The organism is Clostridium sp. OM05-5BH, assembly GCF_003481505.1.
GTDB classification, from domain to species: domain Bacteria; phylum Bacillota; class Clostridia; order Lachnospirales; family Lachnospiraceae; genus Otoolea; species Otoolea fessa.
On record NZ_QULJ01000001.1, the window covers coordinates 2,501 to 60,171 of the forward strand.

The window sequence follows — 57,671 nt, forward strand, 5'->3', positions numbered from 1 at the left end:
TTCCTTTTATCCGACAGACCGCTGGTCCCCGCACAATTATTATTCCCATCTTAAATATATATGGAACCGGTGCCAGGATGCAGAAAGAATTACCGGATTGTACCGTTCTGGATGGATGCATCTATGTTTCTGCATCCTTAGAACATCCCGGTGTTCTAGTTCAGCACGGTCCTATCTTAAGGGTTGTCTTCGGTCCCAGGGATCCTTCCTATATTTCTCCGATTTTATCAGTCATTCAATCGGATCTTTGCGAAAGCGGTATCGATGGAGTTTTATCCACCCATATCCAAAGGGATGCTTTGGAGAAATTTTCCTATGTCTCCCCTATCGGAGCTGCCGGAGTCTACCTTCATGCCGTAGCCGGAGATTTTCAAAAGGAAGGAGCTGCCCGTGAATTATTTAAATCCATGATTCGTGAGATCAGTACCCTGGCTGCTGCCATGGGATATCCCTTTGAAAAAGACTATGTAAAAATAAATCTGGAGATTCTTTCCAACTTATCTGCCGATGCCACCACTTCCATGCAGCGTGACATAATGGAAGGAAAACCATCGGAACTGGACGGACTTGTCATGGAGCCCCTCCGACTTGCAAAAAAATATTCTGTCTCTATGCCCTGTTATGAGGAGGTAGCAAACGTATTATGTCCATTGGAATTTTAGTTGGTAAAATTGCGGCATTATTTATCATCATGTTTTTAGGCTTTGTTTTGGTAAAGACTGGCATTTGCCGCTCAGATGACAGCCGCATTCTTTCACGCCTGTCTGTCTATATCGTAGTCCCCTGTTCGATTTTATCTGCTTTTCAGGTCAGCTGCAGCCCTTCCATCCTAAATGGGCTTCTTTTGGCGGTGGCTGCTGCTGTATTGATCCATCTCATCCTGATTGTCCTTTTTTACTTTATAGGACCTCTTCTTCATCTTAACGGAGTTGAAAAAGCCTCTATCATCTACTCTAATGCAGGAAATCTTGTTATACCGCTTGTTTCCTCTATTCTAGGACCAGACTGGGTTATTTATTCCAGCGCCTACGTCTCTGTACAGCTTTTTCTTCTCTGGAGTCATGGCAAAATGATGATCTGTGAAGAAAAGAAGCCTGATTTAAAAAAAATCATAACAAATACAAATATGATTGCCATTTTATTCGGTATTTTTCTATTCTTGGCACAGATTTCACTTCCCGATCCAGTGGACAGCGCTGTCCACTCCCTGGGAAGCATGATTGGTCCTTTGGCCATGCTGATCTCAGGAATGCTGATTGCCGGAACCACGCCCCAGGAAATTCTGGCTTTTCCCCATATTGGACTTGTCACGATTCTGCGACTCATCGGTGTACCGCTTTTGACAATTTTACTTCTTAAATTCAGCAGCCTTGCTTCTTTTGCTGAGAATGGTTCACAAATTCTGCTTGTCACCCTGTTAGCCACAATCACCCCATCCGCCTCCACAATCACGCAGATGGCCCAGGTATATGGAAAAGATGCCCGCTATGCTGGTGCCATTAACGTAATTACCACTCTGCTTTGTATGATAACCATGCCAATCATGGTTTATCTCTATCAATTATAACTTTATTCTTCACGACAAAAGAGAGGTTATTTGCAAAACAGCCAATAACCTCTCTTCATAAAACTCAAAAATGCATCTGCATTCTTGCTGCGGGATGGGAGTCATCCCACATCTGATATCTTATTATCCTATCTCTGATATTCCTTTACCGCGGTCTCGTAAAGATTGTTTCCTTCGGAATCAATTACCACAATCATAGGCATATTTTCTACCGTCAATTTTCGGATCGCCTCTGTTCCCAGATCATCGTATGCAATCACTTCCGATTCCTTAATGCACTTTGAAAGAATTGCTCCGGCTCCGCCCACTGCCGCAAAATAAACGGCACCATTGCGAACGATGGCATCGATGACTGCCTGGCTTCTCTTTCCTTTTCCGATCATGGCTCCCATGCCGAGATCCAGAAGTCTTGGAGTATATTTATCCATACGGCTGGCTGTGGTCGGACCTGCAGAACCAATCGGACGGCCCTCTCTGGCCGGTGACGGTCCCATATAATAAATTACATTATCTTTCAGATCAAGGGGAAGTTCTCTTCCTTCATCCAGTGTCTCTATCATGCGCTTATGAGCTGCATCACGTGCCGTATAGATGGTTCCGCTTATATATACATAATCACCTGCATGCAGGCTTTTTAATGTCTCCCTGTCAATTGGAGCTGTGATTGTTTTATCCATATTTTCCTCCAAATCTATCTTATGTGCTCTCGGTATCTTTTTGTGCAGGAAAAACTCCGAGAGTACATTTTTCATACTATCAAATGATGTTAGGGTCACAAGAGATTTTTCCCCTTTTGATACCGGATTGCTATGTGCTTCGCACTTTCGCAATCCTAAAAATATTCATCAAATCACTCTGTGCGCATGACGGTTTACATGACAGCAGATATTGATGCCTACCGGCAGCCCTGCAATATGGGTCGGGTAGGTTTCAATATTGACAGCCAGGGCGGTTGTCCGTCCGCCTAAACCGCCAGGACCGATTCCAAGGTTATTGATCGTTTCAAGCATTTCTTTTTCCAGATCACGCACATACTCAACCGGTGATTCCTCTTCCAGATTTCTGGTCAGCGCGTGCTTCGCCATCTCTGCACACTTTTCAAAGGTTCCGCCGATTCCAACGCCTACTACCATCGGAGGACAGGCATTCGGTCCCGCATCCCGCACCGCTGTCAGAATAGCATCCTTGACTCCTTCAATTCCATCTGCCGGTTTCAGCATGAATATACGGCTCATATTTTCACTTCCAAATCCCTTCGGAGCCACCGTGATCTCTACCTGCTCACCCTCTACGATCTCATAATGAATGATAGCCGGTGTATTATCCTTCGTATTCTCACGGTAAATCGGATCCTTAACCACGGATTTACGGAGATATCCGTCTACATATCCCTGACGCACGCCCTCATTGATAGCATCAGTCAGAGAACCGCCGATCAAATGTACATCCTGTCCTACCTTGATAAACACAACTGCCATTCCGGTATCCTGGCAGATCGGAATCATCTCCTCACCAGCGATACATAAGTTTTCTTCCAGCTGGCCTAAAATCTGACGTCCCAATGGAGATTCTTCACTCGCTGCCGCCTCATCAAACACCTTTTTCATATCCGGTGACAGAAAATGGTTGGCCTCAATGCACATTTCTTTGATATTCTGTGTAATGGTTTCAACATTGATTCTTCTCATTTGAAAACTACCCTTCTTCCATGAAATTTTTATCTGCCCCTGCTGACAGAACCGCTCTGTTTTATCTATTACTGACTCTTATATCATCATAATAGAAATTAAATAATCTTGCAATCATTTCTGAATAGATGTAATAAAAAATACCCCCTGAATAGATTTTGATCTCATGCGCAGTGATTCTGTATGGAATATGTCAGCTTTGCTGACCAGAATCACGCGCCAAGTCTCACGGACGTTCGACTTGAATTTATCTCTATCTATTCAGGAGGTATTATATTGTTACAGTTCAGCCATGACATCTTCTTGTTTCCATATTCATTCAAACCAGCGCATGGCTGAACTGTAACATCATATTATCTTGAAATTTCTCTTGTCACGTGTTTTAACCACTCTTTTTCTTCGTCATTCATATACGGAGAAATGGTTTCGTATACGTCTTTATGGTATGTATTTAAGCGCTCAATATCCGCGTCGTCCATGAAACGTGTATCCAGTGCCTCTAAGTCAATCGGCGCCTTGGTCAGGAATTCGAACTTCAGGAACTGTCCGTACTCATTCTTCTCATCCTCGACACATAAGATCAGATTCTCTGTTCTGGTTCCGAAATCGCCTGCAAAGTACAGACCCGGCTCATCGGAGCAGATCATGCCCGGCTCGATCACAGCGCTGTCCTGACGCTCCGGAACAACCTTCCAGCGCAGTCCGTTCGGTCTCTCATGTACATTAGAAAGATATCCAACACCATGTCCGGTACCATGTGCAAAATCAAGACCACGTTTCCAGAATGCTTCACGGATGGTGTAGTCTAAGTTGATTCCCCGGCAGCCGTGAAGGAACTTCATGGTTGATACCTTCAGCATAGCGGCTGCTACGATTGTGTAGTACTCTTTTTCCTTCTCGGTCAGAGGTCCTAACGCATAGGTTCTTGTGATATCAGTAGTTCCCTCTAAATACTGTCCGCCGGAATCTACCAGCAGAAGACCTTCCGGTTTTAATTTCTTGCATACCTCATCGCTTGGATGATAATGGCACATTGCTGCATTTTCCTTGTAAGCTGCAATGGTTACGAAACTTGGCTCGATATAATTGCCCTGCTCTGCTCGCAGTTCTTCAATTTTATGAGCCGCTGTCATCTCTGTCATATTGCAGGTTCCGATGGTATGCTTCAGCCAGTACATAAACTTGGTAACAGCTATACCATCTTTTAAATGGGCCTTACGCATATTTTCGATCTCGGTCGCATTCTTAACAGCCTTCATGGTCGCACAAGGATTCATCTCGTCTATAATACGGCAGGAAGCATCAATGCTCTCGCATACAGCAAAGCTTGCTTTCTTGCGTTCCAGAAGAATCTTCTCATTCTTCAGGGCTGCCACATCCTGTAAGAATTCCGCATACTCTTTTACCTGAATCTTTGCCTCAGCTAAAGCCGCATAAACCTCTTTTCCCATCTTAGTATCTTCTTTGATAGCTTCTTTCTGTACGTATAAATAGGCTTCATCCTGTGTAATAAGTGCGTAGGACAGAAATACCGGGTTATTTACAATATCGTTTCCACGAAGGTTGAATAACCATGCAATTTCATCCAGAGCCGTCATCAGATGAATCTGTGCTTTATTTTTCTTCATGGCATCACGAAGATCTGAAAGTTTCTCTACGGTACTCTTTCCGGCATATTTTACATCCAGGCTCCAGATAGGCTCGCAGGACATGGCCGGACGGGAAGTCCAGATCTCACCTACCAGATCCTTGCTGCAGTTGATTGTTACATTTTTTTCCTGCAGTAAGTTCTGAAGACCATACCCCAGCTCAGAGTTTACAACCCGGCCATCAAATCCAAGGCATCCATCAACCGGAAGCTCCTCCTCTAAAAACTCGTCCAGAGTCGGGAATTCAGGTTCACCCATGCGGTATAATTTGATCTCACTGCCTGAAAGCTGCTCTTCTGCCTGTACAAAGTATCTTCCGTCTGTCCAGAGTCCGGCTTTGTCCATAGTGATAACAGCCGTTCCAGCGGTTCCGTTGAAACCGGTCAGGAAGTGACGGCATTTAAAGAATTCGCCTACATACTCAGATTCATGAAAATCCGCAGTCGGAACCAGGTATGCATCGATTCCCAGTTCTTTCATGCGATCTCTTAATTGTCCAATTTTTATATTTGTCTGGTTCATTATTTCCTCCTTCATGCAATTTTTTTGAAAAAATATGTACTCCTGGAATGTCTATGCATTCCGCATAAAACATTCCCAGAGTACATCTTATTCTAGTTATTTAAATTATCGTAACGATTCAGCCCCATTAGCCAAGAAACATTCCAACGCCCGGTCCTAACGGAAGGTTAAGTACGATCCATAATACTAACAGGATACTCCATCCAATCAGGAAGCAGATACTGTACGGAAGCATGGTGGAAACCAGAGTTCCGATACCAGCCTCTTTATCGTATTTCTTCATGAATACGATAATCATTGCGAAATAGGACATCATCGGAGTGATAACGTTTGTACAGGAGTCACCGATACGGTAAGCAACCTGAGCGAACTCCGGCGTGTAACCTAACAGCATGAACATCGGTACGAATACCGGCGCGATCAGAGCCCATTTTGCAGATGCAGAACCCATGAACAGGTTGATGAATGCTGCAAAAAGAACGAATAAGATCATGGTCGGGATAGTTCCGATACCGGAGTTTCTAAAAAACTCAGCTCCCTTTAATGCAAGGATCGTTCCTAATTTGGTATAACCAAAGAAGTTAATAAACTGTGCTGCCACAAAGGTCAGAGCGATGTAGGAGCTCATGGTTCCCATGGCACGTCCCATAGCGTTGCAGACATCCTTCTCTCCGTGATATACACCAGTCATATGACCATATACAACAGACGGTACGAAGAAAAGTACAGTGATAATTGGGATGATGCCCTCCATGAACGGGGAGTTTCCTAACAGTGTTCCGTCCTCAGCTCTCATAACAGAGTTAGCCGGGAGACAGAAAGCTACCAGAACCAGAATCATAACCAGTAAGGTTAAACCAGCTACTTTCAGAGCTTTTCTTTCCTGGTCGTTTAATTTATACTCAGAGCTTGTTTCATTCTCTTCCCCATTGCCGTGATACTCACCAAAACGCGGTGCAACGACTTTCTCAGTGATGATAGTACCTAAGATTGTGATCAGGAAGGTAGACACCATCATGAAGTACCAGTTTCCGGTCGGCTCAACTACATAAGTCGGGTCTACCATCTTTACAGCCTCGTTGGTAATACCGCAAAGAAGCGGATCCAGAGTACCGATTAATAAGTTTGCAGAGAAACCACCGGATACACCTGCAAATGCTGCAGCCATACCAACTACCGGATGACGATTGTATGCCATGAACATCAGTGCTGCGATCGGAATCAGAACGATGTATCCAACTGCATCGGCCAGGTTGGACATAACGCCTAAGAATACGATCATCGGAGTAATTAACTTAGCCGGAGTAACCTCTACAGCAGACTTTAATGCGCCGCCGATTAAACCACTGTCCTCCAGAAGTCCGATACCAAACATAGCTACCAGGACAACTCCCAAAGGAGCGAATCCTGTAAAGTTAGTGATTGCATGTGTCAGCATATACACAAGCCCCTCACCATTCAAAAGGCTGACAGCCTGAACCGTCTGAGTCTCTACGACTCCCTTAGAACGGTTAACCAGTTCACCTGTTGCCGAAACTCCAGCCATCTCACAGACAGCAGAAAGAACGATAACAAAGAGAACTAAAATTGCAAAAATAGAAATCGGATGCGGAAGTTTATTTCCGACTTTCTCAATTCCGTTCAGCCAGCGGTTTAATAACGAAGGCTTATCTTTTGCTTGTTCGTTTGCTTTTCCCATTTTTTCCTCCATTCTCAACTTATACGTATAAGTGAATTTTGTATTGTTAGAATATCACAAAAGGATCGGCATTTCAATTATTTTTTTAGCAATATTAAATTATTGTGTATTTTAGTGAATTTCTATAGACATTTTTAGAGAAATTTAATAAACTGTAAAAGTGTTATAAGGAGTCTACAAAATTATGAAAAAAAATGTTACTGCAAAAGACATCGCAAAACTCTGCGGAGTCTCTCAGGCGACTGTATCTTATGTGATCAATAATCGCCAGAATCAGAAGATCAGTGAGGAAACCAGACGCAAGGTTTTAGATGCCGTTGAAACACTTCACTACTATCCCAATGCTTCCGCCAAAAGCATGCGGACCAAAAACTGCACGTCCATCGGAATTGTATGTGCAAAGGATTACAGCCGCCAGGCTTTCTTAAACGCTTTTACCGGAATCAGCCAGTACCTGTCCCAGATCGACTATACCATCACGATTTTCAATGAAATGGATGATATAGATTCTTCTCCGGATTATGTCAAAAGCTATTATTCCAACGTGATCGATGGACTCATTTTTATTTCCAACGATGATCACGCTGCTTTTACAAAACCGGCCGATGAAAATCATATTCCTTATGTGGTTATCTGTATGGACGGGGTTTTCTCAAAAAAAACGCCGTTCCCCCATGCATTTGAATATGCCCTGCAGGAATGTGCCTCCTTCTGTCTGGAAAAGGAAATCCGCGAAGTGCGGTATTTTTCCATCAGCAATGACGGTCTTTTAGTCAATAATAAATATCCGCTTTTTGAATCCCTGCTTCGCCGGACGGCACCGAACTGCCATCTGGAGCACGTGATCTGTCCTATCAAGGATCGTGATCTGATTCATTTGCAGCAATTTTTAGCTAAATACATGGAAAACCGCAGTTTTGATCTTGCCATTTCTCAAAACTACGACATTGGACTGCTGCTGCAGCGTGAAATATTAAAAACAGGCTTTTCCATCCCTCAGAGAATTCGCCATATCTTCCTGAACGAGGTGAATTTCTATGAAATGGACTATCCTTCTATCAGCGGCATTGATATTCCCTACGATCAAATGGGCGAGTATGCTGCCAAACTTCTTCTTGCTATGATCGAAAACCGTGAATCTGAATTTACCTACCAGGAATTCAAGTGCCGACTCATTCAGAGAGAAACGACGCTGTGACGCTGTTAAAATACTGCGCCTTATAAAGATCAAAAAGAGAACACCCGCTAATTCCAGTTTATGAATTGCCGGATGTTCTCTTTTTTATGATTTTCTTTTCAAGGATCAAGGATATCTGATCTTTTTTACTTTTTATTCGTTACAGTTCAGCCATGACATCTTCCGTATTCTCAGATTCGGTTTCTTCTCCGTCCTGTTCCTCCAGAAATTCGTCTTCTTCATCCTCATCCTTGTCGCTCTCCCGCACCTTGGCGATGCTTGCAACTGCTATGCCAGATTCAGCATCAATACTCATCAGCTTCACACCGGAGGTATTGCGTCCGATAATCGAGATGTCGCTGACTGCCATCTTGATGATAATGCCTTCATTGGTAATCAGCATGATCTTGCGCTCATTATCTACCAGCTTTGCACCCACCAAATCACCGGTTTTGTCGATGATCTTATAGCAGCGCACGCCCTTGCCACCTCGGTTCTGGGCTGTAAATTCATCAATCGGAGTGCGTTTTCCATAACCATTTTCCGATACTACCAGCAGGCATTCTCCCTGGCTGGCCATCTGCATACCGATGACTTCATCGCCTTCATCAAACTTCATGCCGATAACCCCCATGGAAACACGGCCTGTCACGCGGACATCGGTCTCATGGAATCGGATACACATGCCTTTCTTTGTGATCAGGAAAATATCTTCGGTATTATCGGTAGCCTTAACTTCGATCAATTCATCGTCATCACGAAGTACAATCGCCTGAAGACCGTTCTTGCGGACATTGCTGTATTCCTTCATCGGAGTCTTCTTAACCATACCATTGCGGGTTGCCATGAAGAGATATTTCTCATCATCGATCTCCTTCATAGGAACGATGGATGTGATCTTCTCGCCTGGCATCAGCGGAAGCAGATTCACGATGGCAGTACCTCTGGCAGTGCGTCCTGCCTCCGGAATCTCGTATCCCTTCAGACGGTATACGCGTCCCTTGTTGGTAAAGAACATCACATAATGATGGGTTGTGGTCATCAGCAGATCTTCGATATAATCTTCCTCAATAGTCTGCATGCCCTTGATTCCCTTGCCTCCGCGGTTCTGGCTCTTGAAATTATCGCTGGACATTCTCTTAATATAGCCAAAATTGGTCATGGTCACAACGATATCGTCATCCGGGATCAAATCCTCCGCAGACATATCGTATTCATCATATCCGATGGCGGTACGGCGATCATCTCCGTATTTATCAGCGATGAGGGAGATCTCCTCCTTGATAACACACAGAAGTTTCTTCTCATCTGCCAGAATCGCTTTCAACTCTGCAATCTTTGCCTCCAGATCTTTATATTCATTTTCCAGTTTCTCGCGTTCCAGACCGGTCAGAGCACGCAGACGCATATCTACGATGGCCTGTGCCTGTGCATCCGAAAGATCAAAACGCTCCATTAACTGAGCTTTCGCCGCCTGAACATTGGTAGAACCGCGGATGATCTTAATAACCTCATCGATATGATCCAGTGCCTTTAAAAGACCTTCCAAAATATGGGCTCTCTCTTCTGCCTTGTTCAGATCATATTTGGTTCTTCTGGTTACCACATCCTCCTGGTGCTTTAAGTAATATTCCAGGATCTGCTGCAGATTTAAGATACGCGGCTCATTATTAACCAGCGCCAGCATAATCACACCAAAGGTGTCCTGCAGCTGTGTATGCTTCAGCAGACGGTTCATGATGACATTTGCATTCACATCTCGGCGCAGTTCAATGCAGATCCGAAGTCCCTCACGGTTGGATTCGTCACGCAGATCCGTGATTCCATCAAGCTTTTTATCCTTTACAAGCTCTGCAATCTTTTCGATCAAACGAGCCTTATTCACTGCATAAGGAAGCTCTGTCACGATGATACGGCTCTTGCCATTTGCCATGGCCTCGATATTGTATACAGCCCGTACACGGATCTTGCCGCGTCCGGTTCTGTAGGCTTCTTCGATGCCTGCTTTTCCAAGGATGGTTGCTCCTGTCGGGAAATCAGGTCCCTTTACGATCTCCATCAGTTCTTCGATGGTAGTCGGGCGGTCTTCCTCCACCCGGTTGTCTATGATCTTGACAACGGCAGCAATCACCTCACGCAGGTTGTGAGGTGGAATATTCGTTGCCATACCAACGGCGATACCGGTGCCGCCATTTACCAGAATATTTGGAAAACGAGCCGGAAGAACCGTCGGTTCTTTCTCAGTCTCATCAAAGTTCGGCATGAAATCAACGGTATTCTTGCCAATATCCGCCAGCATCTCCATGGAAATACGACTCAGTCTTGCCTCGGTGTATCGCATCGCTGCGGCGCCGTCGCCGTCCATGGAACCGAAGTTTCCATGTCCATCTACAAGCGGGTAACGGGTAGCCCATTTCTGAGCCATATTAACCAATGCGCCGTAAATGGAGCTGTCGCCGTGCGGATGATATTTACCCATTGTATCACCGACGATACGGGCGGATTTACGGTGCGGCTTATCCGGACCGTTATTCAGCTCAACCATCGAATAAAGCACTCGTCTCTGCACCGGTTTCAAGCCGTCGCGCACGTCCGGGAGTGCCCGGGCGGCGATAACGCTCATCGCATAATCGATGTAAGACGTTTCCATTGTCTTTTTCAGATCAATGTCATGAATTTTGTCAAATATATTTGGTTCCATCTATACTCCTTTCGTCCTCAAAAGGATTTAAGTGACTTAAATTTAATTAAATATCCAGGTTCTTTACGTACTTCGCATTTGCCTCGATAAACTCACGACGCGGCTCAACCTGATCACCCATCAGGGTAGCAAATGTCAGATCAACCTCCGAAGCAGTCTCACTGTCGATCTGTACACGGAGAAGAATTCGGCGCTCCGGATCCATGGTAGTCTCCCAAAGCTGTTCCGCGTCCATCTCACCCAGACCTTTATAACGCTGGATCTTATTGTTGTTGTCACGGCCAATCTCAGTCAGAATCGAATTCAGCTCATCATCGCTGTATGCATACCAGACACGCTTATTCTTCTCGATCTTATAAAGCGGCGGCTGTGCCAGATATACATGTCCTTCCCGGATCAAATCCGGCATAAAACGATACAGGAACGTCAGAAGCAGGGTACTGATATGTGCACCATCCACATCGGCATCGGTCATGATAATGATCTTGTTGTAACGAAGTTTTGAAATATCAAAATCTTCATGAATACCGGTACCAAATGCCGTGATCATCGCACGGATCTCCGCATTGCCGTAAATTCGATCCAGTCTTGCTTTTTCTACGTTTAAGATCTTGCCTCGAAGAGGCAGAATAGCCTGATTGGATTTATTTCTAGCCTCTTTCGCAGAACCACCCGCGGAATCTCCCTCTACGATGTAGATCTCGCAGTTTTCCGGATTCTTGTCGGAACAGTCGGCTAATTTTCCTGGAAGCGCCATGCCGTCAAGCGCTGATTTACGTCTCGTCATCTCGCGGGCCTTGCGGGCTGCGTCGCGGGCTCTCTTGGCAAGAATTGATTTCTCACAGATGATCTTGGCAACCGTTGGATTCTGCTCCAGGAAATATGTCAGCTGCTCGCTCACGATCGCATCGACCGCCGCGCGGGCCTCGCTGTTGCCGAGTTTCTGCTTCGTCTGTCCCTCAAACTGCGGCTCCTCGATCTTGACGCTGATGATCGCTGTAAGGCCCTCGCGGATATCCTCACCGCTGAGTGTCGGCTCATTTTCCTTCAGAAGCTTATTTTTCTTCGCATAGTCATTAAAAGTCTTCGTCAGAGCACTCTTAAAGCCGGCCAGATGGGTACCGCCCTCCGGTGTGTTGATATTATTGACGAAGGTGTAGATATTTTCCGTGTAGGAATCGTTATGCTGCATCGCCACCTCGACAAATACCTTGTCCTTGATGCCCTCGCAGTAGATAACCGGTTCATAGAGCTTCTCATTGCTCCGGTTCAAGTAGGTGACAAATTCCTTGATACCGCCCTCATAGTGAAAGGTCTTCTCATGCTTCACTTCTCTGTCATCCCGCAGGGTGATCTTTAAGTTTTTCGTCAGGAATGCCGTCTCACGCAGGCGTACTTTTAACGTATCATAGTCGTAGACCGTTTCCTCGAAAATCTCCTTATCCGGCAGGAATACGACCCGTGTGCCGTGCTTATCCGGAGCACACTTACCGACTACTTTCAGCGGATACATGGTTTTGCCCCGCTCATAGCGCTGTTTATATACCTTTCCATCGCGGCAGATCTCAACCTCCAGCCACTCGGAAAGAGCATTTACAACCGATGCGCCTACGCCGTGCAGACCGCCGGATACCTTGTATCCGCCGCCGCCGAACTTGCCGCCCGCATGCAGGATCGTAAATACGACCTCAACCGCCGGAAGTCCGGCTTTTTTCTGAGTATCAACCGGGATACCACGACCGTCATCCTGTACCGTGATGGAATTGTCCGCATTGATCTGCACCTCGATGTGACTGCAGAATCCGGCTAACGCCTCATCCACGGAGTTGTCAACTATCTCATACACCAGGTGATGGAGGCCTCTTACAGATGTGCTGCCTATATACATACCAGGACGCTTTCTGACCGCCTCCAATCCCTCCAATATCTGTATTTGATCTGCACTGTATTCTGAACCCATAGTTCCTCCTTCACTTGCTGTTTTATGTCTGACTAGTTGTCTTGTTTGGACGTTCACAGGTGACCGTCCCGCTCACGACCCGAAAGGTCTTATCTATCTGGAAGCTGTGGCTGATAAAATCATCCAAGCCCGTACAGGTAATGATCGTCTGTATGTGGCGGATGCTGGCGAGCAGATGATCCTGCCGTTTCCCATCTAACTCCGACAAAACATCGTCGAGAAGCAGAATCGGATACTCCTTTTTGATCTTTTTAACCAGCTCAATCTCCGCCAGTTTGAGCGATAATGCCGCCGTCCTCTGCTGTCCCTGTGAACCGAAGCGCCGGATGTCAATCCCGTTGACATAGAAACTTAAGTCATCCCTGTGCGGTCCGACCAGCGTCGTCTTCTGCTTCCGGTCCGCCTCGCGGCTCTTTTTGACAGCCGCTTCCAGCTGATCCGCCTCCGTGTTCGGCTCATACTGAATAACAAGCTCTTCCTTTCCGCCCGACAATTTCTGATGGATCGGACGGATCAATTCGTTTAATTCACCGATAAATTCCCGCCGGTACTGGCTCACCTCCCGCCCGTAGGAAGCAAGCTGCATATCCCATATATCCAGCATCTCCTCGTACTCGGGATGGAAAAACAGCTCCTTTAAGAGCTTATTTCTCTGTATCACTACCCGGTTGTACTGCACCAGCGAATGAACATAGAGCCGGTTTAACTGGCATAATTCCAGATCAATAAAACGGCGCCGATCCGCCGGCCCGTTCTTAATGAGATTCAGATCTTCCGGCGAAAAAAACACCACGTTAACGATGCCGAAAAGCTCGCTCGCCCGCCGGATCGGAATCCCGTTGACCGCCACGCCCTTCGTCTTATTTTTCTTTAGGTGCATGTCGATCCGGTATGGCACATCGTCCTTGCGAAGCTGCATCTTGATGTGGGACTCGTCCTCTCCGAATTCGATGATCTCCCTGTCCTTGCTGCCGCGGTGGGACTTGGTCGTCGCACACACGTAGACCGCTTCGAGGATATTGGTTTTACCCTGCGCGTTGTCTCCGTAGAGAACATTCGTCCCCGGATCAAAATCCATATGTAATTCCCCGTAATTGCGATAATTTTTGAGTTCGATCGATTCGATAAACATGAAACCATCCTTTATTTGGTGATTGTTACGGTCTCTCCGTCATACTCGACTTTGTCCCCGTCGTAAAGCTTCTTGCCGCGCTGCATCTCCACCGCGCCATTGACCTTCACAAGCCCGTCCTGAATCGCAAATTTGGCGTCCACGCCGGACTCTACCAGACCAGCTGCCTTGAGCGCCTGACCCAGTTTTATAAATTCATCTCTCAGTTTGATCTCCATCTTATTTCAGATCCTTTCTGTTACTGTCTGCACCTGCCATGTCTAAAAATGGCAGGTTAGATCGCTGCCGCATTGAAATTGACCGGCAGGATCAGATAGATGTAAGTCTCCTCCTCGTCCCGGATAAAGCACGGGGATTTCGGATTCATCATGTACAGAGTCACTTCCTCATCATCGATGATTCGTAACGCATCACCCAAAAACTTCGGGTTGAAGCCGATCATCAGGTCTTTTCCAAACTTGGTAATCGCCAGACGGGCATCCATCGTACCGAAGGCGGAATGCATCTTTAACTCCATTTCTTCATCGGTAAAGTTTAAGATCAAAGGTTTCTTATCATTTTCACGGACGAGAATGCTCGCACGGTCGATCGCATCCATGAAATCACGGCGGTTCAAGGTAACTTTCGTCTCATAATCGGAGGAAAGCATCTGATTGATCCGGAAATACTCGCCCTCAATCAGGCGGGATAACACGATCGTGTCGTCAAATTCAAACATGATGTGGTTGGTGCTGAAGAAAATCTGTACCTCAGAGTCGTTGTCACCGTTTAAGATCTTGCTGATCTCACCTAAAGTCTTGCCAGGAACGATGACTTTTATATCACTGTACTGTTCTTTTAATGCAACTTTGCGGATCGACATGCGGTGTCCGTCGAGGGAAACGAGCTTAAGTTCATTGCCGGTGACCTCCATCAGCTCACCGGTCATCATCTTGTTGCTGTCGTTCGGCGAGATCGAGAAGATCGTCTGGCGGATGATCTCTTTTAAGGTAAACTGGGAAAGTGTGATGAATTTATCCCGCTCAATGTGGGGAATATAGGAAAATTCATCGCCGTCCTTGCCCTGAATCTGGAAAATAGCCTTGTCACAGGTGATCGTCGTGTTGTATTTTTCATCCGATTCGATCGTGATCGTAGAATTTTCGCCGGAGAGCTTGCGGATAATATCGGAAAAAAGCTTGGCATCAAGAGCGATTTTTCCACGTTCCAGGATCGTTCCTTCGACCTTCGTCTCAATTCCCAGCTCCATATCGTTGCCGGTCAGTTTGATCTCATCCGAAACAGCATCGATCAGGATGCATTCGAGAATCGGCATGGTGGTTTTGGAAGGAACGGCCTTCAGAACAATGTTGATGCCGTTCATTAAATGATCTTTTTCAAATGAAAGCTTCATGTTTGTTGATAACTCCTTTGCTAAAAATAACGTGGAACGGAAAGAAAAGATATATATAAATTCCGTCGCAATCGTAGTAGGGGCTGTGAATATGTGGAATTCTCCGGACAGCCCCGAAAATACAGGGGTTCAGACTCCTTTTGAATGGTTAAAAAGGCTGTGTAAAACTGTCCGGAACCGGCTGGATAACTTTTGAATTATCCACAGCCCTGAAATGGAGCAAAATGTGGGAAAAGTTATCCACAGGTTTTCAACCACTTTTCCACGCGAAATTGTGGAAGAAACCTACTGTGGGCTGATCTTTTTCATTAAGATTTCCACTGTATTGCGAAGCGATTCGTTTTTCTCCATATCGGCAGCGATCTTGTCGTGACCGTGGATGATCGTCGTGTGATCCCGACCGCCTAAATATTTGCCGATATTCTGCAGGGAAGTTCCGAGCATCGAACGGCAGATATACATCACGATCTGGCGCGGGAATACGATCTCCTTGTTGCGCTTCTGGGAGGAAATGTCAAGCGGAGTGATACCGAAATGATCAGCAACGACCTGGATGATCAGCTCTGGGGTCACTTCTTTCTCCGCGTTCGGGGAAATGAGATCCTTGAGCGCTTCCTCCGCCAGCTCCGTCGTGATCTCCTTGTTATTTAACTTGGAAAGGGCGACGATCTTGGTAAGGGCGCCCTCGAGTTCACGGATGTTGGACTTGACGTTGGTGGCGATGTACTTGATCACTTCATTATCTATATTGTAGCCCTCGAGTTCCTCTTTTTTGCGGAGGATCGCCATACGGGTTTCATAATCCGGCGACTGGATATCGACGGTCAAACCCCATTCGAAACGGGAACGAAGCCGTTCTTCCAGCGTCTCGATCTCTTTCGGCGGTTTATCTGAGGAGATAATGATCTGTTTTTTCGCTTCATAGAGTGCGTTGAAGGTATGGAAAAATTCTTCCTGTGTCGATTCCTTACCGATAATAAACTGGATATCATCGATGAGGAGGACGTCGTTGTTTCTGTATTTTTCACGGAACTCCGTGGTGGAAATATTGTTTTTGTTCCGGATCGCATCGATCAGTTCGTTCGTAAACTTCTCACTTGTAACGTAGAGAACCTTCGCTTTTGGATTGTTTTTTAAGATAAAATGTCCGATCGAGTGCATAAGATGCGTTTTTCCCAGACCTACACCCCCGTAAATGAAGAGAGGGTTGTAGATCTCACCCGGAGATTCTGCCACGGCGAGGGAAGCGGCGTGCGCTAAGTTATTGTTCGCGCCGACGACGAAGGTGTCGAATGTGTAGCGCGGATTTAAGTTCGCATCCTGGATGAGCTGGCGGCTGACCTCGGACGGGCGGTTGATCAGATGGCTTTTGTCCGTCTCTTTTTGCGGCTCATCGACCTGTTCGATGGTGACAAAATCGACCTCACACTCGATTCCGGTTAGTTCTTCGATGGTAATCTGGATCAAAAGTCCGTATTTTTTTTTGATATAGCCGAGAAACTGCACATCCGGAACCAGGATCTGAAGGGTGCCGTCTTTCATGGAATAAGGCTGCGTCGGAAGCAGCCATGTTTTGAAAGAAACGTCCGTCAGTTCGTGTTCTTCTTTAATATGGAGGAGAATTTCATCCCATTTTTCCTTAATTTTCTCTATCATACTGTGTCTCCTAAACGTAAAAAGCAGCCAAAACTGCAAAATAACCCAATCTAAGTTCTATTCTACATGATTTGTCCACATTTTTCAATAAAAACCCGCAATGTGAATAAGTGAAATTCAGTTATCCACGTGGAAAAAACGCCGAAAAATAAGGCTTTTTGGTGAATGGGTGTGAACAATCAGAAGCTTATCCAGATCGTATTCCACGGCTTTTCCACAAGTTATCCCCAAAATGTGGATAAGTGGAGGATAAGCTGTGAATAGGTGGCGGGAATGCTGATAAAATAAGGATTTTTTTATCCACAAAATGGAAACGTCCCGGTGTGTATACTGTATACAATAAGGTGCCTCGACAGCAATCGACGATCGATCTGTGGGGACGCAGGATCGAAATGGTGGAAAAACCACAGAAATTCCTTGTTCTATGGGGATTAAAAAGATCAAAATAGTGGTTGACGAATGCGGAATTCTTCTATATAATGGAGAAGATGTTTAATTACAATAGTCTAACTATGTTGAGAAGAATGCGGATTTCGGCGTGAGCCGGAGGAAGCGTGGATTTCTCTTACTATATTATGGATGAGGAGGTGTATGCAGACATGAAGATGACATTTCAGCCGAAGAAAAGACAGAGAGCAAAAGTTCATGGATTCCGTGCGAGAATGAGCAGCGCAGGTGGAAGAAAAGTTCTGGCTGCCAGAAGAGCAAAAGGTAGAGCAAAATTATCTGCTTAATGAACGAGGCCGCAATCGAGTTATAGATTGTGGCCTTTCTTAATATTCATAGAAAAAGTTCTAAGAATATTAAGAAAAGCTCTGCGATGCACACTCGGTGCAGGGGAATTGGTGATTTTAATGAAGCGTTTTAATTCAATTAAGAAGAACAGCGAATTTCAAAAGGTTTACAAGACAGGGAAATCCTATGCCAATAAGCTTCTGGTTATGTACGTGAAGCGGGTGGATGACGGGAAGGAGCCTCGGATCGGTATCTCCGTCAGCAAAAAGGTTGGAAACAGCGTGGTCCGCCATCACGTGACAAGGTTGGTACGGGAGAGCTATCGGTTAAATAAGGACAGAGTCAGACTCGGATTAGACATCGTAGTCGTTGCCAGACCGGCAGCGAAAGAAGCAGACTTCAAAAAAATTGAGAGTGCATACCTGCACTTATGCGGACTGCATAACATTCTGGAGAATCGAAGTGAGAATATTGATTAAGAAGATCTTGATAAAGATGATTCGGGGATATCAGCTCTATATTTCCCCTATGACAGGACCTCACTGCAAGTACACGCCGACGTGCTCGGAGTACGCCATCCAGGCACTTAAAAAGTACGGCGCTGTAAAAGGTATGATTTTGGCATGTAAGCGGATTCTTCGCTGTAATCCATTTGCAGAAGGCGGTTATGATCCAGTTCCGTAAAGGATGAGGAGGTAGTTCATTGGACGTTAGCGTTTTAGTTGCGACAAAGGCAGGTTCGATCATGGGACCGATCGCCAGCGTGTTTGGTTATATCATGGACTTTTTATTCCGGATTACCAGCAGCATGGGGATCATGAATATCGGTCTGTGTATCATCCTGTTTACCATTATCACAAAGTTACTGTTATTTCCTCTGACGATCAAACAGCAGGAATCGTCAAAACTTATGTCGCTTATGAACCCTGAAATCAAGGCGGTTCAGAATAGGTATAAGGGAAAAACCGATCAGGCATCGATGGCTAAACAACAGGTCGAGATGCAGGCAGTCTATGAGAAATATGGCTCGAATCCGATGGCAGGATGTCTGCCGATGGCGATTCAGCTTCCGATTATCTTCGCTTTGTACCGGGTTATCTACAACATTCCGGCATACGTACCGTCAGTACGTGTCTTTTTTGACAACGTAGCGAACCCGCTGATGGAGCAGCCGGATTACATCAACAAGATTTCCGAGCTGGCAAGCGGTGTCGGCATGGCGGTGGACAAGGTAGACTACACCGTGGCAAACAAAGTCGTAGATATGTTATATAAGTTGACACCGGCTGGATGGGATACGCTGGAAAGTTTATTCCCGCAGATCTCTTCGACGATCGCAGAAAATGCGAGCAAGATTGAGCAGATGAACTATTTCTTCGGCATCAATCTGGCAACTCCGCCGTTTACCGGTTTTAACCACATCACGATCGCATGGATCATCCCGATCCTTGCGGGTCTGACCCAGTGGCTCTCCACCAAGCTGATTTCCAATTTACAGCAGGTGGATCAGGACGCGCCGGGCGCGAGCATGATGAACAGCATGATGATCACGATGCCGCTGATGTCCGTATTCTTCTGTTTCTCCCTGCCGTCCGCGATCGGTATCTACTGGGTCGTTCAGGGTGCATTCCAGCTCGTTCAGCAGCTGATCGTAAATGCACATATGAACAAGATCGATGTCGATGATCTGATCCGCCGCAACGTGGAGAAGATGAACAAGAAGAGAGCGAGAAAAGGTCTGCCGCCGGCCAATGTCAGCGAGAAGGCAAGCGTGAATTTAAAGGCGCTTCAGGCACGCGAGGATGCGGAAAGCAAGGCGAAAGAGGACAAGATCTCCCGCAATAAAAAGCAGATGGAGGCGTCTGAAGCATTTTACAATTCCGATCCGAAGCCGGGCAGTCTGGCTTCCAAGGCCAAGATGGTGCAGAAGTACAACGATAAGCACGCGAAAAAATAGAAGGAGGGCGCAGGATGGATATGATTACGGTTACCGCTAAGACAGTCGATGAGGCAGTAACAAAGGCACTGATTGAACTGGAAACCACCAGTGATAAATTAGAGTACGAAGTGGTCGAAAAAGGAAGCGCCGGATTTCTGGGGATCGGCGCGAAACCGGCGATCATCCGTGCTAAGAAAAAAGAGACGCTCGAGGATCGTGCGATCGACTTTTTAAGCCAGGTATTTGATGCGATGAACTTAGATGTGAAGATCGCAGCGGCTTTCAATGAGGAAGAGTGCGAGATGAACATTGACCTCTCCGGCGAGGACATGGGTATTTTGATCGGTAAGAGAGGTCAGACCCTGGATTCTCTCCAGTATCTGGTCAGCCTGGTTGTCAACAAGAAGAGCGAGAATTACGTCCGCGTGAAGCTCGATACCGAGAATTACCGCGAGAGACGGAAAGAGACGCTTGAGACACTGGCAAAGAACATTGCTTACAAGGTAAAGAGAACGAAACGTTCCGTATCTTTGGAGCCGATGAACCCGTATGAGAGACGGATCATTCATGCAGCGCTGCAGAATGACAAGTATGTCACCACCCGCAGCGAGGGCGAGGATCCGTTCCGGCATGTGATTATTTCGCTGAAGCGTGAGGGCAGACGCGAGAGAAGTGACGGGTATGGGAGATATGAGAAGTAAATAAGTATGACGAAGAAGGTCTGGAGGTATCTAGACCTTCTTTTTTGTGGGGGATCGAGCGCGAGAGGTTTATCGTGAAAACATAAAAAAAGAAATAAATATTAGACTAGATTTGTAAATAAAGATGGGAAAATGCTTCCATATGGTATAGAATAAGAAGATAAAAAGCAAGGAAGGATTTATATATATATGGTATATACAGATACAATCGCCGCGATCGCGACGGCGCTTTCGAGTTCGGGGATTGGGATTATCCGGATTAGCGGTTCGGACGCTGTGGCGGTGGCGGAGCGGATGTTTGAACCGGCGGTGGCGGGGAAGAGGCTTTCAGAGCAGAAAACGTATACGATTCATTATGGATATATTCGGGATGGAGAGGAACGGATCGATGAAGTGCTGCTTCTTTTGATGCGCGGTCCGCACAGTTATACGGCGGAGGACACGGTAGAGATTGACTGTCACGGAGGCGTGCTGGTGATGAAGCGGATTCTGGAGCTGGCGGTAAAATGTGGGGCGCGGCTGGCGGAACCAGGCGAATTTACGAAGCGGGCGTTTTTAAATGGCAGAATTGATCTTTCGCAGGCGGAAGCCGTGATCGATGTGATCCAGTCGAAAAATGAGTATGCGCTGCAGTCTTCGGTCAGCCAGTTGAGCGGTTCAATGTCGCGGAAAGTGCGGGAACTTCGCGAAAAACTAATCTATGAGATTGCCTTTATTGAGTCCGCACTTGATGATCCGGAGCATATTTCTCTGGACGGATATCCGGAGCGCCTTCGGGAGACGCTGCAGCCGATAGAGATGGAACTGGAGGCGTCGATCGGGACGTTTGACAACGGGCGTATCATGACGGAGGGGATCAAAACCGTGATCTTAGGTAAGCCGAATGCAGGAAAATCGTCCCTGATGAATGTACTGTTGGGAGAGGAGCGCGCGATTGTGACAGAGATCGCCGGTACGACACGCGATACGCTGGAGGAAAATATCCGTCTGCGCGGGCTTAGCTTAAATTTGATCGATACGGCGGGCATCCGGGAAACGGAGGATATCGTTGAAAAGATTGGCGTGGAACGGGCGAGAAAGATTGCGGATGAGGCAGATTTGATCTTGTATGTGGTCGATGGATCAAGGGAGCTGGATGAAAATGACCGTCAGATCCTCGATTTGATCCGGGGACGGAAGGTGATCGTCCTCTTAAATAAGACAGATCTGGAACCGGTTCTCACAGAAGAAGCGCTTCGCGAAGCGTGCGGGCAGGAAGTGATTCCGGTATCGGCGAAGGAACAGCAGGGAATTGATCGATTGGAGGAAAAAATTCAGACGATGTTCTTGCAGGGAAACCTGAATTTCAACGATCAGGTCATGCTGACAAACGTCCGTCACAAGACGGCGATGGAGCAGGCGCTGAAAAGCCTGCGTCTGGTCGAGACAAGCATCGACAATGCGATGCCGGAGGATTTTTTCTCGATTGATCTGATGGATGCCTATGAACATCTTGGAACGATCCTTGGGGAATCACTGGAAGAGGATCTGGTGAATGAGATTTTCAGCCATTTTTGTATGGGGAAATAGATCAATTTTTTTGCAAGGTTTCTTTCCTTGTGGTATGATAGGGTGGATCTGAAAACAAGAAAGAATATAAGGCGTTTGATCGAATTGAAATGTGCAGCTACAGTAAAATCGGCTGCGAATCATACGGCGCATGAGCCGCAGTGTTTATCTCAGTCGAGAAGACTCCCGTGGTGAGTAATAGCAAATTTGTCTCAGTGGAAGCCTTGTCTCCGACTGAGATAAACGCTCCGCGAGGATGCGCAGTGATTCTGTAAAGAATATGTCAGCTTACGCTGACCAGAACCACGCGCCAAGTCTCACGGACGTTCGACTTGAATAGAACGCAGAGATAGAGAGGAAAGAGGAAACATGCCCTGTTTAACAGAAAATTATGATGTAGCGGTCGTCGGGGCGGGACACGCCGGCTGTGAGGCGGCGCTGGCAAGCGCGAGACTGGGACTCGAGACGATCGTGTTTACCGTCAGCGTGGACAGCATCGCCCTGATGCCGTGCAACCCGAATGTCGGCGGAAGCTCGAAGGGCCACTTGGTGCGCGAGCTGGATGCGCTCGGCGGCGAGATGGGAAAAAATATAGATAAAACCTTTATACAGTCCAAGATGCTCAACCAGTCCAAGGGACCGGCGGTGCATTCGCTCCGCGCGCAGGCGGACAAGCAGGAATACACCCGCCAGATGCGCCGTACCATGGAAAATACCGATCACCTGACGATCCGTCAGGGAGAGGTGGCAGAGCTGATCGTGGAAGAAGGTCAGATCAAAGGACTGAAAACGTACTCCGGCGCGACGTATTACTGCAAGGCGGTGGTGCTGGCAACGGGAACGTACCTGAAAGCGAGATGTATCTATGGTGATGTGAGCAATCCGACCGGACCGAATGGTCTGCAGGCGGCAAACCATCTGACAGATTCCCTGAAAAAGCTGGGAATCGAGATGTTCCGTTTCAAGACGGGCACACCGGCGCGTGTTGATAAGCGCAGCATCGATTTTTCTAAGATGGAAGAGCAGTTCGGCGATGAGAGGGTTGTGCCATTTTCTTTTTCCACCGATCCGGAGTCGGTGCAGAAGGAGCAGGTGTCCTGCTGGTTGACCTATACCAATGAGAAAACACATGAGATCATCCGCAACAACCTGGATCGATCGCCCCTCTTTTCGGGCGCGATCGAGGGAACAGGTCCGCGTTACTGTCCATCGATCGAGGATAAGGTGGTAAAATTTCCAGATAAGAACCGTCATCAGGTTTTTGTCGAGCCGGAGGGAATTTATACGAATGAAATGTATCTGGGCGGTATGTCCAGTTCCCTGCCGGAGGATGTGCAGTACGCGATGTATCGTACCGTGCCGGGACTTGAAAATGTAAAAATTGTTCGAAATGCATATGCAATTGAGTACGATTGTATCAATGCACGCCAGTTGAAGGCATCGCTGGAATTTAAGGCGATCCGGGGATTGTTCAGCGGCGGTCAGTTTAACGGAAGCTCCGGTTATGAGGAAGCGGCGGTACAGGGCTTTATGGCGGGTGTCAATGCGGCGCGCGAAGTGCTGGGAAAAGAACCGATCATCCTCGACCGTTCCCAGGCATATATCGGTGTCTTAATCGACGATCTGGTTACCAAAGAAAACCATGAACCGTACCGGATGATGACGTCGCGTGCGGAATACCGCCTGCTTTTGCGTCAGGACAACGCGGATCTGCGTCTTTCCCCGATCGGGCATGAGATTGGACTGGTCAGTGATGCGATGTATGAGCGTGTTCTCTGGAAAGAAAACATAATCGAGGAAGAGGCAAAGCGTCTGGAGAAGATCAACATTGGCGCTGGAAAAGAAGTGCAGGAATTTTTAGAGCGCCACGGAAGCACCCCGCTCAAGACCGCGGCAACGCTGGCAGAGCTGGTACGCCGTCCGGAGTTAAGCTATGAAGCACTGGCAGAGCTGGATCCGAACCGTCCGGAACTTCCGGAAGATGTGATCGAGCAGATCAACATCAACATCAAGTATGACGGCTATATCCGCCGCCAGCTGCAGCAGGTTGCACAGTTCAAGAAGATGGAGAGCCGGAAGCTGGATGAAAACTTCGACTATTCCACGGTCGGAAGCCTGCGCCGTGAGGCAGTACAGAAGTTAAATCTCTATAAACCGGCAAATATCGGTCAGGCATCCCGAATCGCGGGCGTGTCACCGGCGGATATTTCGGTGCTGCTGGTACACTTAGAGCAGAGCCGCCATGCGGGGCATGGGGAAGAGAAGAAAGAACTGTAAATATAGAAACGAGCGGATTCAGAGTTACTGTACACGGGCAGGCACTTTTGGAACCGAAAGTGTCGTAAGAAAACCTGGTGGCAGGAGGAATTTGCCGTATTTAAATGCGAAGCCACGGCAAATTCCGTTACTGGGCACGTATGCGTGAACAGTAACGAGTCAGAGACTGCATGGAAACAGGTAAACGCATTGCAGCAACTCAAAATGTAAGATAGATAAGAACCTGAGAAAAAATAGAACATATCATAAAGGATATATTTATGGCAGAAGAAAATAAAGTAGAAAGCGGTGTGGTTCTGCCTCCGGCAGACTTTACCGAGCAGCTTCAGAAAGAAGCGCAGGAGATGGGTGTCACGTTAAATGAACACCAGATCAAGCAGTTCTACGATTACTATGAACTGTTGATTCATTGGAATACGATGGTGAATCTGACAGCGATCACGGAACAGAAGGAAGTTGTGACCAAACATTTTTCGGATAGTCTGGCACTTGTGAAAGCGGTGCCGGATCTGGCAGAGAAAGAGTATACGTTGATCGATGTTGGAACGGGAGCTGGATTTCCGGGTATCCCGTTAAAGATTGCATTTCCAAATTTAAAGGTCACGCTTCTCGATTCTTTAAATAAGCGGATCAACTTTCTGAACGAGGTAATTCAGGCATTGGAACTGGAAAAAATTCAGGCGGTTCACGGACGGGCGGAGGATGCGGCACATGATAATGTTTCACGTGAAACATTTGATTTCTGCGTTTCACGCGCGGTGGCAAATCTTTCCACGCTGTCGGAATACTGCCTGCCGTTTGTTAAGGTGGGTGGCTGGTTTGTGCCGTACAAATCGGGCAAACTGGAGGAAGAGATGAAGACGGGAAAAGGTGCGATCCGCAAGCTGGGCGGTGAGCTGGAGGATGTGATTTCCTTCCACCTTGCCAATGAGGATGAGCGTAACCTGGTCCGGATTCATAAGACAGAGAGGACGGGAAAGAAGTATCCGAGAAAAGCGGGAACGCCGTCGCGGGAGCCGCTGAAATAAAGCAATCAAAAGGTAGATAGAGAAAGACTGTATATGGAACACGTAGGATATACAGTCTTTCTTTTTCATATAGGCGGGGTTTAAACAAAAATGTATGACTGAATATTTGTTCTGGAAGATTGTGTTCCAGAAGCCGTATCAGGCATATGACAGAGGAAATCTGGAGAAGCGGGTAGAGGCGATGGCAGAGCTGGAAATAATAGGGAAAATTTATAAAATTTGAGTTTTCGTTACAGAATATAGTTTTTTTGTGCGAAAGCCGAAGAGATCGAGTGGGAATAATGTAGAATAAAGAGGAGCATTCCGGGGGTTTTGTTTGTATATAGATAGTGCGGCGGGACCTGGATGAAACGACCGTTCCTATCAAGAAGAAACAAACAAGGCGTACGGAAGGATGACGCTGTGAATATGAAAGATACTGGGAAAATGGTATCTGCATCATGGTATGAGTATGAAAAAGCAATTTTTATGGAGATGTGGGAAAGAGAGAGTAACTGTTCGCGGGTAGGCACTGTTGGAACCGAAAGTGCCGTAAGAAAACGTGGTGGCAGCAGGAATTTGCCGTATTTAAATGCGGCAAATTCCGTCACTGGGCACGTATGCGTGAACAGTAATAAGCTTCGTCCTATGACGAAAAAAACGCTCAGCGGTATGCATACTCATTATCCTTTTTTAAGAAAAAAACATATGGATCGCATCCATCACGGCATCCGGCTGTTCTAACTGCGGCAGATGTTTGGTCTTTGGGATGATAGAGGACTCGATTGCGGAATTATAAATCTTGTAATCCTGAATCGTCGCCTCGATCATCGGTTCCTCGGAACCGCCGATGATGAAGATGCTGTTGTCGATCTTCCTGAGAGCATTGGAAATATTGCACTTGGTATAGCGGCATTCAATACTGGAGAAGATCGCTTTCGGACATTCACCGAGATGTGCGGCTTCGTGGCTGCGGTCGATCTGAACCGGTTTTACGGTATACGGATTGTAAAAATATTTGGTGCGGAATGCCTCTTCGATCATAGAGCGGCTGCACGCAATGTGGTAAATGAGCGTTCCAGCCAGCGGGAGATCCAGAAGAAGCTTATAAAGCTTGGCATTTTTACCCGGAAGCTGACAACAGTCGGTAAGACTGCTCGGGTTGATGAGCATGATCTGATCAAACAGTTCTGGAGAGTTGCTGCACGCCATGATAGACAGTGCCGCTGAATCACCGGTGGAGAGAATGTTGGTCCGATGTCCGATCTCAGATTTAATAAAATCACAGATCAGCTGGACAAACAGGTAATTTGTGTAGGTCAGGTTCGGCTTCTCGGAACGTCCGCAGCCGAGAAGGTCGAGCGTGTAGACGGTGTAGGAGTGGCTGAGCTGTTCGCGGATGGATTCCCACTCATAGCCGCTCGATGCAAAGTGCAGATCGTGAATCAACAGAAGCGGTTTGCCGGAACCGCATTTTGTATAGTAGATATTTCCCAGCCGCCATTTGTAGCAGAGAGAATTCTCTTCCCGGGTCAGACCGCGGGAGGTGGCAGAAAATTGAATATATTTATTTAAAAGTGCCAGTGAAACTGCGCCGCCGGCGGACAGCATCAGGCAGGTCATGATCTTGTTTTTTGTGTTCATATAGAAAGCTCCTTTTGAATCGAAAAATTAAACTTGAAAATATCTCATCAAGTAATTCTATTATACCATAAATACTAAATTCAGCTATCGCCTTTGGCTTGGCTTCATTAAGTATTTAGGTATGACTCGCACTAGAATCGAAAATGCATCGCTAAGTGTTCATATATATCATATGAACGTATTCTCACCCGTCCACTCACGAACCCGCGCTATCGCGCTCTACCGCCCTGCTTCGCATGGCTGTTCGTTCCTTAATGGCGCAAGAAAAGAATATGTCTGCTTCGCAGCCGCATTCTTTTCTTCTGCGCTCATTATACCATGACCACTAAATTCGTGAAACACCTCATTAAGTGGTCAGGTATATGTTCTCACTAGACTCGAAAATACCTCGTCAAGTGTTCACATTATATCACGATTCGCATCTTCGATGCTTACCGCTGCTGACGCAGCTATCGTGATCGCCATTCGCCGTTCGCCATAAATCTGCAAGCAGCTTTCTGGCTCACTTGCGCTCATTATATCATATTTTCCTGTATTCCAGTTCAGCTATTTCCAGCGTTTTTTCACAGAATATCTGTTCACAGATGTGTGCCCAAGTAACGGGATTTTGCCGATGCTTCGCATTTCAAATCGGAAAAATCTGCAACCAGAATTATAGCGTTCGGAATTTTCAGTTCAGAAAATTTCTACCTGTGAACAGTTATGAATATGCTATTTTATGTAAACAAAATTTCATTGAAAATCGATATTAAATTCATTATAATGTTCACGTATCAAAAAATCAATCGATGGGGAAAGAAATGCGCGATATGATAAAGAAGGAAAATAAGTTATGCTTTCAGCATCGTATGGAACGGAAGACAGAGAAATCTTTTCAGTTGTCGGCGGGCAGGCAGCGGCTGCTGGCGGAAACGATACGCGAACTGAAGCAGGAAGGGCGCTTAGACGAGGAGAAGCTGGCGATGCAGCATGGTACGACATCCATTTACTGCCACAGCCTCAATGTTGCCTACACAAGCCTTTGGATGATGGAACGGTGGCAGATTCGCTTGGAACAAAAATCACTTGTGAGAGGGGCACTGCTGCACGATTATTTTTTGTATGACTGGCATCAGAAGGATTCCTCGCACCGCCTGCACGGCTTCCGTCACCCGAAAACAGCGCTTGGAAATGCACAGAGAGATTACCATTTAAATTGGAAGGAAAAAAATATCATCGCACGTCATATGTTTCCGCTGATACCGGTGCCGCCTCAGTGCCGCGAGGCATGGATTGTGTGTCTGGCAGATAAATGGTGTGCTCTGGGGGAGACGGTGGAGCCGATGTTTCACGTGAAACATTTTAAATGAAATTTTTCTAAAAAAGTAGGAAATGAGTTTTAAGTGTGTTATACTATTAGGCAAGACAAGAACGGGAAAAAGCTGGAAATCGCTGTGCGGATGCCTGCGGGAAGGCTTTTTCCTGTCTTTCATGTGAGATAAAACCGAGGAAATGGAAGGAATACGGTATGGGACGAACGATTGCGATTGCAAATCAGAAGGGCGGCGTAGGTAAAACGACAACGGCGATCAACCTGTCGGCATGCCTGGCAGAGGCGGGACAGAGGGTTCTGACGATCGATTTTGATCCGCAGGGAAATGCAACCACTGGTTTGGGATTGGAAAAAGAACAGATTGAAGATACAGTCTATGAGCTGCTTTTGGGCGATTGCACACTGGAGGACTGTCTGATGCGCGATGTTCAGGAAAATCTGGATGTTCTTCCTTCGGATTCGAATCTGGCAGGAGCTGAGATTGAACTTCTGGATGTGGAAAATAAAGAGTCGGTGTTAAACGGTTATCTGGAGACAATCCGCGATCAGTATGATTTTATTATCATCGACTGCCCGCCGTCGCTGAGTCTTTTGACGATCAATGCGCTGGTAGCGGCAGATACGGTGCTGGTGCCAATCCAGTGCGAATATTATGCGCTGGAAGGACTGAGCCAGGTACTCCGGACGATCGGTCTGGTCCGGAAAAAGATGAATCCGTCGCTGGAGCTAGAGGGCGTGGTATTTACCATGTATGATGCGAGAACGAATCTCTCCCTGCAGGTCGTAGAGAATGTAAAACAGAACTTAAATGAGCGGATTTACAAGACGATCATACCGAGAAATGTGCGACTGGCGGAGGCGCCGAGCCACGGAATGCCGATCAACCTGTACGACAGCCGCTCGACCGGTGCAGAGAGCTACCGTCTGCTGGCAGCAGAGGTGATCAGCCGGGGAGAAGAGCTGTAGGCAGGAAAATAACGGTGAAGTGAAATTCAGAAAGGATGCCTGCCGGGGGCGTCGGGAGGTTCGTGAGGAGGAAGGAAATGTCAAAGAGAACGGGGCTTGGCAGAGGACTGGGAGCTTTTTTTGGAAATGATTACGAGGATGCAGAAGCGGGAAAAAGCAGCGCAAAGCCATCGGATGAAGCCGGAAAAAAGACTTCCGTTCGTGAGACGGAACAGGAGATAGAGAAAAAGAGCCTGGAAGAGCTGGATATGGTGCTTCCGGGATCTAAAAAACAGAAAAAATCGGCGTCTGCCGGAAAGACAGCTGCGAAAACAGTGGGAAAAGGCAGCCGTGTGGGAGTTGCAAAGGCATCCGGAAAGACGACGACAGAAGGAAAAACCCGCACAGCCGGGGAGACGGCGGCAAAATCGAAGACACAGACGGCAAAAGCGGAGCCGGTCGTAAAGATCGTTGAGGTGGAAAAAGAGAAATTTCTAAATATTTCGGAGATTGAGCCAAATGTCAGCCAGCCGCGTAAGATGTTTGATGAAGAACAGCTCGGAGAGCTGGCAGAATCCATCCGCCGTTACGGCGTGCTGCAGCCGCTTCTGGTTCAGAAAAAGGGCGATCGTTATGAGTTGATTGCCGGAGAGCGCCGGTGGAGAGCTGCCAAACTGGCAGGATTTCGGGAAGTTCCGGTGATCGTGCGCGAGTATACGAGACAGCAGACGATGGAGATCGCCCTGATCGAGAATGTACAGCGTGCAGATTTAAATCCGATTGAGGAGGCGAAAGCCTACCAGATGCTGATTCAGGAGTTTGGGCTGCGTCAGGAGGACGTGGCAGAGCGCGTAGCGAAGAACCGTGCGACGATCACGAACAGCATGCGTCTTTTGAAACTGGATGAGAGAGTGCAGGAGATGCTGATTCAGGACCGGCTTACCGGAGGTCATGCAAGAGCGCTTCTTTCGCTGGAAGATGGTGAAAAACAGTACCAGTTGGCGCTTAAAACAGTAGAAAATCATTTGAGTGTCCGCGAGGTCGAGCGTCTGGTGAAAGAGCTTTTGAAGCCGAAAAAGGCGAAAAAGAAAGCAGAGCCGGAACGCGATATGGAGGTCTTTTTCAAGGATGTGGAAGAGAAGCTGAAAGGAGTTATGGGAACGAAGGTTTCGATCAACCGCAAGGATAAGAATAAAGGCAGAATCGAGATCGAATACTATTCATCAGCGGAACTGGAACGTCTGATTGAGCTTTTGGAGTCATTAAGACAGTAATCACACAAAATTCGTCCCAGGGGACGGATGATGGGAAATGAGGAATGAAAGATGGAGAGCAGTATTTTTAGCGGGATTGGCATCGATCCGGGGGTTATCGTGATCGTTCTGGCGATCCTGACACTCATATCATTTATTGCGTCCGTCATCTGTTTTTCGCAGTATAGGAAGTTGTATCGCAGATATGATATGTTTATGCGGGGAAAAGATGCGGAGACGCTCGAAGACACGATCATGGAACTGGTGGATGAGACCGAGTATCTGCGGGCAAAGGACGGAGATACAAAACGTCTGGTGGATTCGGTTGTCTCCAAGGCGCAGGCTGGATACCAGAAAACCGGTATTGTCAAGTACAATGCGTTTAAGGGCATGGGCGGCAATCTGAGTTTTGTCATTGCCATGCTGGATGATAACAACACGGGATTTGTGCTGAATTCTGTTCACAGCCGTGAAGGCTGTTACCTGTATCTGAAGGATGTCGTAGAGGGCAAGACCGAGGTGCTTTTAGGAAGTGAAGAGAAGGAAGCACTGGAGCGTGCGCTTGGGTATAAGTAAAGAAAATAAAGGATAGAAATGAGGCGGCTGTATGTGTTGGCAGCAGCTGCGGATTGTAGTTAGAAGGAGTCAATATGCATCGTTTTTTGCGAGCTGCCGGATTTAGTATGTATCAGAAGAAGAAGGACATCCGTGCCCTGCTTCGCTGTCTGGCGAGAGAGGCGGGAACCTCCAGCTGTCTTCAGCTTGACAGGGAGACCGAATTATATGAGATCAAGACAGAAGTTGCGCCGGGGATCGGCGTGGCGATGTATGGGGAGCTGAATGAGCAGGATGAGATGGAGATAGAGTATTATTATCCCTATATCCTGAACGAGGAGGTAACCTCGCGGGCAGAATGTTCCATTCAGCGTCATACGGAGAAGGAAACCTATGCGGGGCTTCTGGATGAGTATAAGGTAGGGCTTTCGCTGATCTTTTATCTCTTGAATCCGATCGAATACAGGGAGTGTTACCGGAAAGAGCGCGAGCGCTTACAGGTGAATTCGGTCAGCCTGGCAGGATTTGCCAATCGGGGCAAGGTGCTTCTTCCGATCAAAAAGACGGCGCTGCAGATTGAAAAAGCCAAAGTGGCGGCGAAAAACCGGGATGAACTTTTGGAAGCGGCAAAAAATGGCGACGAGGATGCGATGGAGTCCTTAACAATCGAGGATCTGGATCTCTATTCGATGGCATCGCGCCGGGCGACGAGAGAGGATATTTATTCGATCGTCGATACAACTTTTATGCCAAGCGGGATCGAGTGCGATCAGTATTCGATTTTAGGCGAGATCAAAGAGGTTATATGTAAGAAAAACCGGTTTACCGGCGAGGAAATCTATGATCTCAAGGTGGAATGCAACGATCTGTATTTCCGCGTGGGTATCAATAAGATGGACCTGCTTGGAGAACCGCTTCCGGGACGTCGGTTTAAAGGAAAAATATGGATGATGGGAACGGCTCATTTTGCGTAAAGGTCTATAAAAAATCATCGGTTCCAAAAGTGCCTACCCGTGAACAGCTACACAGAAATTGCATACGGAGCATGTGAGAAGAGAAAATAGTTGCGGAACACATGAAAATGAATTATAATAAAATGCAGTATGAAAATACGATATATGTTTCACGTGAAACATATAAATCTCTGTAGCTCAGTAGGATAGAGTGTTCGCCTCCTAAGGTAGAACCATGGCGGAACCCTTTTGAAGAAAAAGGGTAGCGTTTGAGGATCACTTAAGGAAGCGAAATCTGAAAAATCAGAAGAGATAAGAAAGAGATAATTCATCACGAAAGTGATTGAGTTCATAAAGTTGGTCGCCGTGACCGAAAAGGCTGAAAAAGCCCGAAAATACGGCATTTGTTCCCATAGTTAAATGGATATAACAAGCGCCTCCTAAGCACTAGTTGAGGGTTCGATTCCCCCTGGGAACGTGCATTTTTTGCAGCAATGATCGTAAAAGTTCATTGCTGCTTTTTCTTTTTTCCGGTGCTCGTGAGCACCGAGAGAACACTTAAACGCAGATATTGAGCACCGAAATTTCTTAACGGGCACCAATGCAATAATTCAATCCTGGTACCGAACGGAGATAACTACAGCGTAGGATAAGGATTGGGGTGTCAATGAATGTAAATATGGTTTTCTTGCCTGAACAAAACAGGCCTGACGGATCTATCCGCTCAGATTAGATTAAGAATCTATTCTGGGCGGATTTTTTCGTTACAGATATTTTAGAGGAGGATAGCTTATGGATAAAAAAACGGATGTAAGAGATCCGGATGAAAAAGTTGTTGAGATTGAAATGGAACGGTTAAGAGCATTTTCAAATCATCCATTTAAAGTGATCGGAGACAGTCAGATGATTGAGCTGCAGGACAGCATAAAAAAGTATGGTGTACTGAATCCATTGATTGTTCGTCCAAAGATTGAAGGCTACTACGAAATTATTTCTGGCCACAGAAGAAAATATGCGGCTGAGAAGCTGGGATATAAGAAAATTCCGGTAATCATTTGTATGTTGCAGGATGATGAAGCAGTAGTGATCATGGTCGATTCCAATTTGCAGAGAGAGCAAATTGCACCAAGTGAAAAGGCCTATGCCTATAAGATGAAATATGATGCCATCAAAAAAAAGGCAGGCAGAAAGAATTGTAGTCAAGTTGACCACAATACAGGAAAGAGGAGTATTGACGTAATCGGAGAACTTTGTGGTGACAGTGCGAAGCAGGTGCATAGCAGTATCAAATCAAAAAGGTGGAGTTGGAAAGACGGTATCGTGCGTGAATTTAGGAATCGGATTGGCACAGGAAGGGAAAAAGGTTCTTCTGATAGATGCAGATCCGCAGGGCAGTCTCACAATTAGTTTAGGGTATGAGGAACCGGATGAAATGGAGTATTCTCTTGCAACGCTGATGCTAAATATTGTGAATGATGAAAAACTGAACATGGAAAAAACAATCCTTCATCATAAGGAAGGTGTGGATCTGATACCGGCCAATATAGAATTATCAGCGATTGAGGTATCTTTGGTAAACGCAATGAGCAGGGAACTGATTATGAGGTCACTTATTGAGAGATTAAGGGAATTTTATGATTTTATCATTATAGATTGTATTCAGAAGTAGTAGATACGAATGGAAGCGGACATGGTGCATTGGCAGGAGTTCTTAATGCATTAAATGCCGATGTTTTGATCTGCGGCGGAATAGGAGGAGGTGCCCAGACTGCGTTAGCGGCAGCAGGCATTAAGCTTTTTGGCGGAGTTTCAGGAGATGCAGATAAAGCAGTAGAAGCTTTTATCAATGATACACTTGATTATAATCCAGATGTTAAGTGTTCTCACCATGAGCACAGCCACGGAGAGGGACATACATGTGGTAAACATGGATGTGGAAACCATAGCTGTCATTAAGAAGAATAGCAAAAAATACAATACGAAAGGATGCGTCAAGGTAATGGGAGAATTATCGTGATACATCCTTTTGTATTATTTGATAAGATGGCAGATTACATTTTCAATAAGGCGGTTAAAAACTGTGAATGCTACATCGATCTCTACATGGATTGAGTATTTTTCTTTTCTTACTTGTAGAAAGTGATGAATGGAAGGTATAATATTGTTAATGATCCAGAGATATTTATTTTGGAAACAGCTTAATCAATTTGGAGGTATAAAATGAAAGCACATAAATATTGGTCAATCGGAGCAATAGTTACAATGGTTGGAACTTTTTATACAGGATATAAAGGGTTAAAAGCAGCACACAAATACTTTGCATTTGGCTCTCTGATATGCATGATTATGGCAGTCTATTCTGGTCATAAAATGATTTCAGGTAATAAAAGAACAAGAAAACAGGTGGAAAATACAAAAGCGGAGGAATAGTAAATGTTAGAGATAGGAACAAAAGCACCGGATTTTGAATTGCCGGATCAGAACGGAGAAGTGCATAAATTAAGTGATTATTTAGGTAAAAAAATAATTTTATATTTTTATCCAAAGGATAATACACCAGGATGTACGAAGCAGGCATGTGGCTTTTCTGAGCGTTATCCACAATTCACCGAGAAAGGTGCGGTGATCCTTGGAGTCAGTAAGGATTCTGTAGCCTCTCACAAGAAATTTGAGGAAAAATATGGATTGGCATTTACACTTTTGGCAGATCCGGAGCGTAAGGTGATCGAAGCATATGATGTCTGGAAAGAAAAGAAAAAATATGGCAAGGTTTCTATGGGTGTGGTAAGAACCACATATCTTATTGACGAGCAGGGAATCATTAGAAAGGCAAATGATAAAGTCAAGGCGGCAGATGATCCTGAAAATATGCTTAAGGAATTAAATTGATGAAGATTATATTGTCACCTGCAAAAAAGATGATTGTAGATACAGATAACATAGCACCGGTTGAACTGCCTGCCTTTATTGATAAGACAGCAGAGATATTGAGCTGGATGAAAAGCAAATCAAAAGAGGAACTGAAAGCTATCTGGAAATGTAATGACAAGATTGCAGAGCAGAACGTTAACAGATTGGAAAATATGGATCTTTATAACAGACTTACTCCGGCTGTTTTAGCATATGAAGGGATTGCATTTCAATATATGGCACCATCTGTGTTTGAAATCCAGCAGTTTGAGTATCTGCAAAATCATTTAAGAATATTATCTGCATTTTATGGGGTTCTGAAACCGATGGACGGAGTGACGCCTTATCGTCTTGAAATGCAGGCAAAAGCAGACATTGGAGATGCAAAAAATCTGTATGAGTTTTGGGAAGACTTGTTATACCGCTCTGTGATCGATGATAGCAGGATTATCATTAATTTGGCATCAAAAGAATACTCAAAATGTATAGAAAAGTACCTGACATCGAAGGACAGATATATTACGATTACATTCTGCGAAATGTCTGGAGATAAAATGGTAACAAAAGGTACATATGCCAAAATGGCTCGTGGTGAAATGGTCAGATTCATAGCGGAAAATAATATTGAAAATCCGGTGGAGATTCAGAAATTTGACAGACTCGGATATTCGTTTAGGTCTGATTTATCTTCAGATTCAGAATATGTATTTGAACGCAAAATAAAATAGTTATTCAGGTAAAAGATGCTCAGTTTAGCACCTTTTATAATAATGAGAATCATTACTATTTTTATTGACAACAGGATGATAGTGGTATATAATTCTTATTAAGAACTAATCCTAATAAGGAGGACGGATGACAAGTAGGAGAAATACCATTCAAAAAGATCTCGTAAGAAATACCGTATACGAAATGAGAAGACACGTTACGGCAATTGAAGTGTATGAATTTATAAAAGAAGCATATCCATCAATTGGAAAAGGAACTGTATATAGAAATCTTGATATATTGGTAGAGGAAGGTGCATTAAGAAAGGTTGAAGTTCCGAATGGACCGAACCGATTTGATTTTACATTGAAAAATCATTACCATGTAAGATGTATAAAGTGCGGTGAAATTTTTGATGTGGATATGGATCAAATACCGGATTTGCTGGAAAGAATTCATAACACTCATGGAATTGAATTTGTGGATTACGATATTTCATTTAAAGGCATTTGCCCGAAATGCAGGGAGAAGGTAAAGGAGGAACAGCATGGATAGGAAAGCAATGTATAAGTTGAGTTATGGACTGTTTATATTGACCGCTAAAGAAGCAGAAAAAGATAACGGATGCATCATTAATACAGCCATTCAGGCAGCTTCGGAACCAAACCAGTTAAGTATCTGTGTAAATAAGGCAAATTATACGCATGATATGATTCAAAGAACCGGAAAATTTACTGTATCAGTCTTAAGTCAGAAGGCACAATTTGAATTGTTCAAACATTTTGGCTTCCAATCAGGAAGAGATACCAATAAGTTTGAAGCATTTGAGCAGTGTGCCAGGGGCACGAATGGTATTTATTATATTACAGAAGGTACAAATGCATACATTTCTGTGACAGTTACTAAAACAGAGGACTTAGGTTCACATACGATGTTTATCGGTGAGATAACCGATATGGAAGTTTTAAGCAATGTTCCTTCAGTAACATATGATTATTATCAGAATAACATTAAGCCTAAGCCACAGGAGGTTGGAAAAACAGAGGACAGTCAGACAATATGGCGTTGCAGAATTTGCGGATATGAATATGTAGGCGAGGAATTACCGGATGACTTTATATGTCCTTTGTGCAAGCACCCGGCATCAGATTTTGAAAAAGTAGTAAAGAAAACGGAGGTAAAAGAGATGGCAGAAAACAAATATGTAGGAACACAGACAGAGAAGAATTTACAGGAGGCATTTGCGGGGGAATCACAGGCAAGAAATAAGTATACCTATTTTGCTTCTGTAGCGAAAAAGGAAGGTTACGAGCAGATGTCAGCATTGTTTTTAAAGACTGCAGATAATGAGAAAGAACATGCAAAGATGTGGTTCAAGGAATTAGCAGGAATTGGTGATACAAAGGAAAACCTGGCGGCAGCGGCAGAAGGCGAAAATTATGAGTGGACAGATATGTATGACGGCTTTGCTAAAACAGCTGAGGAAGAAGGATTCCCTGAGCTTGCAGCAAAATTCAGGGCAGTAGGTGAGATTGAGAAGCACCATGAGGAAAGATATCGTGCACTTCTTAAGAATATTGAAACTGCACAGGTATTTGAAAAGAGCGAAGTTAAGGTATGGGAATGCCGTAACTGCGGACATATTGTGGTAGGAACAAAGGCTCCTGAGGTATGTCCGGTATGTAACCATCCACAAAGCTATTTTGAAGTACATGAAGAGAATTATTAAGGAGATAAGATTATTAGCAGTCAAGAACAGTGCTTATGAAATAATAAATAAAAAGCACGCTACATATTATGGAATGGCAATGTCTGTAAAAAGAATCTGTGAAGTAATTATGAGAAATGAAAAATCAATACTTCCGGTATCGCACATAATTCATGGCGTATATGATATTGACGGAGTATCGTTAAGTATGCCAGTTATTGTAGGTGTTGATGGTATTGAGTCTAATATACCTATTAATTTAAGTGGTGAGGAAGCATTAAAGCTTAAGAAATCTGCAGATTCTTTGAAAAAGATTATAGAGACGATTGAACTATAAATTATACACATGGAAGGAGATAAAAGCATGGAAGTAAAGTATTATATATGTAAGCATTGTGGAAACATTGTTGAAAAGGTAAAGGATAAAGGTGTTCCTGTAATTTGTTGCGGAGAACCTATGCAGGAATTAAAAGCCGGTGTGACAGATGCGGCTGTTGAGAAGCACGTGCCTGTATATACAGTGGAAGGCAATTATGTTCATGTCGTGGTCGGAGAGACAAAACATCCAATGCTTGAAGAACATTTCATTGAGTGGATTACATTAAATACCAATCAGGGAATATACAGAAAACAGTTAAATCCAGGGCAGGAGCCGATAGCAGATTTTTGTCTTTGCGATGGTGAACAGGTAGAAGAAGTATATGCATATTGTAACCTGCATGGATTATGGAAATGCTAAAAGCATTTATACATATTAAGATTTAAGAACAACACAATATAACCGTAATATAGGCTGTGTATTAATGTATTTACAAGGAGGAACAACAAATGAAATATGTATGTGATGTTTGCGGATGGGAATACGATGAGGAGAAGGGATATCCAGAAGGTGGTATTGCACCTGGTACAAAGTGGGAGGATATTCCGGAAGATTTTGAATGTCCGTTATGTTTTGTAGGCAAAGACCAGTTTTCAAAGGCTGAATAAAAATGAAAGCAGGACTAATGGATGTATGAAATGAAACCAGAATATTATAATGGAATAAATATGATAGAATTGACATAATATTGGAAAATCTTCGTGATTATACAGTAAAACACTTTACTGATGAAGAGCAGTATATGGAATCTATTAATTATAAGAAGTTATTTACACAGAAAGTTCAACATCTGAAATTTATACACAAACTTGATGAATTTATAGAACATCATAATGATGAGATAGAAGATCAAGATGAACAGATTATGGTTATATGTGTAGAGTCTGCGGATAGAGGATAGGGGAATGTGCAGCATGTTTCCGTATTACTCCCATGTTGTTACCAATTGCTATCCTTTTGCTACCATTCTACCTCTTTTTTTCAGAATTGACCTGTGCTAATATTATCATAGACAAATGAGACATGAGCTACAAACTTACATTTCATTTGTTTCTCTTTTGCAAAAGAATACGGACAAAATATAAAGCGTCTGCTCATTGCCGGAATGGTGATGAGTATGGCGCTTTTTTTGATGCCGAAAACCGGGTGATGACCTGAAAAATGAAACAGGAGGAAATAGCATGGCATATGAATATGGCCACGATTGCCCATTTGAAGCTTACATCACGAATCTCGGAAAATATAACGAAGGGGAGTTGGTAGGCGAATGGGTAAAGTTTCCTACCACATCAGAAGATCTGAAAAAAGTATTTGAACGAATTGGAATCGGTTCAAAAGATGACTTTGGTAATCCTTATGAAGAATGGTTCATAAGAGATTATGACTGTTATGTCGATGGGCTGTATGAAATGCTGGGAGAATACGAAAGTCTGGATGAACTCAATTATCTGGCTTTCTTTAAAAAGAAGCCGGTCATATTTTTTTATGAAAAATAAATTTTGTTGAGGTTAAATTGAGATTGACTTTGTATTGTATAAGTATGAAATAAAAAGGAATCAGGTGCTGTACAATGAAAAAGCATAAAATATGTAAAATCCTTCTTGTTATACTGGCAATTTTTTTATGTGTGGCTTTTTATGAATTGCTCGGAATCTGCGTTGCATATAAAAAGCAGCCGGAAGTGTCCAATACAACCAAAAAAGAAACAAAAAATGGGTCATGGAACGAATGCAGTGAAAATACAGAACGGGCAGTAATCATAGAAAAGAATCCAGAAGCGCTTTTACAAAGAGTGCGTTTGATCAAGAATGCAAAAGAAGACATTATTCTTTCTACTTTTGCATTTCAATCCGATGAAAGTGGAAAATTGATCTTAGGAGCACTGCATGATGCGGCAGACAGAGGTGTGCATGTTCGTCTGTTAGTAGATGGAATGGAGAGCTGGATTGATATGGAAGGAAATCCGTATTTCTATGGATTATCTTCCCATGAGAATGTTGAAATTAAACTGTATAATAAGGCCAATCCGTTGAAACCATGGAAGATGATGGGGAGAATGCATGATAAATATTTGATTGCAGATGGTAAGACATATATTCTTGGTGGAAGAAATACATACAATTATTTCCTGGGTGATTTTCTGGGACATAAGAACTATGACAGAGATGTGTTAGTGGTTTGCAATGAACCTGAGAAAGAAAATTCAGTTAACCAGTTGTTAGAGTATTTTGAAACGATATGGGAACAAGAAGACAGTGGTTATTTTCATGACAATAAAAAACTGGCAAATAGAAAATCTGTAAAGAACGCAGTTTTAGAGCTGCAGAACGGCTATCAGAAATATTTTGAAGAGAATAAGGAAAGAATCTGCGATACCGATTACACGGACGAAACTTTTGAGACAGAAAAGATTGCATTAGTGTCAAATCCTATCCACACAGGTCCCAAGGAACCAGTAGTCTGGTATCAACTGGGAGAACTAATGAAAAATGCAAAAGAGCGCGTGAAAATTCATACACCATATATTATCTGCAATGATATGATGTATAATACATGGAAAGAGATTGCGGAGAGAGTTCCGGATTTTTCTATCATGACCAATTCGGTTGCCAACAATGGAAATCCGTTTGGTTCTGCTGATTATGCGAGAAACAGAAACAGAATTTTAAATACAGGAATTGATATCTGGGAGTATGAAGGCGGCTATTCTTACCACGGAAAAAGCATCCTGATCGATGATGATCTATCCGTAATCGGTTCCTTTAACATGGATATGAGAAGCACGTATCTGGATACGGAACTGATGCTTGTAATACGTAGCAAAGAGATTAATAAACAGTTGGAAGAAGGCATGATGGAATATGAAAGAGTGTCCCGACAGGTATTGGAAGATGGAACCTATCGTGATCCGTATCATGTAGAGCCAATTGAATTGACAAAGAAGCGTCAGAGAAACGTACTTTTGGTACAGCATCTGCTTGGATGGGCAAGATATCTGTTCTGATAAAGGAGGAAGAAGATCGTGTTTCAAATATTAATTGTAGAAGATGATAAAGAATTAAGCCAGCTATTCCAAAAAGTGCTTGAGAAGAATGGATATCAGGTCAAAAGTGCATCGGATGGAGCACTGGCATTAGAAATATTGGATAAAGAGTATATTGATCTGATCATTTCCGATATTATGATGCCGGTTATGGATGGTTATGAACTGGTGTCGAAACTCCGTTCAGCAGGATATCAGATACCGGTACTTATGATCACTGCGAAAGGTTCCTTTGATGATATGCGCCAGGGATTTCTTTCGGGAAGTGACGATTATATGGTAAAACCGGTAAATGTGAATGAAATGGTTTTAAGAGTCGGAGCACTGCTTCGCCGTGCACAGATACTGAATGAACACAAAATTGTGATCGGTTCAACAGAGTTTGATTATGATGCAATGACGGTTACAACTGATAAGGAAAGTCTTGTTTTGCCTAAAAAAGAATTCCTGCTTTTATATAAGCTTGCAGCTTCGCCAGGCAGAACATTTACAAAACAACAGTTGATGGATGAAGTATGGGGATACGAGACGGAGGCAGACCCACATACGATAGAGGTACATATAGGAAGAATCAGGGAGCGTTTGAAAGATAACCCGGATTTTGAAATCGTAACAATGCGTGGAATTGGATACAAGGTGGTGAAAAAATAATGGAACAAAAGAAAGAAAAAGGATTGCGGATCCGATCCTGTCTGACTGGTGCAATCTGGCTGGCACTTGTATTTTCAACAGTCATATCTGCGTTATTATTTGCTTTTTTGAATCATTTTTTTAATCTGCCTGGTAGCATACCTGTGCTTGGCTGGCTTTTGATTTTTAATACATTGATTGCAGGGCTGATTACTTCCTTTATCAATGCAAGGTTGCTGGAACCAATTACCAGACTCAGTAAAGCAATGAAGGAAGTTTCGCAGGGAGATTTTGAACAGCACTTGGAAACGAACAGCCGTATCGCAGAAGTTGGAGAATCTTATCAAAGTTTTAATGTGATGACAAAAGAGCTTCGTGCAACAGAAGTACTGCAGATGGATTTTGTCTCCAATGTTTCTCATGAGTTTAAGACCCCGATCAATGCCATTGAAGGATATACAATGCTGCTTCAGGGAGAAGAACTGTCTCCGGATCAAGAGGAATATGTAGAAAAAATCTTATTTAACACCCAAAGACTTTCTGGATTGGTTGGTAATATTTTGCTGTTATCCAAGTTAGAGAATCAGAACATACCAATGAAAAAAACAGAATATCGTTTGGATGAACAGATCCGTCAGGCATTTCTTTCCCTGGAGACAAAATGGACAGAAAAAGAAATTGGTTTCCAGGTAGAGCTGGAGGAAGTTAAATATACTGGGAATGAAGGACTTTTTATGCATATATGGATGAATCTTTTAGATAATGCGATTAAGTTCAGTCCTGCAAAGGGGACAATTATGATGTTTCTGAAGCAGGAAAAGGATTCTGTAATGTTTATTCTGGAAGATGAAGGACCGGGAATAGAAGATGATGTGAAAACCAGAATATTTGACAAGTTCTATCAGGCAGACGGTTCTCACAAAGCAGAAGGAAATGGTCTCGGCCTTGCACTTGTGAAACGGATCGTAGATAGTGCTGGCGGGACGATCAAGGCAGAAAACCGGGAATATGGTGGATGCAGATTTGTTGTAGAGCTTCCAATACAGAAAGATGAGGCCATATAAGTTTAAGAAAAACAGATAGAGGAGGAATTACATGACATTTTATCAGGAATTGCAGTTAAATCAGGCAGGTTCTAAAAATCTGTTGAAAAAGAGTGAAACAGTGAAAGAAAAATTATATCATATGTGGGTATATCTGGTGAAGATAGCTGTTACAATGGCATTTTGTTTTTTATTTGTTACTATTTTCAGTATCTTATTTGGAAATGAGAATAGTATTGTGGGTGTAGTAGTTTTATTATGCCTTATGGTATTTCGGAATGCGGATCTGGGGATCCACATCGGACAATCTACGATGCTTTTGGCTTTGTTCTTTGTAATTATGACTGTATGTCCGCATTTAGCAAACCAGCTTTCACCGGTACTTGGAATGCTGTTAAACATTGCTGCACTGGCAGTGCTGATTCTGTTCGGATGTCATAACCCATTCATGTTTAACCAATCCACATTAGTTCTTGGTTATCTGTTATTGTATGGATATGATGTAACAGGAAAAAGTTATCAGATGCGATTAACCGGAATGGCATTAGGTGCAGCACTTACCTGCTTCGTATTTTATCGAAATCATAAAAACAGAACTTATAAAAGAAATCTGAAAGATCTGATACAAGAATTTGATATCACTTCTTCCAGAACAAAATGGCAGATATGTCAGATTTTATGCGTACCGATTGTCCTTTGCATTGCAGAACTTTGTAATATGCCACGTGCAATGTGGGCTGGTATTGCGGCCATGTCCGCGATTTTGCCGTTTATGGAAGATATGCACTACAGAGTCCGTAAAAGAATTGTCGGAAATATTGCAGGTGTTATATGTTTTACAGTATTATATTTTCTGCTTCCTTCGTCAATCTATGCATATATAGGAATCCTTGGCGGAATTGGTGTAGGACTTTCTGCAAAATATGGCTGGCAGGCAGTATTTAACACATTTGGTGCTTTGGCCATTGCTACAGAGAGTTATGGACTAAAAGGAGCAGTTGGTCTTAGAGTGATTCAGAATGTTTTTGGCGTTGTATTTGCATTAATATTTTGTTCTATGTTTTATTGGCTTATGTCGAAAAAAGGAAACAGTGGTAACCGTGGCTGCAGAATAACGTGGGATGGAAAGAAAAAGGGTTAATCCGGAAATGGCAGCTTTGCTGACGAGTCTGGCAAAGAGTATAAAGATGTAAGGGAAAATGTAAGATCTGTTGGCTTTGGGAAGAATCCTAAGGGTGACAGATCTTTTTTTATACCTGCCTATCTTCCTTCATTTTAACACAAAGGTAATCTTCGTATTTAAGAAAGTCCAGGAAAAGAAGAAAGCACAGGAAGCGGCAAAGCCTAATCCGGATGCTGATTATGTGGACGATGACGAGGACTATGGGTACGATCCGGAGTTTGAGGACGATGATGCAGATAGCTCCGTCGATGAAGATGATAATGAACCTGTGTAAACAGGATAGGCTTGATGCCTGGGGCAGCCTTCGGGTTGCCTTTACATAGCCTCCACTTTCAAAAAATAAAATATTTTGTGTTTTTGAAAGCGACCTCTTGCATATACTATTAGCAGACAGTATAATAAGTACATCGAAGTAGTTTCAAAAAATGAAAAATATTCGACTTTTGAAAGCGGGTGATGATATGAAAACAATTACAAGAGCAAAGTATCTCGACAGAATCATTGAACTGAATGACACTCCTGACATCAAGATCATCACGGGCATTCGTCGCTCCGGTAAGTCCAAGCTGATGCAGGCGTATATTGAGTATCTGAAAAGCCATTTTGAAAACATCAATATTATCTTCATTGACTTCATGGATTTGGCGTATGAGGAAATCAAGGAATACCATGCCTTACACGCCTATGTGGAAGAATATTATCAGGAAGGTAAAACGAACTACCTGTTTGTAGACGAGGTGCAGATGTGCCCCAAGTTTGAGTTGGCAATCAATAGCCTGTACTCTAAGGGAAAATACGACATCTATGTAACAGGCTCCAATGCTTTCCTGTTGAGTGCGGATCTGGCAACTCTGTTTACCGGACGCTATATTGAAATTCATGTGTTCCCTTTCAGCTTCCAGGAATATTGCCAATATTATGATGATGTTAGTGATAAAGATAACCTCTTTGATGATTACGCTATCAAGGGCGGTTTAGCAGGTTCTTACGCTTACAGAACCGAAAAAGACAGAACAAACTATATCAAAGAGGTCTACGAAACGATTGTTACAAGGGATTTGGTGCAGAAATATGCGCTCCCGGACACTTTGGTTTTACAGCGTCTGAGCGAGTTCCTTATGGATAATATCAGCAACCTGACTTCTCCTAATAAGGTCAGTCAGCTGCTGACAGCAAATGAGACTCCGACCAATCATGTAACCGTCGGCAAGTACATTAAGTATTTGTGCAATGCTTTTGTATTTTATGATATTAAGAGATACGACATCCGAGGCAAGAAATACCTTGAAAGCTCTGAAAAGTTCTATTTGTGTGACAGCGGTATTCGATATGCAATACTGGGAAGCAGAAATATGGATTACGGCAGAGTATATGAAAACATCGTTTGCATCGAACTTCTTCGCCGTGGATACGATGTCTATGTCGGTAAGCTCTATCAAAAGGAGATCGACTTTGTTGCTCAGAGAGGCAGCGAGAAGATTTATATTCAGGTCAGCGACAACATTTCCGGGCAGGAAACATTTGAGAGAGAATGCTCTTCTCTGCTTCAGATCCGAGATGCTTATCCGAAAATGATTATTGCCAGAACCAAACATCCAAAATATAGTTATGAAGGAATCGAAATCCATGATATAGCCGATTGGTTGCTACAAGAATAAACAAGGTGAAATATCTCCGCCATTCTCTTTTGAAATGATGGAGATTCAGGGACAGAAAACTGTGTCCGGTTGCAAAATTCTTTCAGAACTTTTTACATAGCAGTCATGCATTACGGTGTGTGGCTGCTTATTTTTTTGCGAAAGGAGCAGATGCAAATGAAATTAGTTTTGGCTGAAAAGCCTTCGGTTGCACAGAGCATTGCCAAGGTGCTGGGTGCAAACAAACGTGAGGAACGGTAAACTTTTGGCTCTATCCCTATCAAGAATATAAATCACGCAAAATGCAGATTATATAAGACACGATAGATGCGATAGGAGGAGTGAACAATGGAACAGAAAATGTTTTGTTATCAATGTCAGGAAACGGCCGGATGCAAGGGCTGTACGGTGGTCGGTGTCTGCGGTAAGCAGCCGGATGTGGCGGCAATGCAGGATTTGCTCGTGTGGGTGACGAAGGGTATCAGCGCGGTGACGACACGGCTTCGAGAGGAGGGACGTGCGGTGGCAGATGAGGTCAACCATCTGGTTACCGAAAATCTGTTTACGACGATCACGAATGCCAATTTTGATAAGGCGGCGATTGAAAAAAGAATTGAAAAGACGCTGGAAATGAAGACGGCACTGTGGGAGCAGCTGGAACGTCGGGACAATCTGCCGGAGGCGGCTGGCTGGACAGGTGAGCCGTCTGAATTTATAAAAAAAGCGTCGGAAGCGGGCGTTCTGATCGGGCAGAACGAGGATATTATTTCCCTTCGCAGCTTGATTACGTATGGCTTGAAAGGTTTGTCTGCCTATACCCGGCATGCGAACGTCCTGCTGCAGGAGGACCGGGAGGCGGATGCATTTTTACAGCGGGCGCTTGCGGCGACGCTGGATGATGGTCTGAGTGTGGATGATTTGATTCACCTGACGCTGGAAACTGGCGAATATGGTGTCCGGGGAATGGCGCTTTTGGATCGAGCAAACACCGAGACTTATGGAAATCCGGAGATTACTACGGTTGATATCGGTGTCGGAAGTAATCCGGGCATTCTTGTTTCAGGACATGATCTGCGCGATATGGAAATGCTTCTGGAGCAGACGCAGGGAACCGGCGTCGATGTATATACGCACTCAGAGATGCTTCCGGCCCAGTATTATCCGGCATTTAAGAAATATCCGAATTTTAAGGGTAATTACGGCAATGCATGGTGGCGTCAGAAAGAGGAATTTGAGATGTTCAATGGACCGATCCTGATGACGACGAACTGCATCGTGCCGCCGAAGGATAGCTACAAGGATCGTCTCTACACAACCGGTGCGGCGGGATATCCGGGCTGCACGTATATCAACGGTGGAATCGGAGGAAAGAAGGATTTTTCAGTGATCATCCAGCATGCGAAGCGCTGTGAGCCGCCGACCGGGATTGAGCAGGGGCAGATTGTCGGAGGCTTCGCCCATGCACAGGTGCTGGCGCTGGCAGATAAGGTAGTGGATGCGGTCAAATCGGGAAAAATCCGAAAGTTTGTCGTCATGGCGGGGTGTGATGGGCGTGCTAAGAGCCGCACTTACTACACCGATTTTGCAAAGGCGCTGCCGGAGGACACGGTAATTCTGACGGCTGGCTGTGCGAAATACCGCTACAATAAGCTGAATCTGGGCGATATTGAAGGAATTCCGCGTGTCCTGGATGCGGGGCAGTGCAATGATTCATATTCCCTGGCGGTCATTGCGATGAAGCTGCAGGAGATTTTTGGGCTGGATGACATCAACGACCTGCCGATTATTTACAACATTGCCTGGTATGAGCAGAAGGCGGTCATTGTTCTTCTGGCGCTACTCTCACTCGGTATCAAGAATATCCATCTTGGACCGACGCTTCCGGCATTTTTAAGTCCGAACGTGGTAAATGTATTGGTGGAAAAGTTTGGAATCGCGGGAATTGACAGCGTGGAGAGCGATGTGGAATTATTTTTCGGGGAGAAGTGATAAATACAGGACGGAACTGGATAAGAGGGAATCGAACAAAGCCGGAATTTGGAACTGAAATCTGGAGATAGATTTGCAAAAAATCTGTGTTGGTTTTACAAAAAGCGGTCGGAACGATCTTGAAAATGGCAGTTAGTGAAATAGGGGGCGGTTCTCTGGCAAATGCAGGGAACTGCCTTTTTCGTGTAATAGGAAATTCCTTGGAATTCCCTATTACACAAAAAGGCACTAACGTGCCAATGATGCGCATTCTTTTTTATTTATAGAAATATTGATATGGAAAATGAAAGTGTGATATGATGGAAAGATGAATGAGTTCTAAAATATAAAAGAAATTGATACGGCAGATCAATCGATAGAGGATACGGGAGGAAAACAACCATGTCACTGGAAAAAGCAGAAAATTACTTAAAGGAAGCCGGATTTTTGGATCATGTTATTGAGTTAAAAGAGTCCACAGCGACGGTTGCGCTGGCAGCGGAGGCATTAGGCGTGGAGCCGGGGATGATTGCGAAAACGATGTCCTTTTTGCAGGGAGAACAGCCGGTATTGATTTTGACAGAAGGTACTGCGAAAGTGGATAACCGGAAATATAAAGATACGTTTCACGTGAAAGCAAAGATGATCCCGTTTGAGCAGGTGGAGGAGGTTACCGGTCATGCGCCGGGTGGGGTCTGCCCGTTTGGTATCAAGGATGGAATTGAAGTGTATCTGGATGAGAGCCTGAAGCGTTTTGAGACGGTTTATCCAGCAGCGGGAGACGACCACAGCGCGGTACGTCTCACGATCCCGGAGTTGGAAGAAGTGTCCGGAGCGAAAGGCTGGGTGGATGTCTGCAGGGAGCCGGAGGATCAGCAGCACGAGTAGGTGTGGGAGATTTTAGGAGAATTCATATGAGAGATGTGAAAGCAACGGGGAGAAGCAGGGGAGAAAATGAAAACGGCGGAATCAGGGTGGGTTCCAGATTGGGAAAGAAAGGTCGCCTGTGCCGGAAAACGTTCGTCCGTCTGCTTTGCCTGACAGCAGCCATGATGGTTCTTGGATCTTTTACCGCCTTTGCCAGAGCGGGAGGTGCTTCCGGCGGCGGAGGCGGCGGAGGTGGCGGAGGTGGTTCTTCCCATCATCATACAAGCAGCAGCCGGGGACAAGGCGGACGGGCGGGTGCGTTTCAGGCGCTTTTGCTTACGGGAACCTTTGTGATTCTGGGAAGTGCCGGAACCATTACATACCTGCACCGGGCAAAAAAGAAACAGGCAGCAGCCCGTGAAAAATTGAAAGAATTTTCTATCGGAGAAGATCATTGGGATCGGAGTGAGATACAGGAGCGGGTGCGGGATTCATATTACCGGATTCAGGAATGCTGGCGGGATCGTGATCTGGAAAAAGGGCATCCTTACCTGAGCCAGAAGATGCAGCAGGAGTTTCAGACGAAATTTGAGTGGAGCAGGATGCGCCATGAGGTGTTTGTCATGGAAGGGATCCAGCTTCTGGATGCGATTTTGGTGGAAGCGGAGAATGAGGACGGCGACGACCGCGACTATATCTGGTATTTGATCCATGGAAAGATGATCGACTATGTGTATCACGAAGAAACAGGAGAACTTTTGAAGGGCTCCCGGAAAATGGAAGATTTCTTCGAATATTGGAGGTTTGTTCTGGAAGATGGAAACTGGGTGCTGGATGAGATCTGCCAGAAGGAAGAAGTGGATAATGGGCGGAAGTTGTGCTGAGAGGTGCTTTGAGTTGAGTGCTCGAAACACGGCAGCTGCGGATGCTGTCCGGTAGAGATGTTTGAAGAGGAAAAGTATAGAACCTAAAAGTGAATGGAGCAAGGAAAGCGGAGCAGCAGGAAGAGTGAGGAGACTTTAGCTGCGGCGCAGAAATGCCAGAATTGCGCGCAGATAAGGTGCCGGTGTACGGAATATGGAAGTATGCCGTCCCCCGGTCATTAAAAGAAGCCGACTGGTTGGAATCTGCCTTGCTAACCAGCGGGAGTGTGAGGGCTTAATGAGATCCCGGGTTCCGGCGATCAGCAGCACAGGAACGGAGATGGTTTGCAATTTCCGGGCACTTAAACGGGGCGAGTGAAGTAAAAGAGAAGTCAGATTTCGGCGGCGGAGGACGCGGTGTGTCAGCCGGGTAAGAAAGTCAGGCTTCTTTTTTTGTTCTGCCGGAATCCGGGGGAAAATTGACACGAAATGACGTTGCCTTTCTTTGTCGGCACAAACTGCGGATGTGGCGGAAACAGAGAAATTCTTCTGAAATGGCAGGGAAACCTTCGGGGTGGACAGTGCAGAGACCGCAGAGGTCCCGGAGGATGCAGAGGCAGAAGAGAAGCTGCATTTTAAAACAGGCAGCAGGAGATTTAAAATGCTGTGCAGCATTTGGGCGGCAAGGTATAGCGGCGTGAGCAGCCCGTCCGGTGAGGCGTTGGCGCTGATACAGATGAGCGTTTTCAGCCGCTCCGGGTATTTGCATGCGATCTCCAGCCCGATATTGGCACCATCGCTGAATCCCAGCAGATGGACGGAGGAAAGATGTAAGTGGTTAAGCAGGGCGATAACGTCGTCTGCCATATCCTCTGTAGAGAACCCGTGGAGCGCTGTGTGGACAGACAGCCGGGAACGCCCATGTCCCCGGCTGTCCATCAGAATCACCTGAAAATCGGGCAGAAACGTGCGCAGAAATGGGTAAAAGACGGCAAGGGACTGGCTGTTTCCATGCAGGATAAGGAGCGGTGTGCCGCTGCCGTACTGTTCATAGTAGATTTCTGCGCCGGAGGTGGTAAGATAACCGGAATGTTTCATCATAAGAGCGCCTCTTTTCTGGTAAAAAAATGAAATTTATCAGGCTGCATCTAGCATGATAAAAGCTAAGTTTAGTCTGCCTTTTTATCTGCATCTGTCTGCTTTCTTGTGTCGGGCTGCTTCGTGCTGGAAGAAGCAGTCCAACTTACCTGGCGAGATGGTTTACTTTGATGTGTCGGGGAAGTCCTCTTGTTTCTCAGTCGCTGCGCGCATCCTTTTACCAGATCCTCCGCTGCCTCGCGGATCTGATGCGGATTCTGAATCGTCACAAGGGCATAAAACATGTCTGGTGTTGGAATCTTCGGCAGGTAAATATAATAAGAAGGAACCCATTCGGTCGGGCTGTATTTTTCCTTGGCACGGTAGAGATCGCGGAATCCATAACAGTCATTCAGGTGGTTGTAAGCGAAGCAGAGCAGCTTTTCGACCGGATTAGAGCTGTCATTTTCCAAGCCAGCGAGCGGGGCAACACCGAGGCTGCCATACTCAATGCCCTCGTCTTTGAAAACCTGAAATGCGTCGTAAAGAATCGTCTCCATCACGCCGCTCGGTGCGCCGGTTCCGTGGCGGGTGACGTCCGCCATGTAGCCTCTTTTGCCGAGAAATGGGACAAACACGATGAATGCCACGATTTTTCCGTCGGCGTCGGTGGCGTAGAAATAACGCTTGTCCATCGGATTTTCCAGCCCGACAGTTCCCATAACGAAAGTCAGCATCGAACTCTTTTTCTGTTGCAGCCATTCGTTCGTGATGCGGTTCAGATCTGCCTCAATCTGTGCATCCCGCTGTTTCAGCGGGCAGTATTCATGGACGACGACCCCGGCTTTCCGGGCGTGGTTGATGTTCATACGCATCTTGGCGCCTTTCTTGCCAGAGATTTCATAGTCCGCAAGGTGGAAACGGGCTTCCTCCCCGTTTTTGACCCATCCAAAGCCCTGCTTTTTATATTCTTCCAGAAAATGGTCAGTGACGCTGATAAAAAACAGGTTGTGAGCGCTGCGCTGGCAAAATTCTTTAAATTCTGCCAGGAGAACCGGAAAATCGCTGTCCGCGCAGATGGGATCGCCGTTGATAACGATGGTGCTGCCGACGACTCCGTAGGGGATGACGCCGTCTACCTTCTGACCGAAATATAGGAGCTTGTCATCCTCCAGCGTCAAATAGGCGCTGGGATTCTGGCTGTACAGGTTGACGAGGGTGCGGGCATGCATCAAATCCGAAGCATGGCTGACTGGATGCAGCAGCCATGGGCGAACCGCATACAGAATGGAGGCGAGGATGCAGCCCCAGCTGAACCAGAATGTAACCAGTTCGACTACATGTGTTTCACGTGAAACATTGCTCGGATTTCCCATGCCGAAAATCATGGCAGTTCCCTGAATGAGACTATCCATCAGCGAGTCAAGAGAGGTTTCTCCCAGCGGTTTTACCGAAAAATGATAGCTGATACCGGCATTGACGATGATGCCTGCCAGTGCCAGCAGCAGAAATAGGAGAGAGCGTCCGAGGCTGCGCCGGTCAGACGGGCAGCAGAAGTCCTTCCGAAAACACAGGAGAAGCAGAAATAATACGGCTTCTGCCAGGTGGAACGGAAGATACAAAGGCGAAGAAAGTGCTGTCAGCCCGCGTAAAAAGCTTAAAAACAGCAGGATAACAGCAATGTTCCAGGCGGCGCGCTTCCGTTTCCAAAGCTGGAAGGTCAGGATGAAGAGCACGACAGAAAAGGCACGCTGTACCATGTGCCCCATTTCCAGAAGGATACCGACGCGGTTTGCCAGTCCCAGCCCTGGCAGGAAGCTGAGAATAAAAAGTACAAGGGAAAGAACGCCAAGTGCGCCGATCAAGGTGTTTTCCAGTTGGATTCGTGAGTTCTGTTTCATATTATAATGTCCTCCGTGTCAGTCTTGTACAGATATAATCTGTAAGGTGCTATGAAACGGGCATAAGCGCACAGGCGGCTTATGCTTGCCCTTGTTATAGTACGGAAAAACAGGGATGTCAAGATAAGATTTTGCATGGAAATAGGAGTGGAGAAATTCCGTTACTGTTTACGGGTAGGCACTTTTGGAACCGAAGGTGCCGTAAGAAAACATGGTGGCAGCAGGAATTCTTTGTGATAGAGGCAAAGGCACAGGGGTATTATGCAGACAGAAAAGGAACGGTTCAAAATGGAGAAAAGAAGCAGTTTGTTGGATGATTGACAAGCGAGGAACGCAGTTTCTATGGAAATCAAAGTAATAAAATGTAAAATTTTTGAAAAATACACAAATATATCAAAGGTGAATAGTTAAAACAGTTGAAATCCACCAGAATGCGTGCTATAATCTGGGTATAGGGTGGTTAAAAAATTAACAGGAGGTAGTATCAATATGGCTAGATTTACATTACCGAGGGATCTCTATCATGGAGAAGGATCTTTAGCGGAACTGAAAAATCTGAAAGGCAAAAAGGCAGTCGTTGTCGTTGGCGGTGGTTCCATGAAACGCTTCGGTTTCCTTCAGAAAGTAGAAGATTATCTGAAAGAAGCTGGCATGGAAGTGGCTCTGTTTGAGGGAGTAGAGCCAGATCCGAGCGTTGAGACCGTTATGAAGGGCGCAAAGCTTATGCAGGAATTTGGTCCGGACTGGATCGTAGCGATCGGCGGTGGTTCTCCAATTGATGCAGCGAAAGCGATGTGGGCATTCTACGAGTATCCAGATACCAAGTTTGAGGATCTGATCACTCCGTTCAATTTCCCGACACTGCGTACAAAAGCAAAATTCTGCGCGATTCCGTCTACTTCTGGTACAGCAACTGAGGTTACGGCATTCAGCGTTATTACCGATTATCATAAGGGTATCAAATATCCGTTAGCAGATTTCAATATCACACCAGATGTAGCGATCGTGGATCCGGAGCTGGCTGAGACCATGCCGCAGAAGCTGACCGCAAACACCGGTATGGATGCGATGACCCATGCGATCGAGGCGTATGTATCCACACTTCATTGTGATTACACCGACCCGCTGGCACTTCACGCAATCAAGATGATTCATACCTATCTGGTTAAATCTTACAATGGCGACAAAGAAGCGAGAGCACGTATGCACAACGCACAATGCCTGGCAGGTATGGCATTCTCCAATGCACTGCTTGGTATCGTCCATTCTATGGCACACAAGACAGGTGCAGCTTACTCCGGCGGACATATCGTTCACGGTGCAGCGAATGCGATGTATCTTCCGAAGGTTATTAAATTTAACTCCAAGGAACCAGAGGCAGCTTCCCGTTATGCAGATATCGCGAAGTTCATCGGTTTACAGGGAGACAGCGACGAGGCTCTGGTTGACGCTCTGATCGCCGAGATCAAAGAGATGAACAAGCAGTTAAATATCGCTCCGAGCATTAAGCTCTATGAGGGCGGAATCATTGACGAGAAAGAATTCAATGACAAACTGGCAACCGTAGCAGAGCTGGCAGTTGGCGATGCATGTACCGGTTCCAACCCGCGTTCGATCAATCCGGAGCAGATGGCGAAACTTCTGACCTGTTGCTTCTATGATACAGAGGTTGATTTCTAATTTAAGAAGCTTCTGAATTTAGAATGCAAAATTAGAATGTAAAACATCGTGTTTCGATGTTGGAAGCGGTTCTGAAAAGAATCAAATATGTAAAGTAAAGAAGCCATCCGGCTAAAAACTGGATGGCTTTTATCGTTGTGTTTTTTTGCTATCTGGTGTTTTGCATTTTTGGTGAATGGCGCGTTTGTGTTCTATGTGTTTTCTGCGTGGCTGTTTTTCTCGCCGTTTTCTCCGTCTGCCATTGCGTCATGCTGTCCGGTCAGCTGTGCCAGAAGTGCTTTCGCTTCCTCCGTACAGCGGAGAATCTGTGCCTGGTCCGGCAGCTCGATGTCGTGGATCAGGACATTCCGCAGCTTGCGGAGCTGGACAATCTGGTTGATCATTTCTTTGTCAAAGAGATCCATCCGCTTGAGTGTATTGATATTGAAGGCACCGCGGGAACGCGTCGAGGTGCGCCGTGCAGTCTTGTTGAGCAGGCGCTCTAATGGCACCCACTCCTCGAGAAACTGGTTGACTGCCTGCAGGGTTTCCGGTGAGGCGGTCTCCGGTTCCGTCCGCAGCTCCTGGTAGCACTGGTAGCGCTTTTCATTGCCGGAGATAATCTGATCGATGATCTGCTGGGAAATGGTGCGCCTATCCTTTTCAAATTTGACAGACCGCAGAATCGGGGTAATATCTTTGAGACCGGTGAGCTGTAAACGCTGCAAAAGCCGGTAGAGCAGGGCAATATTTCCCATTCGAAGCTCGATGTCCTCGGTTTTGAGATGGCTGCTCAGGAAATTATAGAGATAGGACGCCAGCTCGTACTGGCTTCCAAACGCGGCATTGCGGCTGCGGAGCCGCTCATTTCCGGCTGCCTGTAGGCGTTCCAGCGCGATCTCGCCGGCAAGGACCAGACCATTTAACTCATCTAAGATCGATAGCTCTTCCTCGGATAGAGTTCCCTGCATTGGCTTGTAAATCAGATCATGTTCAACCTCGGACCAGGCGTGCATGATCAGGGACGCCACCTGGATCTCGATGCGCGCCGATCCGTATTTTTTCTGTGATTCATTCAAAATTTCATCGCGCATCCGCGCGCGGTAATGGTTCGCCCAATAGCCGGAAAACCGTTTGTGGTAAGTCGGGGGTTTCGACTGTTCCGGGAACTGTTTAAATTCCAGGATGTTGAAAAGCTCCGAGATGATCGCATCTACCTTGCCGCGATCACCGGGGAAATACAGGGAGACGCGTACACCGGACAGATCGGCAATGTCGTCGTAGATTTCCTCGAGTGTCTGGTATGGTTCTTCACGTCTGGAATTGCGCCGCTGCACTTTTGTGCGGAGTCTGGCGGGATTCTTGGCGCGAGAGGTCACGATCGCCCGGATACCGGCATTTTGCAGGGCGAGCTGGAGTTTCTCTGCCGCGAGCCGCCCGGCGGCGTCGTAGAACGTCCATTTCATCTTGTATGTATCGATAAATTGTTGTATTAAATCCATAAGCAGCCCCTCCCAAGGTGCATAATAAAGCTTAGAAGAAAGCATTCTGATAAAAGAAATGCTTCTTCGTTCTATCATGAAGTATAGCAAAGATGGAAGCACTCTGCCAGTGGTTCTATGTAAAAAATATGTTACTGTACACGCATACGTGTCCAGTAACGGAATTTGCCGTGGCTTCGCATTTAAATACGGCAAATTCCTGCTGCCACCACGTTTTCTTACGGCACTTTCGGTTCCAAAAGTGCCTACCCGTGTATAGTAACAAAAAGATTACTGTCCCCACATGTGTGCCCGGTAACCTGATATGGACTTATACACAGATTTGTGGTAAAGTTATGGACAGTGACAACGTGAAGAAAGAAAAGTAAGAGGTAACGCAGAGAAAACGGAACCGTTACAAAGAGACGAGAATTATGGGACAGTTTATAGTATTGGATCTGGAATGGAACCAGAGTCCGGCGGGCAAGGAAGGCTCGATGAACCGACTTCCATTTGAGATTATTGAGATAGGCGCGGTAAAATTAAATAAAAATCTTCAAATCATTTCGGAATTTCGCCGTCTGATCCGCCCGCGGGTGTACCGGCAGATGCATTATAAGATATCAGAAGTGACGCATATGTCGATCGAGCAGCTTGACACAGAAGGCGAGGATTTTGTGCGTGCGATGACCGAATTTTTAGAATGGTGCGGGGATGATTACCGGTTCTGTACGTGGGGCTCGATGGATCTGACCGAATTGCAGCGGAATATGGTATATCACGGGATGGAGCTGCAGTTTCCATCGCCGCTTCTCTATTATGATTTGCAGAAAATCTATGCCCTGATCCACGGCACCAAGCAAAAGGAGTCGTTAGATACCGTGGTAGAGGAATTGCACCTCACGGAAGACCGCCCGTTCCACCGGGCGCTGGATGATGCGTACTACACGGGGCGTGTCATGAGTGAGATGGACTTTTACAGCATGATGGAGTATGTTTCAGTGGATTATTACCAGCCGCCGCTGACGGAGGAGGAAGAGATCTACCTGGAATTTCCAGAATATGCGAAATTTGTGTCGCGTGAGCATGAGACGAAGGAAGAGATTTTGGAGGAACGGCGTGTGGCGGAGATGGTTTGTTACAAATGCCGCCGGACCTTGCGGAAAAAGATCCGCTGGTTTTCCTCAAACCAGAAATTTTACTTCTGTCTGGCGGTCTGCCCGGAGCACGGTTATATGAAGGGAAAGATCCGGATGAAGAAGTCGGAGGACGGCTCGTTCTTTGCTGTTAAGACGACGAAGCTGGTCGGTGAAGAGGGAGCGGCCTACGTGGAGCAGAAGAAGGAGGAAACGAAGAAGAAGCGCGCGGAACGCAACAAGGCGAAGAAGTCTGGAAAGGCGGCAGAAGCAGCCGAGTAGGGTAAAGGCAGCCGGGCGGATGGAGCGTATGAAATAGGAATTAGAGAAAAGAAAAAATTCATAGAAAAGAGTTACTGGATATGGAAATGTTTCTCCTGCCTGTTTAGAGTAAGGTAAAAGAAGAGAATTTCCACATCTGGTAACTCTTTTTGTGTCAGTTATGGGATTTTATGCGATCGTTTCTTCCTTTTTTTCGCCAGCGCCGTTCGGCGGTCCTGCATCATCAGGTCGAAATCTGCTTCGGACATTCCGCTGTCGCGCAGACGTTCCGCGCGCCGTCTGCGGCGTTCTGCGAGGGCGTCCTCCTCCTGGCGGCGCTGCATCTGGAGAAAACGGATGCCGGCGGTGACCGCGCCGATCACGACAAGAATGGCGGTCAGTGCGGCGATGAATGCCGGTGGAACGCGGACGGAAATATGAAACAGCTGTCCAAAGGATTTACCGGTGGAACTATTTTCCTGATTAGCAGCCGATTCGGGCGGATTGGAGAGCGGCAAGGCCTCCGAGGAGCCGTTTGAGAGGGCAGTGTCGGAGCTGTCCTGCGCGGCAGCTGTTGCCGCCTGGGATACAAGCTTTTCGGGAATATCTGCCGCTGTCTGGCTGCTGTCGGTGAGGGTCAGATATGCCTGGCCAACCTTGTGATCCCCGAGCGAATAAGTGACACAGGCGATCGTGCCGTCCGGTGCGCCAGCCGGGATCTCATAGTCGAAGGAGGTCGTTGTCTCCGAGAAATCCGCTGTTTTTGGAAGTACCACGCGGCTATCTGGGTCGATGGACAGGGATTCGCCTCCGGCGGTAGACACATCTGCAATTTTCAAATCTTTTCCGATATTTGAAAAAGTTTGATCATAATCTGCAATTTTGACCGACTGGAAATTGTTAAATCCAAAGTCGAGCAGCCGGCTGGTATCCTCATACTGCGTGTTGTTGCTGTGCAGGATGACGGTAATCAGTGTCGTATCGCCCTGTCTGGCACCATTGACCAGTGTGTTGAGGGCGATGGAGGTATAACCGGTTTTGCCGCCGAGGACGTCCGGACGGTAGTACTGCGGCCAGTTCTTTTTGACCAGCTTATTGCCCGGGGAGATGCCCTGTCCCTCGGGATTTTTCTGGTTCGGCGGCAGTTTATAGTAGGTTGTCTCGACGATCTTGGCAAACGTAGGATTTTCAAATGCCGCCCGCG

Annotated in this window: 52 protein-coding genes, 1 tRNA gene and 4 pseudogenes (2 of these 57 running past the window's edge); 42 read left to right on the forward strand and 15 right to left on the reverse strand. The window is 45.6% G+C overall.

Annotation, left to right across the window (positions count from 1 at the left end; genetic code table 11):
• Positions 1 to 662 carry the 3' portion of a 2-dehydropantoate 2-reductase gene (locus DXB70_RS00015; protein ID WP_118672459.1) on the forward strand. The gene continues 271 nt to the left of window position 1, outside the view, so the window shows 662 of its 933 coding nt (coding positions 272-933); its start codon lies off the left edge, out of view; the stop codon is at positions 660 to 662.
• Positions 644 to 1,567, forward strand: coding sequence for an AEC family transporter (locus DXB70_RS00020; RefSeq protein WP_118672460.1), 924 nt, complete (start codon positions 644 to 646; stop codon positions 1,565 to 1,567). Before DXB70_RS00015 ends, DXB70_RS00020 begins: the two co-directional genes overlap by 19 nt.
• A 128-nt stretch (positions 1,568 to 1,695) precedes the next feature.
• On the opposite strand, the gene DXB70_RS00025 is transcribed toward DXB70_RS00020, so the two are convergent.
• From DXB70_RS00025 to DXB70_RS00040, 4 genes are all read right to left on the reverse strand, one after another.
• Positions 1,696 to 2,319, reverse strand: a complete 624-nt coding sequence (locus DXB70_RS00025) for a Fe-S-containing hydro-lyase (protein ID WP_118672461.1) — start codon at positions 2,317 to 2,319, stop codon at positions 1,696 to 1,698.
• A gap of 93 nt (positions 2,320 to 2,412) precedes the next feature.
• Complete coding sequence (locus DXB70_RS00030) at positions 2,413 to 3,255, reverse strand: fumarate hydratase (protein WP_118482404.1); 843 nt, start codon at positions 3,253 to 3,255, stop codon at positions 2,413 to 2,415.
• A 353-nt stretch (positions 3,256 to 3,608) separates the two neighbouring features.
• A complete protein-coding gene (locus DXB70_RS00035) occupies positions 3,609 to 5,426 on the reverse strand; it encodes an aminopeptidase P family N-terminal domain-containing protein (RefSeq protein ID WP_243099850.1) in 1,818 nt (605 codons plus the stop codon).
• A gap of 127 nt (positions 5,427 to 5,553) precedes the next feature.
• Complete coding sequence (locus DXB70_RS00040) at positions 5,554 to 7,125, reverse strand: AbgT family transporter (RefSeq protein WP_107000965.1); 1,572 nt, start codon at positions 7,123 to 7,125, stop codon at positions 5,554 to 5,556.
• Between the two features lie 184 nt (positions 7,126 to 7,309).
• Between DXB70_RS00040 and DXB70_RS00045 the strand changes: the two genes are divergently transcribed.
• Entirely contained in the window at positions 7,310 to 8,323 is a 1,014-nt protein-coding gene (locus DXB70_RS00045) for a LacI family DNA-binding transcriptional regulator (RefSeq protein ID WP_118672463.1), read from the forward strand.
• A 139-nt stretch (positions 8,324 to 8,462) separates the two neighbouring features.
• Here the strand turns inward: DXB70_RS00045 and gyrA are convergent, their stop codons facing one another.
• The 6 genes from gyrA to dnaA all read right to left on the reverse strand — a co-directional run bounded on the left by gyrA (position 8,463) and on the right by dnaA (position 17,144).
• A complete protein-coding gene (gene gyrA, locus DXB70_RS00050; protein WP_118672464.1) occupies positions 8,463 to 11,003 on the reverse strand; it encodes a DNA gyrase subunit A in 2,541 nt (846 codons plus the stop codon).
• A 46-nt stretch (positions 11,004 to 11,049) separates the two neighbouring features.
• Entirely contained in the window at positions 11,050 to 12,963 is a 1,914-nt protein-coding gene (gene gyrB / locus DXB70_RS00055; protein ID WP_118672465.1) for a DNA topoisomerase (ATP-hydrolyzing) subunit B, read from the reverse strand.
• Between the two features lie 22 nt (positions 12,964 to 12,985).
• Positions 12,986 to 14,095: a DNA replication/repair protein RecF gene (gene recF / locus DXB70_RS00060; protein WP_117796771.1), complete on the reverse strand. Its 1,110-nt coding sequence runs from the start codon at positions 14,093 to 14,095 to the stop codon at positions 12,986 to 12,988.
• Between the two features lie 11 nt (positions 14,096 to 14,106).
• The gene (locus DXB70_RS00065; protein ID WP_107000960.1) at positions 14,107 to 14,313 is read right to left on the reverse strand and encodes an RNA-binding S4 domain-containing protein; all 207 of its coding nucleotides are present in this window, start codon (positions 14,311 to 14,313) and stop codon (positions 14,107 to 14,109) included.
• 56 nt (positions 14,314 to 14,369) lie between these two features.
• Positions 14,370 to 15,488: a DNA polymerase III subunit beta gene (gene dnaN, locus DXB70_RS00070; protein ID WP_022358494.1), complete on the reverse strand. Its 1,119-nt coding sequence runs from the start codon at positions 15,486 to 15,488 to the stop codon at positions 14,370 to 14,372.
• 285 nt (positions 15,489 to 15,773) lie between these two features.
• The gene (gene dnaA / locus DXB70_RS00080) at positions 15,774 to 17,144 is read right to left on the reverse strand and encodes a chromosomal replication initiator protein DnaA (protein ID WP_022358493.1); all 1,371 of its coding nucleotides are present in this window, start codon (positions 17,142 to 17,144) and stop codon (positions 15,774 to 15,776) included.
• Between the two features lie 599 nt (positions 17,145 to 17,743).
• On the opposite strand from dnaA, the gene rpmH reads away from it, so the two are divergent.
• The 10 genes from rpmH (at position 17,744) to DXB70_RS14020 (ending at position 26,095) form a co-directional block, all read left to right on the forward strand.
• Positions 17,744 to 17,878 carry a 50S ribosomal protein L34 gene (rpmH, locus tag DXB70_RS00085; protein WP_087225913.1) on the forward strand — a complete coding sequence of 45 codons (135 nt, stop codon included), beginning with the start codon at positions 17,744 to 17,746 and terminating at the stop codon, positions 17,876 to 17,878.
• A gap of 120 nt (positions 17,879 to 17,998) precedes the next feature.
• Positions 17,999 to 18,358, forward strand: coding sequence for a ribonuclease P protein component (gene rnpA / locus DXB70_RS00090; protein WP_107000958.1), 360 nt, complete (start codon positions 17,999 to 18,001; stop codon positions 18,356 to 18,358).
• Complete coding sequence (gene yidD / locus DXB70_RS00095) at positions 18,354 to 18,563, forward strand: membrane protein insertion efficiency factor YidD (RefSeq protein ID WP_333489800.1); 210 nt, start codon at positions 18,354 to 18,356, stop codon at positions 18,561 to 18,563. Before rnpA ends, yidD begins: the two co-directional genes overlap by 5 nt.
• A 19-nt stretch (positions 18,564 to 18,582) precedes the next feature.
• Positions 18,583 to 19,836, forward strand: a complete 1,254-nt coding sequence (locus DXB70_RS00100; protein WP_347474746.1) for a YidC/Oxa1 family membrane protein insertase — start codon at positions 18,583 to 18,585, stop codon at positions 19,834 to 19,836.
• A gap of 14 nt (positions 19,837 to 19,850) precedes the next feature.
• A complete protein-coding gene (gene jag / locus DXB70_RS00105; RefSeq protein WP_107000956.1) occupies positions 19,851 to 20,519 on the forward strand; it encodes an RNA-binding cell elongation regulator Jag/EloR in 669 nt (222 codons plus the stop codon).
• Between the two features lie 189 nt (positions 20,520 to 20,708).
• On the forward strand, positions 20,709 to 22,088 hold the full coding sequence (mnmE, locus tag DXB70_RS00110) for a tRNA uridine-5-carboxymethylaminomethyl(34) synthesis GTPase MnmE (protein ID WP_107000955.1): 1,380 nt from the start codon (positions 20,709 to 20,711) through the stop codon (positions 22,086 to 22,088).
• A gap of 348 nt (positions 22,089 to 22,436) precedes the next feature.
• A complete protein-coding gene (gene mnmG, locus DXB70_RS00115; protein WP_118469368.1) occupies positions 22,437 to 24,344 on the forward strand; it encodes a tRNA uridine-5-carboxymethylaminomethyl(34) synthesis enzyme MnmG in 1,908 nt (635 codons plus the stop codon).
• 260 nt (positions 24,345 to 24,604) lie between these two features.
• On the forward strand, positions 24,605 to 25,372 hold the full coding sequence (gene rsmG / locus DXB70_RS00120; RefSeq protein ID WP_118471741.1) for a 16S rRNA (guanine(527)-N(7))-methyltransferase RsmG: 768 nt from the start codon (positions 24,605 to 24,607) through the stop codon (positions 25,370 to 25,372).
• Between the two features lie 94 nt (positions 25,373 to 25,466).
• Entirely contained in the window at positions 25,467 to 25,595 is a 129-nt protein-coding gene (locus tag DXB70_RS14495; RefSeq protein ID WP_279221049.1) for a hypothetical protein, read from the forward strand.
• A 122-nt stretch (positions 25,596 to 25,717) separates the two neighbouring features.
• Positions 25,718 to 26,095, forward strand: coding sequence for a hypothetical protein (locus DXB70_RS14020; RefSeq protein WP_147354029.1), 378 nt, complete (start codon positions 25,718 to 25,720; stop codon positions 26,093 to 26,095).
• Here DXB70_RS14020 and DXB70_RS00125 read toward each other — a convergent pair.
• Positions 26,045 to 26,995: an alpha/beta hydrolase gene (locus tag DXB70_RS00125; RefSeq protein WP_117796780.1), complete on the reverse strand. Its 951-nt coding sequence runs from the start codon at positions 26,993 to 26,995 to the stop codon at positions 26,045 to 26,047. The two genes, DXB70_RS14020 and DXB70_RS00125, sit on opposite strands and share 51 nt — an antisense overlap.
• 809 nt (positions 26,996 to 27,804) lie before the next feature.
• On the opposite strand from DXB70_RS00125, the gene DXB70_RS00130 reads away from it, so the two are divergent.
• The 27 genes and pseudogenes from DXB70_RS00130 (at position 27,805) to DXB70_RS00270 (ending at position 48,973) form a co-directional block, all read left to right on the forward strand.
• A complete protein-coding gene (locus tag DXB70_RS00130) occupies positions 27,805 to 28,344 on the forward strand; it encodes an HD domain-containing protein (protein WP_243099854.1) in 540 nt (179 codons plus the stop codon).
• Between the two features lie 158 nt (positions 28,345 to 28,502).
• On the forward strand, positions 28,503 to 29,273 hold the full coding sequence (locus DXB70_RS00135; RefSeq protein WP_107000951.1) for an AAA family ATPase: 771 nt from the start codon (positions 28,503 to 28,505) through the stop codon (positions 29,271 to 29,273).
• Between the two features lie 77 nt (positions 29,274 to 29,350).
• Positions 29,351 to 30,526, forward strand: a complete 1,176-nt coding sequence (locus tag DXB70_RS00140) for a ParB/RepB/Spo0J family partition protein (RefSeq protein WP_118628339.1) — start codon at positions 29,351 to 29,353, stop codon at positions 30,524 to 30,526.
• Between the two features lie 51 nt (positions 30,527 to 30,577).
• Entirely contained in the window at positions 30,578 to 31,081 is a 504-nt protein-coding gene (locus DXB70_RS00145) for a DUF4446 family protein (protein ID WP_107000950.1), read from the forward strand.
• Between the two features lie 74 nt (positions 31,082 to 31,155).
• On the forward strand, positions 31,156 to 32,034 hold the full coding sequence (locus DXB70_RS00150) for a DUF3881 family protein (protein WP_118471739.1): 879 nt from the start codon (positions 31,156 to 31,158) through the stop codon (positions 32,032 to 32,034).
• Between the two features lie 385 nt (positions 32,035 to 32,419).
• Positions 32,420 to 32,491 (forward strand) — tRNA-Arg (locus DXB70_RS00155).
• 314 nt (positions 32,492 to 32,805) lie between these two features.
• The gene (locus tag DXB70_RS00160; protein ID WP_243099856.1) at positions 32,806 to 33,420 is read left to right on the forward strand and encodes a ParB/RepB/Spo0J family partition protein; all 615 of its coding nucleotides are present in this window, start codon (positions 32,806 to 32,808) and stop codon (positions 33,418 to 33,420) included.
• Positions 33,338 to 33,673: pseudogene (locus DXB70_RS00165) on the forward strand (AAA family ATPase); the annotation flags it as partial. The gene DXB70_RS00160 and the pseudogene DXB70_RS00165, both read left to right, overlap by 83 nt.
• A pseudogene (locus DXB70_RS00170) lies at positions 33,667 to 33,969 on the forward strand (NifB/NifX family molybdenum-iron cluster-binding protein); the annotation flags it as partial. The pseudogenes DXB70_RS00165 and DXB70_RS00170, both read left to right, overlap by 7 nt.
• Before the next feature lie 264 nt (positions 33,970 to 34,233).
• Positions 34,234 to 34,443 (forward strand): DUF6219 family protein, encoded by a 210-nt coding sequence (locus DXB70_RS00175; protein WP_015516636.1) that lies wholly within the window; start codon positions 34,234 to 34,236, stop codon positions 34,441 to 34,443.
• Positions 34,444 to 34,446: 3 nt separating this feature from the next.
• Positions 34,447 to 34,902: a thioredoxin-dependent thiol peroxidase gene (bcp, locus tag DXB70_RS00180; RefSeq protein ID WP_118293336.1), complete on the forward strand. Its 456-nt coding sequence runs from the start codon at positions 34,447 to 34,449 to the stop codon at positions 34,900 to 34,902.
• Positions 34,902 to 35,651, forward strand: a complete 750-nt coding sequence (gene yaaA / locus DXB70_RS00185; protein ID WP_118672466.1) for a peroxide stress protein YaaA — start codon at positions 34,902 to 34,904, stop codon at positions 35,649 to 35,651. Before bcp ends, yaaA begins: the two co-directional genes overlap by 1 nt.
• A 127-nt stretch (positions 35,652 to 35,778) precedes the next feature.
• On the forward strand, positions 35,779 to 36,186 hold the full coding sequence (locus DXB70_RS00190; RefSeq protein WP_107000938.1) for a transcriptional repressor: 408 nt from the start codon (positions 35,779 to 35,781) through the stop codon (positions 36,184 to 36,186).
• Complete coding sequence (gene rbr / locus DXB70_RS14500; RefSeq protein ID WP_107000937.1) at positions 36,179 to 37,360, forward strand: rubrerythrin; 1,182 nt, start codon at positions 36,179 to 36,181, stop codon at positions 37,358 to 37,360. Before DXB70_RS00190 ends, rbr begins: the two co-directional genes overlap by 8 nt.
• A gap of 16 nt (positions 37,361 to 37,376) precedes the next feature.
• Positions 37,377 to 37,676 (forward strand): annotated as a pseudogene (locus tag DXB70_RS00200) (L-lactate dehydrogenase); the annotation flags it as partial.
• 27 nt (positions 37,677 to 37,703) lie between these two features.
• Positions 37,704 to 38,078, forward strand: a complete 375-nt coding sequence (locus DXB70_RS00205) for a desulfoferrodoxin family protein (RefSeq protein WP_107000936.1) — start codon at positions 37,704 to 37,706, stop codon at positions 38,076 to 38,078.
• Between the two features lie 89 nt (positions 38,079 to 38,167).
• Entirely contained in the window at positions 38,168 to 38,326 is a 159-nt protein-coding gene (locus DXB70_RS00210; protein ID WP_107000935.1) for a rubredoxin, read from the forward strand.
• A gap of 573 nt (positions 38,327 to 38,899) precedes the next feature.
• Positions 38,900 to 39,172: pseudogene (locus DXB70_RS00220) on the forward strand (antirestriction protein ArdA); the annotation flags it as partial.
• A gap of 116 nt (positions 39,173 to 39,288) precedes the next feature.
• Complete coding sequence (locus DXB70_RS00225; RefSeq protein WP_118570494.1) at positions 39,289 to 40,722, forward strand: phospholipase D family protein; 1,434 nt, start codon at positions 39,289 to 39,291, stop codon at positions 40,720 to 40,722.
• An 18-nt stretch (positions 40,723 to 40,740) separates the two neighbouring features.
• Positions 40,741 to 41,412 (forward strand): response regulator transcription factor, encoded by a 672-nt coding sequence (locus tag DXB70_RS00230; RefSeq protein ID WP_107000933.1) that lies wholly within the window; start codon positions 40,741 to 40,743, stop codon positions 41,410 to 41,412.
• Complete coding sequence (locus DXB70_RS00235) at positions 41,412 to 42,455, forward strand: HAMP domain-containing sensor histidine kinase (RefSeq protein ID WP_118672467.1); 1,044 nt, start codon at positions 41,412 to 41,414, stop codon at positions 42,453 to 42,455. Before DXB70_RS00230 ends, DXB70_RS00235 begins: the two co-directional genes overlap by 1 nt.
• Positions 42,456 to 42,486: 31 nt before the next feature.
• Positions 42,487 to 43,575, forward strand: a complete 1,089-nt coding sequence (locus DXB70_RS00240; RefSeq protein ID WP_118672468.1) for an FUSC family protein — start codon at positions 42,487 to 42,489, stop codon at positions 43,573 to 43,575.
• Between the two features lie 94 nt (positions 43,576 to 43,669).
• On the forward strand, positions 43,670 to 43,891 hold the full coding sequence (locus DXB70_RS00245; protein ID WP_243099858.1) for a calreticulin: 222 nt from the start codon (positions 43,670 to 43,672) through the stop codon (positions 43,889 to 43,891).
• Positions 43,892 to 44,042: 151 nt separating this feature from the next.
• Positions 44,043 to 45,275: an ATP-binding protein gene (locus DXB70_RS00250; protein WP_118672469.1), complete on the forward strand. Its 1,233-nt coding sequence runs from the start codon at positions 44,043 to 44,045 to the stop codon at positions 45,273 to 45,275.
• 327 nt (positions 45,276 to 45,602) lie between these two features.
• The gene (gene hcp, locus DXB70_RS00260; RefSeq protein ID WP_118672470.1) at positions 45,603 to 47,243 is read left to right on the forward strand and encodes a hydroxylamine reductase; all 1,641 of its coding nucleotides are present in this window, start codon (positions 45,603 to 45,605) and stop codon (positions 47,241 to 47,243) included.
• A 381-nt stretch (positions 47,244 to 47,624) separates the two neighbouring features.
• Complete coding sequence (locus DXB70_RS00265) at positions 47,625 to 48,110, forward strand: YbaK/EbsC family protein (RefSeq protein ID WP_118570491.1); 486 nt, start codon at positions 47,625 to 47,627, stop codon at positions 48,108 to 48,110.
• 26 nt (positions 48,111 to 48,136) lie between these two features.
• The gene (locus tag DXB70_RS00270) at positions 48,137 to 48,973 is read left to right on the forward strand and encodes a Tim44-like domain-containing protein (protein ID WP_118672471.1); all 837 of its coding nucleotides are present in this window, start codon (positions 48,137 to 48,139) and stop codon (positions 48,971 to 48,973) included.
• 135 nt (positions 48,974 to 49,108) lie between these two features.
• Here DXB70_RS00270 and DXB70_RS00275 read toward each other — a convergent pair whose 3' ends face one another.
• Both DXB70_RS00275 and DXB70_RS00280 read right to left on the reverse strand, forming a co-directional pair.
• On the reverse strand, positions 49,109 to 50,053 hold the full coding sequence (locus DXB70_RS00275) for an alpha/beta hydrolase (RefSeq protein WP_118672472.1): 945 nt from the start codon (positions 50,051 to 50,053) through the stop codon (positions 49,109 to 49,111).
• A gap of 68 nt (positions 50,054 to 50,121) precedes the next feature.
• Positions 50,122 to 51,930 (reverse strand): phosphatidylglycerol lysyltransferase domain-containing protein, encoded by a 1,809-nt coding sequence (locus DXB70_RS00280; RefSeq protein ID WP_118482280.1) that lies wholly within the window; start codon positions 51,928 to 51,930, stop codon positions 50,122 to 50,124.
• Between the two features lie 489 nt (positions 51,931 to 52,419).
• On the opposite strand from DXB70_RS00280, the gene DXB70_RS00285 reads away from it, so the two are divergent.
• A complete protein-coding gene (locus tag DXB70_RS00285) occupies positions 52,420 to 53,610 on the forward strand; it encodes an iron-containing alcohol dehydrogenase (protein WP_022359140.1) in 1,191 nt (396 codons plus the stop codon).
• Positions 53,611 to 53,801: 191 nt separating this feature from the next.
• Here the strand turns inward: DXB70_RS00285 and DXB70_RS00290 are convergent, their stop codons facing one another.
• The gene (locus DXB70_RS00290) at positions 53,802 to 55,091 is read right to left on the reverse strand and encodes a RelA/SpoT domain-containing protein (protein WP_118468988.1); all 1,290 of its coding nucleotides are present in this window, start codon (positions 55,089 to 55,091) and stop codon (positions 53,802 to 53,804) included.
• Between the two features lie 413 nt (positions 55,092 to 55,504).
• Between DXB70_RS00290 and DXB70_RS00295 the strand changes: the two genes are divergently transcribed.
• Positions 55,505 to 56,488 carry a 3'-5' exonuclease gene (locus DXB70_RS00295; RefSeq protein WP_022359138.1) on the forward strand — a complete coding sequence of 328 codons (984 nt, stop codon included), beginning with the start codon at positions 55,505 to 55,507 and terminating at the stop codon, positions 56,486 to 56,488.
• Positions 56,489 to 56,646: 158 nt separating this feature from the next.
• On the opposite strand, the gene DXB70_RS14590 is transcribed toward DXB70_RS00295, so the two are convergent.
• Positions 56,647 to 57,671, reverse strand: the 3' portion of a protein-coding gene (locus DXB70_RS14590; RefSeq protein WP_347559571.1) for a TIGR01906 family membrane protein. It continues 1,345 nt past the right edge of the window; only the last 1,025 of its 2,370 coding nucleotides appear in the window; the start codon falls outside the window, past its right edge — the gene reads right to left on this strand; the stop codon is at positions 56,647 to 56,649.

Excerpts from the sequence above, each read along its gene's own strand:
- DXB70_RS00135 (WP_107000951.1), top strand. The coding sequence starts at position 28,503 with ATGGGACGAACGATTGCGATTGCAAATCAGAAGGGCGGCGTAGGTAAA.
- DXB70_RS00130 (WP_243099854.1), top strand. The coding sequence starts at position 27,805 with ATGATAAAGAAGGAAAATAAGTTATGCTTTCAGCATCGTATGGAACGG.
- rpmH (WP_087225913.1), top strand. The coding sequence starts at position 17,744 with ATGAAGATGACATTTCAGCCGAAGAAAAGACAGAGAGCAAAAGTTCAT.
- DXB70_RS00040 (WP_107000965.1), bottom strand. The coding sequence starts at position 7,125 with ATGGGAAAAGCAAACGAACAAGCAAAAGATAAGCCTTCGTTATTAAAC.
- DXB70_RS00280 (WP_118482280.1), bottom strand. The coding sequence starts at position 51,930 with ATGAAACAGAACTCACGAATCCAACTGGAAAACACCTTGATCGGCGCA.
- DXB70_RS00190 (WP_107000938.1), top strand. The coding sequence starts at position 35,779 with ATGACAAGTAGGAGAAATACCATTCAAAAAGATCTCGTAAGAAATACC.
- DXB70_RS00250 (WP_118672469.1), top strand. The coding sequence starts at position 44,043 with ATGAAAAATATTCGACTTTTGAAAGCGGGTGATGATATGAAAACAATT.
- DXB70_RS00290 (WP_118468988.1), bottom strand. The coding sequence starts at position 55,091 with ATGGATTTAATACAACAATTTATCGATACATACAAGATGAAATGGACG.
- dnaA (WP_022358493.1), bottom strand. The coding sequence starts at position 17,144 with ATGATAGAGAAAATTAAGGAAAAATGGGATGAAATTCTCCTCCATATT.
- DXB70_RS00150 (WP_118471739.1), top strand. The coding sequence starts at position 31,156 with ATGCATCGTTTTTTGCGAGCTGCCGGATTTAGTATGTATCAGAAGAAG.
- DXB70_RS00065 (WP_107000960.1), bottom strand. The coding sequence starts at position 14,313 with ATGGAGATCAAACTGAGAGATGAATTTATAAAACTGGGTCAGGCGCTC.
- DXB70_RS00140 (WP_118628339.1), top strand. The coding sequence starts at position 29,351 with ATGTCAAAGAGAACGGGGCTTGGCAGAGGACTGGGAGCTTTTTTTGGA.
- DXB70_RS00275 (WP_118672472.1), bottom strand. The coding sequence starts at position 50,053 with ATGATGAAACATTCCGGTTATCTTACCACCTCCGGCGCAGAAATCTAC.
- DXB70_RS00160 (WP_243099856.1), top strand. The coding sequence starts at position 32,806 with ATGGATAAAAAAACGGATGTAAGAGATCCGGATGAAAAAGTTGTTGAG.
- DXB70_RS00285 (WP_022359140.1), top strand. The coding sequence starts at position 52,420 with ATGGCTAGATTTACATTACCGAGGGATCTCTATCATGGAGAAGGATCT.
- DXB70_RS00235 (WP_118672467.1), top strand. The coding sequence starts at position 41,412 with ATGGAACAAAAGAAAGAAAAAGGATTGCGGATCCGATCCTGTCTGACT.
- DXB70_RS00295 (WP_022359138.1), top strand. The coding sequence starts at position 55,505 with ATGGGACAGTTTATAGTATTGGATCTGGAATGGAACCAGAGTCCGGCG.
- DXB70_RS00020 (WP_118672460.1), top strand. The coding sequence starts at position 644 with ATGTCCATTGGAATTTTAGTTGGTAAAATTGCGGCATTATTTATCATC.
- DXB70_RS14020 (WP_147354029.1), top strand. The coding sequence starts at position 25,718 with ATGAAACGACCGTTCCTATCAAGAAGAAACAAACAAGGCGTACGGAAG.
- DXB70_RS00035 (WP_243099850.1), bottom strand. The coding sequence starts at position 5,426 with ATGAACCAGACAAATATAAAAATTGGACAATTAAGAGATCGCATGAAA.
- DXB70_RS00045 (WP_118672463.1), top strand. The coding sequence starts at position 7,310 with ATGAAAAAAAATGTTACTGCAAAAGACATCGCAAAACTCTGCGGAGTC.
- DXB70_RS00225 (WP_118570494.1), top strand. The coding sequence starts at position 39,289 with ATGAAAAAGCATAAAATATGTAAAATCCTTCTTGTTATACTGGCAATT.
- DXB70_RS00030 (WP_118482404.1), bottom strand. The coding sequence starts at position 3,255 with ATGAGAAGAATCAATGTTGAAACCATTACACAGAATATCAAAGAAATG.
- DXB70_RS00270 (WP_118672471.1), top strand. The coding sequence starts at position 48,137 with ATGAGAGATGTGAAAGCAACGGGGAGAAGCAGGGGAGAAAATGAAAAC.
- dnaN (WP_022358494.1), bottom strand. The coding sequence starts at position 15,488 with ATGAAGCTTTCATTTGAAAAAGATCATTTAATGAACGGCATCAACATT.
- rsmG (WP_118471741.1), top strand. The coding sequence starts at position 24,605 with ATGGCAGAAGAAAATAAAGTAGAAAGCGGTGTGGTTCTGCCTCCGGCA.
- DXB70_RS00175 (WP_015516636.1), top strand. The coding sequence starts at position 34,234 with ATGAAAGCACATAAATATTGGTCAATCGGAGCAATAGTTACAATGGTT.
- DXB70_RS00025 (WP_118672461.1), bottom strand. The coding sequence starts at position 2,319 with ATGAAAAATGTACTCTCGGAGTTTTTCCTGCACAAAAAGATACCGAGA.
- DXB70_RS00205 (WP_107000936.1), top strand. The coding sequence starts at position 37,704 with ATGGAAGTAAAGTATTATATATGTAAGCATTGTGGAAACATTGTTGAA.
- DXB70_RS00125 (WP_117796780.1), bottom strand. The coding sequence starts at position 26,995 with ATGAACACAAAAAACAAGATCATGACCTGCCTGATGCTGTCCGCCGGC.
- gyrB (WP_118672465.1), bottom strand. The coding sequence starts at position 12,963 with ATGGGTTCAGAATACAGTGCAGATCAAATACAGATATTGGAGGGATTG.
- rbr (WP_107000937.1), top strand. The coding sequence starts at position 36,179 with ATGGATAGGAAAGCAATGTATAAGTTGAGTTATGGACTGTTTATATTG.
- mnmG (WP_118469368.1), top strand. The coding sequence starts at position 22,437 with ATGCCCTGTTTAACAGAAAATTATGATGTAGCGGTCGTCGGGGCGGGA.
- DXB70_RS00210 (WP_107000935.1), top strand. The coding sequence starts at position 38,168 with ATGAAATATGTATGTGATGTTTGCGGATGGGAATACGATGAGGAGAAG.
- DXB70_RS00145 (WP_107000950.1), top strand. The coding sequence starts at position 30,578 with ATGGAGAGCAGTATTTTTAGCGGGATTGGCATCGATCCGGGGGTTATC.
- mnmE (WP_107000955.1), top strand. The coding sequence starts at position 20,709 with ATGGTATATACAGATACAATCGCCGCGATCGCGACGGCGCTTTCGAGT.
- jag (WP_107000956.1), top strand. The coding sequence starts at position 19,851 with ATGGATATGATTACGGTTACCGCTAAGACAGTCGATGAGGCAGTAACA.
- DXB70_RS00265 (WP_118570491.1), top strand. The coding sequence starts at position 47,625 with ATGTCACTGGAAAAAGCAGAAAATTACTTAAAGGAAGCCGGATTTTTG.
- gyrA (WP_118672464.1), bottom strand. The coding sequence starts at position 11,003 with ATGGAACCAAATATATTTGACAAAATTCATGACATTGATCTGAAAAAG.
- hcp (WP_118672470.1), top strand. The coding sequence starts at position 45,603 with ATGGAACAGAAAATGTTTTGTTATCAATGTCAGGAAACGGCCGGATGC.
- DXB70_RS14495 (WP_279221049.1), top strand. The coding sequence starts at position 25,467 with ATGACTGAATATTTGTTCTGGAAGATTGTGTTCCAGAAGCCGTATCAG.
- yaaA (WP_118672466.1), top strand. The coding sequence starts at position 34,902 with ATGAAGATTATATTGTCACCTGCAAAAAAGATGATTGTAGATACAGAT.
- DXB70_RS00240 (WP_118672468.1), top strand. The coding sequence starts at position 42,487 with ATGACATTTTATCAGGAATTGCAGTTAAATCAGGCAGGTTCTAAAAAT.
- bcp (WP_118293336.1), top strand. The coding sequence starts at position 34,447 with ATGTTAGAGATAGGAACAAAAGCACCGGATTTTGAATTGCCGGATCAG.
- rnpA (WP_107000958.1), top strand. The coding sequence starts at position 17,999 with ATGAAGCGTTTTAATTCAATTAAGAAGAACAGCGAATTTCAAAAGGTT.
- recF (WP_117796771.1), bottom strand. The coding sequence starts at position 14,095 with ATGTTTATCGAATCGATCGAACTCAAAAATTATCGCAATTACGGGGAA.